Source organism: Allobosea sp. FG18 (genome assembly GCF_057809495.1).
Genome location: NZ_JBMDKB010000030.1, coordinates 1 through 54,587 on the forward strand (window position 1 = coordinate 1; position 54,587 = coordinate 54,587).

52 protein-coding genes and 7 pseudogenes are annotated in these 54,587 nt (G+C 61.0%); 33 read left to right on the plus strand and 26 right to left on the minus strand.

From position 1 onward, the window contains the following. The coding region (gmk, locus tag ACODTJ_RS25380) for a guanylate kinase (protein WP_488850670.1) at positions 1-616 on the plus strand (616 nt) is incomplete at its 5' end. Here gmk and dgt read toward each other — a convergent pair. The 4 genes from dgt to ACODTJ_RS25400 all read right to left on the minus strand — a co-directional run bounded on the left by dgt (position 617) and on the right by ACODTJ_RS25400 (position 4,409). Next, positions 617-1,798 (minus strand): dGTP triphosphohydrolase, encoded by a 1,182-nt coding sequence (dgt, locus tag ACODTJ_RS25385; protein WP_488850672.1) that lies wholly within the window; start codon positions 1,796-1,798, stop codon positions 617-619. Further along, complete coding sequence (locus ACODTJ_RS25390) at positions 1,798-3,006, minus strand: hypothetical protein (RefSeq protein WP_488850674.1); 1,209 nt, start codon at positions 3,004-3,006, stop codon at positions 1,798-1,800. Before ACODTJ_RS25390 ends, dgt begins: the two co-directional genes overlap by 1 nt. A 70-nt stretch (positions 3,007-3,076) precedes the next feature. After that, entirely contained in the window at positions 3,077-3,469 is a 393-nt protein-coding gene (locus tag ACODTJ_RS25395; RefSeq protein ID WP_488850676.1) for a hypothetical protein, read from the minus strand. A gap of 109 nt (positions 3,470-3,578) precedes the next feature. Then, on the minus strand, positions 3,579-4,409 hold the full coding sequence (locus ACODTJ_RS25400) for a hypothetical protein (protein WP_488850678.1): 831 nt from the start codon (positions 4,407-4,409) through the stop codon (positions 3,579-3,581). Positions 4,410-4,534: 125 nt separating this feature from the next. On the opposite strand from ACODTJ_RS25400, the gene ACODTJ_RS25405 reads away from it, so the two are divergent. From ACODTJ_RS25405 to ACODTJ_RS25440, 8 genes are all read left to right on the plus strand, one after another. Next, on the plus strand, positions 4,535-5,365 hold the full coding sequence (locus tag ACODTJ_RS25405) for a hypothetical protein (RefSeq protein WP_488850680.1): 831 nt from the start codon (positions 4,535-4,537) through the stop codon (positions 5,363-5,365). 93 nt (positions 5,366-5,458) lie between these two features. Beyond that, on the plus strand, positions 5,459-6,142 hold the full coding sequence (locus tag ACODTJ_RS25410; protein WP_488850682.1) for a hypothetical protein: 684 nt from the start codon (positions 5,459-5,461) through the stop codon (positions 6,140-6,142). 223 nt (positions 6,143-6,365) lie between these two features. Then, positions 6,366-6,623, plus strand: a complete 258-nt coding sequence (locus tag ACODTJ_RS25415; RefSeq protein WP_488850684.1) for a hypothetical protein — start codon at positions 6,366-6,368, stop codon at positions 6,621-6,623. Positions 6,624-6,663: 40 nt separating this feature from the next. Continuing rightward, entirely contained in the window at positions 6,664-6,942 is a 279-nt protein-coding gene (locus tag ACODTJ_RS25420; protein ID WP_488850686.1) for a hypothetical protein, read from the plus strand. Next, on the plus strand, positions 6,935-7,621 hold the full coding sequence (gene rnhB / locus ACODTJ_RS25425) for a ribonuclease HII (protein ID WP_488850688.1): 687 nt from the start codon (positions 6,935-6,937) through the stop codon (positions 7,619-7,621). Before ACODTJ_RS25420 ends, rnhB begins: the two co-directional genes overlap by 8 nt. A 61-nt stretch (positions 7,622-7,682) precedes the next feature. Next, the gene (locus ACODTJ_RS25430) at positions 7,683-8,054 is read left to right on the plus strand and encodes a hypothetical protein (RefSeq protein WP_488850690.1); all 372 of its coding nucleotides are present in this window, start codon (positions 7,683-7,685) and stop codon (positions 8,052-8,054) included. Positions 8,055-8,056: 2 nt separating this feature from the next. After that, positions 8,057-9,439 carry a hypothetical protein gene (locus tag ACODTJ_RS25435; RefSeq protein WP_488850692.1) on the plus strand — a complete coding sequence of 461 codons (1,383 nt, stop codon included), beginning with the start codon at positions 8,057-8,059 and terminating at the stop codon, positions 9,437-9,439. A 135-nt stretch (positions 9,440-9,574) separates the two neighbouring features. Further along, positions 9,575-10,414, plus strand: a complete 840-nt coding sequence (locus ACODTJ_RS25440) for a hypothetical protein (RefSeq protein ID WP_488850694.1) — start codon at positions 9,575-9,577, stop codon at positions 10,412-10,414. On the opposite strand, the gene ACODTJ_RS25445 is transcribed toward ACODTJ_RS25440, so the two are convergent. Continuing rightward, the gene (locus ACODTJ_RS25445; protein ID WP_488850696.1) at positions 10,415-11,059 is read right to left on the minus strand and encodes a hypothetical protein; all 645 of its coding nucleotides are present in this window, start codon (positions 11,057-11,059) and stop codon (positions 10,415-10,417) included. A gap of 275 nt (positions 11,060-11,334) precedes the next feature. Here ACODTJ_RS25445 and ACODTJ_RS25450 point away from each other — a divergent pair, with 275 nt between their 5' ends. After that, positions 11,335-11,829: a hypothetical protein gene (locus ACODTJ_RS25450; RefSeq protein WP_488850698.1), complete on the plus strand. Its 495-nt coding sequence runs from the start codon at positions 11,335-11,337 to the stop codon at positions 11,827-11,829. 49 nt (positions 11,830-11,878) lie between these two features. Here ACODTJ_RS25450 and ACODTJ_RS25455 read toward each other — a convergent pair whose 3' ends face one another. From ACODTJ_RS25455 to ACODTJ_RS25480, 6 genes and pseudogenes are all read right to left on the minus strand, one after another. Beyond that, positions 11,879-12,331 (minus strand): hypothetical protein, encoded by a 453-nt coding sequence (locus ACODTJ_RS25455; RefSeq protein WP_488850700.1) that lies wholly within the window; start codon positions 12,329-12,331, stop codon positions 11,879-11,881. A gap of 223 nt (positions 12,332-12,554) precedes the next feature. Next, a pseudogene (locus ACODTJ_RS25460) lies at positions 12,555-15,855 on the minus strand (vitamin B12-dependent ribonucleotide reductase); the annotation flags it as partial. A gap of 220 nt (positions 15,856-16,075) precedes the next feature. Beyond that, positions 16,076-16,924 (minus strand): hypothetical protein, encoded by an 849-nt coding sequence (locus ACODTJ_RS25465; protein ID WP_488850702.1) that lies wholly within the window; start codon positions 16,922-16,924, stop codon positions 16,076-16,078. A 127-nt stretch (positions 16,925-17,051) separates the two neighbouring features. Then, positions 17,052-17,930, minus strand: a complete 879-nt coding sequence (locus tag ACODTJ_RS25470; RefSeq protein WP_488850704.1) for a hypothetical protein — start codon at positions 17,928-17,930, stop codon at positions 17,052-17,054. A 1,490-nt stretch (positions 17,931-19,420) separates the two neighbouring features. After that, on the minus strand, positions 19,421-19,765 hold the full coding sequence (locus ACODTJ_RS25475) for a HigA family addiction module antitoxin (protein WP_488850706.1): 345 nt from the start codon (positions 19,763-19,765) through the stop codon (positions 19,421-19,423). A 1-nt stretch (position 19,766) separates the two neighbouring features. After that, positions 19,767-20,063, minus strand: a complete 297-nt coding sequence (locus ACODTJ_RS25480) for a hypothetical protein (RefSeq protein ID WP_488850708.1) — start codon at positions 20,061-20,063, stop codon at positions 19,767-19,769. Positions 20,064-21,529: 1,466 nt separating this feature from the next. Here ACODTJ_RS25480 and ACODTJ_RS25485 point away from each other — a divergent pair. From ACODTJ_RS25485 to ACODTJ_RS25505, 5 genes and pseudogenes are all read left to right on the plus strand, one after another. Beyond that, positions 21,530-21,682 carry a hypothetical protein gene (locus ACODTJ_RS25485; protein ID WP_488850710.1) on the plus strand — a complete coding sequence of 51 codons (153 nt, stop codon included), beginning with the start codon at positions 21,530-21,532 and terminating at the stop codon, positions 21,680-21,682. Between the two features lie 217 nt (positions 21,683-21,899). Next, the gene (locus tag ACODTJ_RS25490) at positions 21,900-22,493 is read left to right on the plus strand and encodes a hypothetical protein (RefSeq protein WP_488850712.1); all 594 of its coding nucleotides are present in this window, start codon (positions 21,900-21,902) and stop codon (positions 22,491-22,493) included. Between the two features lie 10 nt (positions 22,494-22,503). Further along, positions 22,504-23,421: a Kiwa anti-phage protein KwaB-like domain-containing protein gene (locus tag ACODTJ_RS25495; RefSeq protein WP_488850714.1), complete on the plus strand. Its 918-nt coding sequence runs from the start codon at positions 22,504-22,506 to the stop codon at positions 23,419-23,421. Positions 23,422-23,861: 440 nt separating this feature from the next. Then, positions 23,862-24,371, plus strand: a pseudogene (locus tag ACODTJ_RS25500) (ferredoxin reductase domain-containing protein); the annotation flags it as partial. Between the two features lie 6 nt (positions 24,372-24,377). Next, a complete protein-coding gene (locus ACODTJ_RS25505; RefSeq protein ID WP_488850716.1) occupies positions 24,378-24,725 on the plus strand; it encodes a Dabb family protein in 348 nt (115 codons plus the stop codon). A gap of 50 nt (positions 24,726-24,775) precedes the next feature. Here the strand turns inward: ACODTJ_RS25505 and panB are convergent, their stop codons facing one another. The 8 genes and pseudogenes from panB to ACODTJ_RS25545 all read right to left on the minus strand — a co-directional run. Beyond that, on the minus strand, positions 24,776-25,606 hold the full coding sequence (gene panB / locus ACODTJ_RS25510) for a 3-methyl-2-oxobutanoate hydroxymethyltransferase (protein ID WP_488850718.1): 831 nt from the start codon (positions 25,604-25,606) through the stop codon (positions 24,776-24,778). Between the two features lie 20 nt (positions 25,607-25,626). Next, positions 25,627-26,835 carry an aminodeoxychorismate synthase component I gene (locus tag ACODTJ_RS25515; RefSeq protein ID WP_488850720.1) on the minus strand — a complete coding sequence of 403 codons (1,209 nt, stop codon included), beginning with the start codon at positions 26,833-26,835 and terminating at the stop codon, positions 25,627-25,629. A gap of 9 nt (positions 26,836-26,844) precedes the next feature. Next, the gene (gene panD, locus ACODTJ_RS25520; protein WP_488850722.1) at positions 26,845-27,297 is read right to left on the minus strand and encodes an aspartate 1-decarboxylase; all 453 of its coding nucleotides are present in this window, start codon (positions 27,295-27,297) and stop codon (positions 26,845-26,847) included. Positions 27,298-27,353: 56 nt separating this feature from the next. Further along, positions 27,354-28,211, minus strand: coding sequence for a carboxylating nicotinate-nucleotide diphosphorylase (nadC, locus tag ACODTJ_RS25525; RefSeq protein ID WP_488850724.1), 858 nt, complete (start codon positions 28,209-28,211; stop codon positions 27,354-27,356). Beyond that, positions 28,208-29,752, minus strand: a complete 1,545-nt coding sequence (locus tag ACODTJ_RS25530) for an L-aspartate oxidase (RefSeq protein ID WP_488850726.1) — start codon at positions 29,750-29,752, stop codon at positions 28,208-28,210. The genes nadC and ACODTJ_RS25530 overlap by 4 nt, the downstream gene beginning before the upstream one ends. After that, positions 29,749-30,723: a quinolinate synthase NadA gene (gene nadA, locus ACODTJ_RS25535; protein WP_488850728.1), complete on the minus strand. Its 975-nt coding sequence runs from the start codon at positions 30,721-30,723 to the stop codon at positions 29,749-29,751. The genes ACODTJ_RS25530 and nadA overlap by 4 nt, the downstream gene beginning before the upstream one ends. A 67-nt stretch (positions 30,724-30,790) precedes the next feature. Next, positions 30,791-31,744: an NUDIX hydrolase gene (locus tag ACODTJ_RS25540; protein ID WP_488850730.1), complete on the minus strand. Its 954-nt coding sequence runs from the start codon at positions 31,742-31,744 to the stop codon at positions 30,791-30,793. 716 nt (positions 31,745-32,460) lie between these two features. Next, positions 32,461-32,920: pseudogene (locus ACODTJ_RS25545) on the minus strand (DNA-3-methyladenine glycosylase); the annotation flags it as partial. A gap of 450 nt (positions 32,921-33,370) precedes the next feature. Here ACODTJ_RS25545 and ACODTJ_RS25550 point away from each other — a divergent pair. The 3 genes from ACODTJ_RS25550 to ACODTJ_RS25560 all read left to right on the plus strand — a co-directional run bounded on the left by ACODTJ_RS25550 (position 33,371) and on the right by ACODTJ_RS25560 (position 35,125). After that, a complete protein-coding gene (locus ACODTJ_RS25550) occupies positions 33,371-34,264 on the plus strand; it encodes a hypothetical protein (protein ID WP_488850732.1) in 894 nt (297 codons plus the stop codon). Positions 34,265-34,305: 41 nt separating this feature from the next. Then, entirely contained in the window at positions 34,306-34,440 is a 135-nt protein-coding gene (locus tag ACODTJ_RS25555) for a DUF4236 domain-containing protein (protein WP_488850734.1), read from the plus strand. 388 nt (positions 34,441-34,828) lie between these two features. Next, positions 34,829-35,125, plus strand: coding sequence for a hypothetical protein (locus tag ACODTJ_RS25560; protein ID WP_488850735.1), 297 nt, complete (start codon positions 34,829-34,831; stop codon positions 35,123-35,125). 508 nt (positions 35,126-35,633) lie between these two features. On the opposite strand, the gene ACODTJ_RS25565 is transcribed toward ACODTJ_RS25560, so the two are convergent. Next, positions 35,634-35,918, minus strand: a complete 285-nt coding sequence (locus ACODTJ_RS25565; protein WP_488850737.1) for a BrnA antitoxin family protein — start codon at positions 35,916-35,918, stop codon at positions 35,634-35,636. Positions 35,919-36,342: 424 nt separating this feature from the next. Between ACODTJ_RS25565 and ACODTJ_RS25570 the strand changes: the two genes are divergently transcribed. After that, the gene (locus ACODTJ_RS25570; RefSeq protein ID WP_234909066.1) at positions 36,343-38,061 is read left to right on the plus strand and encodes an ISL3 family transposase; all 1,719 of its coding nucleotides are present in this window, start codon (positions 36,343-36,345) and stop codon (positions 38,059-38,061) included. Here ACODTJ_RS25570 and ACODTJ_RS25575 read toward each other — a convergent pair. The 3 genes and pseudogenes from ACODTJ_RS25575 to ACODTJ_RS25585 all read right to left on the minus strand — a co-directional run. Further along, positions 38,061-38,582, minus strand: a pseudogene (locus ACODTJ_RS25575) (IS6-like element ISRsp9 family transposase); the annotation flags it as partial. The gene ACODTJ_RS25570 and the pseudogene ACODTJ_RS25575 sit on opposite strands and share 1 nt — an antisense overlap. Beyond that, positions 38,575-39,252: a TIGR03756 family integrating conjugative element protein gene (locus tag ACODTJ_RS25580; RefSeq protein ID WP_488850740.1), complete on the minus strand. Its 678-nt coding sequence runs from the start codon at positions 39,250-39,252 to the stop codon at positions 38,575-38,577. The gene ACODTJ_RS25580 and the pseudogene ACODTJ_RS25575, both read right to left, overlap by 8 nt. After that, the gene (locus ACODTJ_RS25585) at positions 39,249-39,692 is read right to left on the minus strand and encodes a TIGR03757 family integrating conjugative element protein (protein ID WP_488850742.1); all 444 of its coding nucleotides are present in this window, start codon (positions 39,690-39,692) and stop codon (positions 39,249-39,251) included. Before ACODTJ_RS25585 ends, ACODTJ_RS25580 begins: the two co-directional genes overlap by 4 nt. A 194-nt stretch (positions 39,693-39,886) precedes the next feature. Here ACODTJ_RS25585 and ACODTJ_RS25590 point away from each other — a divergent pair, with 194 nt between their 5' ends. From ACODTJ_RS25590 to ACODTJ_RS25605, 4 genes and pseudogenes are all read left to right on the plus strand, one after another. Beyond that, positions 39,887-40,156 carry a hypothetical protein gene (locus ACODTJ_RS25590; protein WP_488850744.1) on the plus strand — a complete coding sequence of 90 codons (270 nt, stop codon included), beginning with the start codon at positions 39,887-39,889 and terminating at the stop codon, positions 40,154-40,156. Next, on the plus strand, positions 40,153-40,563 hold the full coding sequence (locus ACODTJ_RS25595) for a type II toxin-antitoxin system VapC family toxin (RefSeq protein ID WP_488850746.1): 411 nt from the start codon (positions 40,153-40,155) through the stop codon (positions 40,561-40,563). Before ACODTJ_RS25590 ends, ACODTJ_RS25595 begins: the two co-directional genes overlap by 4 nt. A gap of 442 nt (positions 40,564-41,005) precedes the next feature. Then, a pseudogene (locus ACODTJ_RS25600) lies at positions 41,006-41,101 on the plus strand (proline/glycine betaine ABC transporter permease); the annotation flags it as partial. Between the two features lie 149 nt (positions 41,102-41,250). Further along, a complete protein-coding gene (locus ACODTJ_RS25605) occupies positions 41,251-41,490 on the plus strand; it encodes a hypothetical protein (protein ID WP_488850758.1) in 240 nt (79 codons plus the stop codon). Here the strand turns inward: ACODTJ_RS25605 and ACODTJ_RS25610 are convergent. Further along, a pseudogene (locus ACODTJ_RS25610) lies at positions 41,443-41,730 on the minus strand (benzoate/H(+) symporter BenE family transporter); the annotation flags it as partial. The gene ACODTJ_RS25605 and the pseudogene ACODTJ_RS25610 sit on opposite strands and share 48 nt — an antisense overlap. A 132-nt stretch (positions 41,731-41,862) precedes the next feature. Here ACODTJ_RS25610 and ACODTJ_RS25615 point away from each other — a divergent pair. The 7 genes from ACODTJ_RS25615 to bhcD all read left to right on the plus strand — a co-directional run bounded on the left by ACODTJ_RS25615 (position 41,863) and on the right by bhcD (position 48,813). Further along, a complete protein-coding gene (locus tag ACODTJ_RS25615; protein ID WP_011578810.1) occupies positions 41,863-42,678 on the plus strand; it encodes a GntR family transcriptional regulator in 816 nt (271 codons plus the stop codon). 749 nt (positions 42,679-43,427) lie between these two features. After that, complete coding sequence (locus tag ACODTJ_RS25620) at positions 43,428-43,775, plus strand: RidA family protein (RefSeq protein WP_011578811.1); 348 nt, start codon at positions 43,428-43,430, stop codon at positions 43,773-43,775. A 76-nt stretch (positions 43,776-43,851) separates the two neighbouring features. Next, complete coding sequence (locus ACODTJ_RS25625) at positions 43,852-45,147, plus strand: NAD(P)/FAD-dependent oxidoreductase (RefSeq protein ID WP_488850749.1); 1,296 nt, start codon at positions 43,852-43,854, stop codon at positions 45,145-45,147. Positions 45,148-45,226: 79 nt separating this feature from the next. Further along, positions 45,227-45,652 (plus strand): RidA family protein, encoded by a 426-nt coding sequence (locus ACODTJ_RS25630; protein ID WP_011578813.1) that lies wholly within the window; start codon positions 45,227-45,229, stop codon positions 45,650-45,652. A 15-nt stretch (positions 45,653-45,667) separates the two neighbouring features. Continuing rightward, entirely contained in the window at positions 45,668-46,615 is a 948-nt protein-coding gene (gene bhcB / locus ACODTJ_RS25635; protein WP_162707492.1) for a beta-hydroxyaspartate dehydratase BhcB, read from the plus strand. A 10-nt stretch (positions 46,616-46,625) separates the two neighbouring features. Further along, entirely contained in the window at positions 46,626-47,789 is a 1,164-nt protein-coding gene (gene bhcC / locus ACODTJ_RS25640) for a 3-hydroxy-D-aspartate aldolase BhcC (protein ID WP_055976388.1), read from the plus strand. A 58-nt stretch (positions 47,790-47,847) separates the two neighbouring features. Continuing rightward, positions 47,848-48,813, plus strand: a complete 966-nt coding sequence (bhcD, locus tag ACODTJ_RS25645) for an iminosuccinate reductase BhcD (protein ID WP_011578816.1) — start codon at positions 47,848-47,850, stop codon at positions 48,811-48,813. Positions 48,814-48,964: 151 nt separating this feature from the next. Here the strand turns inward: bhcD and ACODTJ_RS25650 are convergent, their stop codons facing one another. Further along, a complete protein-coding gene (locus ACODTJ_RS25650; protein WP_488850752.1) occupies positions 48,965-49,879 on the minus strand; it encodes a LysR substrate-binding domain-containing protein in 915 nt (304 codons plus the stop codon). A 307-nt stretch (positions 49,880-50,186) separates the two neighbouring features. Here ACODTJ_RS25650 and ACODTJ_RS25655 point away from each other — a divergent pair. Both ACODTJ_RS25655 and ACODTJ_RS25660 read left to right on the plus strand, forming a co-directional pair. Continuing rightward, positions 50,187-50,342, plus strand: a pseudogene (locus ACODTJ_RS25655) (amino acid ABC transporter substrate-binding protein); the annotation flags it as partial. A 59-nt stretch (positions 50,343-50,401) separates the two neighbouring features. After that, entirely contained in the window at positions 50,402-52,120 is a 1,719-nt protein-coding gene (locus ACODTJ_RS25660; RefSeq protein WP_234909066.1) for an ISL3 family transposase, read from the plus strand. Between the two features lie 586 nt (positions 52,121-52,706). Here the strand turns inward: ACODTJ_RS25660 and ilvA are convergent. After that, a complete protein-coding gene (gene ilvA, locus ACODTJ_RS25665; protein WP_488850754.1) occupies positions 52,707-54,161 on the minus strand; it encodes a threonine ammonia-lyase, biosynthetic in 1,455 nt (484 codons plus the stop codon). Between ilvA and ACODTJ_RS25670 the strand changes: the two genes are divergently transcribed. Beyond that, positions 54,162-54,437: a hypothetical protein gene (locus ACODTJ_RS25670; RefSeq protein WP_488850756.1), complete on the plus strand. Its 276-nt coding sequence runs from the start codon at positions 54,162-54,164 to the stop codon at positions 54,435-54,437. Positions 54,438-54,587: the final 150 nt, after the last annotated feature.

Sequence of the window (54,587 nt, forward strand, 5' to 3'; positions counted from 1 at the left end):
GTCGACGCTTGCCCGCGCGCTTCTAAAGGTCGACCCTCGCTTTGTTCCCTCGGTCTCGATGACAACGCGGGGGCGGCGCCGGAGCGAAGGACACGGGATCGACTATAATTTCGTCGATCGCTCTCAGTTCGGGCGCGAGGTCGCCGCCGGCGGCCTGGTCGAATGGGCTGAGGTCTACGGAAACCTCTATGGCACGCCGAAGGCTCCGGTGGATGCAGCACTCCGTGGAGGCAGGGACGTCCTATTCGATATCGACTGGAAGGGCGCAGGACAGATCGCGGACGCGTATCCGATCCATAGCGTTCGGGTTTTCATCCTGCCTCCCTCCGCAGAGGCGCTTCGGTCGCGGCTGGTTCGGCGCGCCGAGGATTCTGACGAGGTCATTGCGCGCCGGCTCGCCGGCGCAGCGGAAGACGTCTCCCACGCGGCAGATTACGACTACCTCCTGGTCAACGAAGATCTTGAGGCATGCCTGTCATCCCTGCGGCAGATCGTGGCCTATGAGCGGGCTCGGCGACTGGGTCTGGAGGTCTCGCCGCCGCGTCTCGATGATGAGGCTGGAGGCGTGCTCCTGGCTCTGCAGGATGACCTCGGGGTCCGCGCGCCGGCGCCCTGATCAGATCGACGGTGCGAGGGCCCTGCCGGACGCGATCGTCTGGTGCTGCGCCATGGCATATCGATCGGTCATTCCCGAGACGTAATCCCTGACACGATCTGCAATCATCTGCGCGTCAGCCGCATCCAGCCCCATCCCCCATTCGCCAGGCATCAGTGACGGCTCTTCCAGAAACCAGGTTGCGAGCTCTCCGACGTTCCGCGCGGCCTCGTCGGCCTCGTCCTTCACGGCTTCGCTCCAATAGAGGTTTGCATAGAGCCAGCTCTTCAGCTCGCCCTGCAAAGCCAACATTGGCTCAGAGAGCCTGATCGAGGGCTCTGCTCGCTCGCGTACTTGGTCCGGGTGCGTGAGGCCCTGCAGGAGCTCTGCAGAGGTCTGCGTGATGTCGGAGACCATCCCGTTGATCAGGCCCCGGGAAATTTCATGAGCCCTCCGCTCCTGGTCTCCGACTGCATCCAGGTCGGACGCGCGCCACACGCGGTCAACGATCTCGACCTCGCGCACGCGGCGCAGGTCGATGACCCCGCTGCGGACCCCGTCTTCGAGATCCGCAGCCAGGTAGGCGCAGTCGTCTGCAAGGGCGGCGATTTGCGCCTCGGCGGACGCATGCTTCGCGAGGTCAATGCCGCGCAGTTCGACCGCCCTGCGAATGTCCTTAGGAATTGGCTTCCCTGCATGCTTTCCTGTCTGGAGACCGTCAGCCCCGACGAGAGGACCGTTGTGAGCGATGATGCCTTCGAGTGCCTCGAAGGTCAGGTCCAGACCATCGAACGTCGCATAGCGGCGCTCCAGTCGCTCGACGATCGCGACCGCCTGGGCGTTATGGTCGAAGCCTCCGAAGTCTCGGAGCGCTTCCGACAACTGATCCTCTCCGCGATGCCCGAGCGGCGAATGCCCGAGGTCGTGGCAGCACGCAATCAGATCCGCAAGCGTTTCGTCGAGATGCAGCCGCGCTGCGATATCTCGCGCGATTTGAGCGACCTCTAGCGTATGGGTGAGCCGCGTCCTCGCGTGATCGCTTGGAACCGAAAAGACTTGGGTCTTCAGGCTCAGACGACGAAAGGCGGCAGAGTGGATAACTCGCTGCCGGTCGCGAGCGAATTCCGAACGCCCATCCGTACACGGCCCTTCGAAGAGGCGTCCACGAGACGTGATCGTATCTGCCGCGACCGGAGAGCGCATCAGAATGCCGGTGCGTAGCGGTAGCCGCGCTCCGCAATGAGCTCGCTGACCCGCTCGCGCTCGCCCTCGCCGCCGAACGCTTCGACGATGCCTAGCACCGCGTCCTCGTCGATCTGGACGTCGTCGAGCGCGCTGACGATTTGGTCTGCAGTCATGTTCGTCGCTTTCGCAATCCCGGCGAGCTCATCCTTGGAGAGCCCATACTGCACGGCGAGCGTCAGTGCGCTGGCAGGATCCTCCTTCCACGCCTCCTCCCGATTGGCGCGGCGCTGCGAATAGCCCCATGCGACCGTGTCTCCCGGGTTGGCAAGGTCGCTGTCGAAGCAAACGATGCCCTTGTAGAGGTCGACGAGATCGGCGTCAGAAAGCTCGTCGAGGAAGGAGCGAAGCCCCTGGGCAGAGCTGAACTCCATCCGGTGATTGCGCCATTTGGACAGCACCAGCCAGCCACCGCTGCGTCCCTCCGTCCTGAAGACCCAATCGCCGTCGTCGTCACCGGGCCAGGATTGCACCAGCCCATCGACATAGGGCGAGACCGCCTCGGCACATACATCCCAGAAGAGGTGATCGTCCTTTTCAATGAGCGCCTTCCAAAGGGTGGCGAATGCGCGGTCGGGAGTGAATTCGTGCGTCGTGCCGGTCCCATCAAAATCGGGCGCCTTGATGTCCCAGCCGAGTGCGTAGCCGAACGCGCCGTTCGTGCTGTGGGAGGAGTGCTGACACAGGAAGGAAATCACCTCAGAACGGCCGCTAGCGGGCCAATGGTACGCGCCGTCAGGCTTTGCGTTCTCGTCCAACATCGCCTGCGTTCGGATATCGGCAGCAGGCGCGAAAGTGACATCCCGCTGGGTTCGCGCCTGATTGATCAGATCGCCACGAGCCGGTTCGCGGCCGGTCAGCAGATCCTCTGCCGTGCCGGGGAAAAGGTGAGGATGGGTCCGCAGGAACAGGGAGAGCTGCGACCAGGGCATGGCCTTGATGCGCTCGAATTCCTCGATCTGCGCGGATTTGCGAGCGGCGATCATGTGTCGGTCGATGATGACCGATACGTTGTCGTCGTCGAGGACGGCGATGCCGTTTACCTCCGATCCGATCAGCCCCATCGCCTCGAAGGCGTCGTACTGAACGACGGTGATGGCTCGGTCGATGCCGAAGGTCAGCCTGGCAATGTTGCCGTCGGAGTAGTGGTAGTTGCCGATCTTGGGCATCGTCGTTCCGTGGTTCGGTGATGTTCGACGAAGCCTAGATCGGCACTATGCAAGCCAGGAGCGCTTTCGCTCAGGCGGCCTTCGCACGCTGGTCGTTCTTCAGCCGCCAAAGGCCGATCGGATGATGGTGGCAGATCTTGCGCTTGGAACGGACGTATCCGACGAGCTCCCACATCGGGTCACGGAACAGCGGGCCAATGCAGCGCGGATCGACGCCGGCCGGGATCGGGCACTTCTCGCGGACGTCGTCGGACGTGATCTGGCCTCGCTCCTTGACCAGCTCAAGCGCAACGAGTCGCGCCTTTGCGAGCCATTCTGCGCGGGCGGCTTCGAGGTTCGGCAGGATCTCGGTCTCGAAGTCCTGGACCGGCCTGTTGCGGGCGGGCGGCGCCTGACGAGCGCTCGGCGAGCGCGGCTGTTTGGAATTCGGCTTGCGACGGTCCTGGCTGCGAGCAGGCTTCATGGGAGATCCTCAACATTAATCCTTGTTAAGGATTGTTGGGGCGGTTCCCGAAACCCACAAAACAGTTTCTTCTAGGCTGAGAAGAAATCCGTGAATAGCGCGTCGCGTTTCAGCCGCGGCGCCGCGCCCAGTGCCCTTTGCATTGACGGGATGCCAGTGCTTTGCCCGGCATGTCGCCGGCATTACGCTGCCGGATGATTTTCCAGGCGTCGATTCCGGTTATGAAAGCGAACTTTGCCTCTCCACCGCCTTCTGCGGGTTTGAACATCAGCAGGCGCAACGGGTAAGCGTCGATTGGCTCCGAGGGGATGGACCCGTCAGCAGCCCTGACGAACGACGGCTCTGCAAACACGATGCTGTTCGCAGCCTGGTTGAGCCCGAACATCTCGACTTCCTCAGGAGCAAGTGAGAGCTCTCCGCGGAGGGTGAACTCCTCCAGGTAGTCGACGGCGGTCGCGAGTGCCGAGCGATCATCCTCGGCAATGGTCTTCAAGACATCGACCACGGTGGCGTTTGTGCAATAGGCCGCCGGCACGAGGTAGGAAACGCCGTCTCGTTCGGCCATCTTCTGCTTGTCGAGGTTCTTGAGCGTCCATTCGTGCTTGTGTCCGGGCGGAACTTCCACCCGAATACCGCCCAGGCCGATGCTCAATGAGAACCGGCGCGTCGTCGTTCGCATCTTGGACATGGCTGCGACCTTTGCCAGCCAGCCCTCCGGAGCGGCGTCTTCAAGGCCCTTCTGCAACCTGATGAGCACATCCTCTGGCTTCGACCGGGTATAGCGCGGCACGACTCTCCAGGATCGCCGGGCGCCATCGAAATAGGCCTTCAGACTGCGCAGGACCTCACGGGTCGCCAAGTCGAAGCGAGGGGAGAAGACCTCGAAGCCGTCCGCCGTTTCGTAGATGCGGACCGTGCCGTGATCGTGAAAGCTCGACATTCTATCCTCGCAGAACCCCATCCACCGTGAATCGCATGGATTGAATGCTCCGTCCTTGACGCGAGCGTCGCAGAAAGGATTGTCTCGGTCCAGAGCTGAAGAAACCCTCCCGTATGGGGACGATCATGAATTTGAAGGCCGCAACGATCATTGGTAGCGACAAGGGGGGCGTGGGCAAATCTTTGCTGGCGAACCTCCTCGTCCAAGCTCACGATGTCGCCCGAGCGGACGTCCCCGACGCGCCGCGTATCAACGTCGTCGAGGTCGATCACCAGCGCCGCCTCAGCGGTCTCCTGGGCGAGGAACGGATTTCTGTGTCGCTTCCGGCGACGGCCTCTATCGCCGAGAGCGCAGCCAACCGCTGGCACAATGAATCGCGATTCAACAGCTGCTATTCCGTCTGGTCGTCCGGCGATTCGATCACCGATCTGGGGGCCAATACGACGACGAGCCTGATGGATTGGGCGCGTCACAACTCCGTCCGTGACTTCGCCCGCGAGGACGGCGTGGCCTTCCGCTTTGTGGCGGTTGCGACGCCCGATGACCTTGCGATCCGGTCGGCTCAAGCGGCTCTGCGAGACGCTCGCGATGCCTTGGGTGGCGAACTCTTCCTGGTGCTCAACGACACGGCTGGCGGCGAACAAGGCTACCTGCCCTATGAGAACGGCCGCGATCTGCCGGCTCTTCTCGACGATGTCCGCGGTTGGGGAGCGAAGGTTATTCGTATCCCCTACTGCGACTGCATGCTCTTCGCTTACGCCCGAGCGCGCGGTTACACCGTGGTCGATTTCCTCAGGAACAAGGACAACGTGCTCTCCGAGATTCGACGGGAGGCAAACCTCGACCCCACCACTGAGCGCTTCCAATTGCGCAGGTTCACTGCCTGGGTTGGAGTGGTGCAGAACTCCCTCCAGCATCTGTTTGAACGCCCCGGCTCAGAAAGCGTGGCCGCGTAATGGAAGCTGCTGTTCCAGTCGTTTCGAACCCTGCTTCGCTGGCGGGGTTCTTCTACGTCGACCCGAACGAGGGCCTTTCCTATAGGGCAACGGATGGGACGCGGCGAGCGTCGCGATCCGACCGAGGTAGAAGCGCTCGCCGTGATTGCTGCAGCCCTCGCGGCGCTGCGCGGACACGGCGAGGTCGACCTGCCCGTGGACGAGATCCTCGTGCAGGCAATCGAGCGTCGTGACGAGCACATCGCCGAGCTGCGCAGTCGGATCATTGCTGCATTCGACCTGGGCTTCGCCTGGCGCGGGCAGATCACCGGGCAAACGCTGGAGGACAGCCGGGCCGTCGGTCGCACCCTTGGGAGCGACCTGTTCGAGGGCGTGCCCGTCAATCCCGACGCGGTGCCCTCGTTCGAGAGCGCTGATGCCGGCATGGTGGTTGCGAAAGCCGAGATCAAGCGAGCCCTCTGGGGGGCGAGCGATTCGATCTTGCTCGTTCCGCCTATCATCGCCGAGCCACTGCCCCTGCCGGCGCCCTCCGTCATCGACGGCGCGCGCTGGTGCCAGCCCAGCGACCATACGAAGCGGCAGTTCCTGCTGCGCTTCGAGGACGCTGATGTCGGCGATCTTGTCTACGATGATGAGGATCAGGCACGCACGGACTGGATCAGGGCAACCGAGAACTGGAATTGCTACCTGTTCGGCGCGCTCGAAATCTCACCTGAGCCGCATCGTGCCCCCTCGTCGGTTTCGCGAGACGGTGCGATGCTAATGGAACAAGTCTGACGAGAATCGCAATGAACGAAGAAGCCTTCCACCGGATCAGGAACCTGTCGCCCTCCGACGTGGCGCCTCGCATCGCGGTCGACGACGGTCCGGATCGAACGCTTCTCTATGGCTGGAGCGCAGCCGTCGGCGAAGGAAGCAATCGGACTTGGCACGTCTATCGCGAGGATGGCCAGCTTCATCTTTTTGTCTATGCGGCCCGAAGCCGACGGGCGAGGTTCGCGTGCTCGATGAGAGCGAGGCGACGAGAAATGCGCTTATTCTCAGCGATGAGCCCATGTTGATCTCCGGCACCGAGTTGGGTGCGGCGCTCCTGGTGCCGCCGAAACGCGCCTACCCCGCAGCCTGCGACGAAGATTTCTGCGCTCGACTGCTCGCGCTCGGGGTCCATATTTCCTTCACCACCTTCGAGGCCCGCCCTGAGAAGCCGTTCCATGGACTGCGCGCTTCCGATCTGCCGGCGCCGTCGCTACGGCCCTGAGACGCGCTCTCGCACTCAGATTTCGTCGGAGAATGGAAAGATGAGCGAGTGGAAGTTGCTTCCTGTCGAGCCGACAGATGCGATGCTCGATGCGCTCGCTGACGAAACGCCGTACTGCGTTAGAAGGGCCAGCGATAAGTCCTGCTACGAAGTGATCTTCAACCCGGCCGAAGACTGGCGGACGCACATTCCGAACGATCTGCAGATCGTGTTTCAGGGTGCCGAGGCAGAGGCTGAGGTTCGTTGCGAGCGTCTCCGTAGGCTGTGGCTTTACCGCTCGCTGCTCGCCACCGCTCCCGAGCCGCCGGCCAATGCCTGATTTTTCCATCGAGAGCGGCCTTATCGCCTCAGGCCACAGGCTGGTCTGCGGAGTCGATGAAGCGGGCCGCGGTTGCCTCGCTGGTGCAGTCACGGCCGCTTGCGTGATCCTGAATCCCGAAGATCTGCCCGAAGGCGTGGATGACTCGAAGAAGCTCTCCGCTGCCCGCCGGAGCGAGCTCTACGACCTCATCATGGAGAAGGCGATCGCCATTGGCGTTGCTTGCGTGGAAGCGTCAGAGATCGACAGCACGAATATCCTGATCGCGACCATGAAGGCCATGCGATTGGCTATCCATGAGCTTCCGATGCGGCCGGGCTACGCCTGCATCGATGGGAACATCATTCCGCAGGATCTGCCCTGTCTCGCCGCGGCGTATGTCGGCGGAGATGCGCGAAGCCTCTCAATCGCCGCGGCGAGCATCGTCGCCAAGGAAAGCCGCTCCCGGCTGATGCAACGGCTTGATGTGGCGCTGCCGGGATATGGCTTCGCGAGCCATGATGGCTACGGCACAGCGGCGCATCTGGAGGCGCTCGCTCGACTTGGGCCCAGCCCTCAGCATCGCATGACCTTTGCCCCGCTCAAACCCTGGTGGACAGAGCCCGAGATCATCAAGCCGAGGAAGCGGAAATCGCCGCCGGCGGCGCAGCTCTCTTTCTTCGACTCGATGGCCACCTAGCGTGCTGGTGACTTTCAAGCTCGCGCGGCAACCTTTCGGAATGACACCGATTGGCAGGCCCATGACGACTGAACTCGACACTTCCATCCGGAATGCAGCAGCCCTCATTCTCGATCCCGATCTCCAGGGCTCGGTGCTCGTCGTCTGCGTCGACAAGATCCCTGAAGATTTGGGCGCGCCGCCTCTTTACACGGGCATCGGTCGCGATTCCGACGGCGTGTATCTTGAAGTCGGCCGCGGGTCCGATGGTGCTTTTTTGGAAGGCACCGACGGCATCAGGCGGCTCACGTCGGTCGACGCGGAGTTGCTCGATCTGGCGATCGAGCTCTCGCCAGAGGCGGCGGTCTTGAAGGAAATGAGCTTCGAGACCGGAGCCTCCCGCGAGTATCCGGTGAGCTTCATCGGGGACTTTGCCCCGACCCCTGGCTTCTGAACATGACGCAGCGCCTCATCCTCGGCACGGTACGCGGTCGCATCGGCGGTCAGAGGCATACGGTTGCCTTGACCGACGGAAGCGTTCTGCGTGTCCAGTTCGAAGGTGAGGTGATGCCGCGGATCGGTGCCGACGTCATCGGTATCCTTGACGACAGCTCGGGCGAGAACCGGATCGAGCTCGTGCCTGACGTCGCCAAGCGCATGCTTAAGGGGCGGCGCACCAAAATCATCCCGTTCGGCCGCCCCGACGTCACGGCGAGAATGCTCGCCTATCTTCTCGACGGCACGGGGCCCGCGCTCATCCGACCAGGCGTTGGCGGCATCATCGAGCGCACTCCAATCATCAAGGATCCGGACCTCCGCTGGGCGCTCGGCATTCTTGAGCCTGAAGCCTCTCGGCTTGGCCTCGCGCTGAACGTCGTGGATCCGCTCGCCCTCGCTGCGTCCGCCTGGACGGATCGCGACCTCGTCGACGCCGTCCTGCCGGCGGACGCGTCCGGCGAGCGTGGTGCGCTCTCGGATCTGAAGGCGCTGATGGCTGACGCATTTCAGCCGGCATGCCGTCGAACCCTTCTGGGTCTCGGCCGTGGTGCGAAGACTCCTTCCGTCGATTTCATCATTCCCTATTCCCCGTTCCTGACCGGGGCGACCTTTTGCGCCCGCATCGGCGGCGCCTGGCATTCCGAATACGCTTTCCCGGCGATTTCATCCGATGATGCCCGCAGGCTCTCATCGTTTCGCGAGATCGCGCTGAGCTTTGCCGCGCGCTACCTGGGCACCGTCTCCAGGAATTCGGAGGTGGCTCGCCACCTCGAGGAGTGTTTCGCCGACGCGGCTGCCACGACCGCCTTTCTGCGCTCCGGAGGCGACCCGGCTGCAGCGCTGCGCTTCGCGGCGTTCCGCGAGGCCGGCGCGGCGCGATGGAATGAGGAAGGCTCCTGCCCTCCCCAGACCTGGTCCGCGATCCGAGCTGCGGTATCAGCAGCGACTTCGCCCGGCCTTCTGACCACCGACGACCTGATGAAGCACGCTGCCTCCGTCGCGCTTATCCACGCGCCGCGCAGCATCGAGGCAATCCTGGCTGGCGCCCGCAGCGCGAGCGACAAGGACGCCTTCATCGACCTGGAAACGGCCGGTCCTCATACCAAAGCCACACTGGAACGCCATTTTCAGCAGGAAGTCGCAGAGAATATCGCTCGCCTGGCCTCCCACGGGAACGCGCTCGCGCGCATGGCAAAGTTCGCGCCATTGATCGTCCCGATGGGCTTCGAGGACGCGTTCGATGAGCTCGTTCGTCCGGCTCTCGGGACGGTCGAATCCGACGACAACGACATCCGGCCGCTATCTTTCCTCGACGACGACGCGCCCGCGCTCCGGATGTGACCGCCATCCCCGGATTTCTGGTCTATCCGGGCATTCGGCGTTCGGGCCAGGCGCCAAATCCGAGCTATCCTTCATGATCATCTGATCTCGTCACGCCAGATGCGTGGCGACCGATATCCTGAAGGAACAGCATTCGTGCCGACCCTTGAGACCTCGCTCTCCCGGACACAGGCTATCCGCGCGCTTGGCGTGACCTATATGCACAGCGGCGACTGGCGCGAGCCGGTCGTGGAGCTGCTCGGCGCCGACCGATTGGTCTTCTCAGGCCAGCGTGCGTTTCCATCCGAGGAAGCGGCGGTCCAGTTCGTCCGCGAGCAATCCCGCGCCCAGGCCGAACGCGATGTCGCCTCGGCCGAAGCGATGATGGGCGGGTTCCTGGTCCCGACGCGGCTCTGGCTTGCCCGCAATTCGCATTTCTTCCGCCGGCGCGAGGTCGGTCTGATCCAGACCGAGGCGATCGCATCCCAGCGTCTCCGATCCGCTCGCCGTATCCTGGCAGCCGATAACCCGGTCGAGATCGTTCGCCTGCCGAATGACATCGCGATGCCGCCCTTGTTCTCGATCAATGAGAAGGTGTGGGTCGTGGATTCCCGCGGACATCCGCGCGAGGCTCCACGCATGACCCCGTCGGCCGTTCGCGAGCGCCTCGTGTCTGGCGGTGGCGGGACGGCTCACGCGGTTCGCTACATGCTTGAAGGGTTCGCGGTGCCCTTCGAGGCACAGGTCGGTGTGGGGGCCACTGCGGTCCTGGTGCCGGCCGATCCCCACCTGAAGGGCTATTCCGAGAAAATCGTCGCTGACCGCGTCCTCGACCTCTTCTCGTCCTCGACCGATGGTGACGCGGTGGATACCCAGCAGGAGCCCGTCAGGGCGGCTGGGAGCGGTCTGGTGAATCAGCTGGCAGCTCTGGCCGGCCTGGGCACCAAGCTGTGGCTCCCAGGCCCTTCTGCGGCGTCCGATAGCGGCCTGCGCTAGTCAGCGCAGGCCTGGTGCCGCCGAGGGAGCGGTGTCGACGCCGGCGGCGTCGAGAGCCTCGATCACTTCCTGCAGGCCATCGAGCTCGATGCCTTCAGCGCGGGCGTTGCGGACGAGGTTCGCCACGAGCTCCTCGAATTCCTGTGTCGGTGCGTTCTCCGGCTGCTCCACCAGAGCGCAGTCGCACGCTTCCATGGACTCGGCGTATTCGAGGATGGGGATCGACGTGGTGGTCCGCTCGTATTCGAAGGCGGCCGGCATGCCGGCGATGAGCACGGTGTTGAAGGCCATGATGACCTTCGCTTGCTCCTCTGTGGCTGCCTCGATCACCTCCTCGTGGGTGATCTCCTCGTCGTCGAAGTGGCCCTCCATCGACCACTTCCTGGTCTCTTCGCCGTCGGCGAAGGCGAGCTTTTGGAAGCGCAACTGCTCACCTACAGAGTCCATCTTCTCCAGGTAGAGACTGTCCCCTGGAAAATCGTCGTAGTTCACGTAGCGGCTCGATACCGCCCGGTTCGCGCTGCGCATTGCCTCTGCGACCTGCGCAAACAGGCGAGGTCCCTTCGCGACCGGCACGGTCGTCACCGCGATCCCGGACGGCTCCAGGTCGGTCGGCACGCCAATGGTGAAAACGAAATCGGTCATCGCATCCTCGCGGGTCTGTTCTCCGAGGATCCTACCGCGGTCCGATGAAAGGCACCGCGGGCGAAACGAACCCATAGTTTGAAACAACCGGCATTGGAAAGTCGCGTCTTTTGGCCTCTCGAACCGATAAGTTGGTCCGTTTCGAACCCATAGTTTGGACATGGGGCCCGCTTCACGACCTTTCTTCGAAACCCTCTTGATAATGTCCGACGCTATCATAGATAATGTCGGACGCTATCGTATGCGATGTCGGACATTATCAGAAAGGGTTCTCAATGTCAGATTTGATGGTGAAGCGCTCGGTCCGCCTGGACCCGGTGATCGACAAGAAGGTGCAGGAGCTCAATCGCCCCTTGAGCGAGGTGGTTCACGAGGCGCTGCTCGACTACCTCTTGAAGTTGGGTGTGCTGGACAGGGAGGAAGCCGCTCTGCATGTGAAGACCCTTGAGATCCTCAAGGACGTCGCCGGCATGGCGGTTTATCTCGCTAAGACGGGGAAGTTCACGGAGTCGATCACAGACACCGTGCTCGCCCAACTGATGCAGGAGGAGAAGTTCGCCGCGTCGTATGCCTACGTGGTCGGCGGCGACCCTTACCTCCACGGCAACCAGAAGAAGGCCAAGCTGAACCTCAAAATCGGGGCGAAGGTCCGCGAGGCGATCAACGGAACGGTCATGACCGATGCCAAGAACCGGCCGCTCACCCGTACGGTCCATGGCCGAGTGATCCAATCCTACACCCCGATGTCGGGCTTCAATCTTCCGGCCTAAATTAAGAGTGGATCTGGGCCCCGGGCCGCGTGCCCGGGGTCGCCAGAGGTCAGCCGAAGGTCTTCTGGAAGCTCGGCTCGCTTCCCTCGGGAGCACAGGCTCCGGTCTCATAGGGAAGCGCCTTGGCGCCTTCGTAACGCGTCTGATGCGCGGCATCCGCCAGTTCGAAACCGCCGGCCCGGGTGGTACCGTCCTTGCTCCGCGTCGTGCCATAGATCCACGACGGACGGACGCCGGCGAAGGCGGGATGTTTCTCCAGGACGACTAGGTTGAAGATTGGGTCGCAATTGGCGTCATCCGTCCAGCGGAGAAGATTTTCGCCGAGCTCGGTATCCCGATATGGCTGGATGCGGCAGATGGCCGGGGGGTCGCAGACGACGGTCGCGTTGTCGTCGTGCTCGTCGTAGCACTCGATCGTGTGGGCAAGGACGACTTTGCCCTGCACGGCTTCGTACTCGGCCAGCACAGCCGCCTCGATGGTGGCCTTTGTGATCTCGGGCATTTCAAACCTCGCGCGTTGTGGAATGTGCCTCAGGGTGCCGGGCGGATCGGCTCGATCTTGAGAGCGGCGTTCCCGTCCATGGCGACGACGACACCCCTGCCATGGTCGGGAGACGCTTCCTGGCGCACCACGGAGCCTTCGACGACCCGCAGGTGCTCGGTCACCCGGCCGCGCACGAGACCGGTCGAGACCGGTAGCCCCATCGCCGTCGGCGAGGTGTCCTCGGGCTGAACGTTCGCGAGATCGAAGCGCTGCAGGTAAGAGATCGCGAGCTCACGGAAGACGAAGTCGAGGATCGACGTCGCCGACTTGATCATGTCGTTGCCCTGGACGAAGCCAGCCGGCTCGAAGCGAGTGCCCACGAAGGCATCGACATACTCCTCCAGCGGGACGCCATACTGCAGGCCCAGCGAGACGGCGATCGCGAAGTTGTTCATCATCGCCCGGAAGGCCGCGCCCTCCTTGTGCATGTCGATGAAGATCTCGCCGAGACGGCCATCCTTGTACTCGCCGGTGTGGACGTAGAGCTTGTGCCCGCCCACGCCCGACTTCTGGATGTAGCCGGTGCGACGGTCCGGCATCTTCTCGCGCTCGCGCTTGCGCTCGACGCGCTCGACCACCTTCTCGACGATGCGCTCGGTGACCTGGGCGGCGCGGGCGGCCATCGGCTGCTGGTGGAAGGCCTCGATCGCGTCGTCGGCGTCCTCGTCGTCTTCCGAGATCAGCGCCGAATTCAGCGGCTGCGAGAGCTTGGAGCCGTCGCGGTAGAGCGCGTTGGCCTTCAGCGCCAGCTTCCACGAGAGCATGTAGGCGCTCTTGCAGTCCTCGACGGTCGCGTCGTTCGGCATGTTGATCGTCTTCGAGATCGCACCCGAGATGAACGGCTGAGCCGCAGCCATCATGCGGATGTGGCTCTCGACCGAGAGGTAACGCTTGCCGGTGCGGCCGCACGGGTTGGCGCAGTCGAACACCGCCAGGTCGGCATCTTTCAGATGCGGAGCACCCTCGACGGTCATCGCACCGCAGACGTGAATGTTCGCGGCCTCGATCTCGGCCTTGGAGAAGCCAAGGAAGGGAAGGAGCTCGAAGGTGGGATCGGCGAGCTTCTCGGCCGGCACCTTGATGGTGTTCAGCAGGAAGTCCTCACCCAGCGTCCACTTGTTGAAGGCGAACTTGATGTCGAAGGCGCTCTTGAGAGCGTCCTTCAGCTTCGCCAGCTGCGAGTCGCCGAAGCCCTTGGCACGCAGCGTCGCGGGATTGATCGCCGGCGCCTGGTCGATGTTGCCGTGGCCGACCGCATAGACCTCGATCTCGGCGATCTGGCTCTCGCCATAGCCGAGGGCGCGCAGCGCGCCGGGCACGGCCTGGTTGATGATCTTGAAGTAGCCGCCGCCGGCCAGCTTCTTGAACTTCACCAGCGCGAAGTCGGGCTCGATGCCGGTGGTGTCGCAGTCCATCAGCAGGCCGATCGTACCGGTCGGCGCGATGCAGGTTGTCTGCGCGTTGCGGTAACCGTGCTTCTCGCCGAGCCTGACTGCGGTGTCCCAGGCCTTCCCCGCGGCCTGCGAGAGCGTGTCGAACATGTCGCCATCCTTCTGGATCATGCTCTTGAGCACGCCATGGTCCAGCGGAACCGGCGCAACCGAAAGGCCCTCATAGCCCGTCGAGCGGCCGTGAGCGGCGAGGCGATGATTGCGCATGACGCGCATCATGTTGTCGGCGTTCTCCGGATAGCGGCGGAAGGTGCCGAGCTCGCCGGCGATCTCCGCCGAGGTGGCATAGGCGTCGCCCGTCATGATCGCCGTCAGCGCGGCGTTCAGGACGCGACCTTCGCTCGAATCGTAGGGCAGGCCCATGGTCATCAGCAGGCCGCCGATGTTGGCATAGCCGAGGCCGAGCGTGCGGTAGTCGAAGGAACGCAGGGCGATCTCCGACGACGGGAACTGCGCCATCATGACCGAGATCTCCAGGACGACGGTCCAGAGACGGTTCGAGTGACGATACCCCTTCACGTCGAAGGTGCGGGTCTCCGGGTCGTAGTAGGTCAGGAGGTTGAGCGACGCCAGATTGCAGGCCGTGTCGTCCAGGAACATGTACTCCGAGCACGGGTTCGAGCCGTTGATGCGGCCGCCGGCCGGGCAGGTGTGCCAGTCGTTCATGGTCGTGTTGAAGTGCAGGCCCGGATCCGCCGACGCCCAGGCGGCGTAGCCGATCTTCTCCCAGAGGTCGCGCGCCTTCAGCGTCTTGTGGACCTTGCGGTCGGTGCGGCGGATGAGGTTCCAGTCACCGTCCTTCTCGACGGCGCGCAGGAAATCGTCGCTGAGCGAGACCGAATTGTTCGAGTTCTGGCCGGCGACCGTGTTGTAGGCCTCGGAATCCCAGTCGGTGTCGTAGGTGGCGAAGTCCAGCGCGTTGTAGCCCTGCTTGGCGAACTGCAGCACGCGCTTGATGTAGTTGTCCGGAACAACGTCCCTGCGGGCGTGCTTGATCGCGCGCTTCAGCGGCTGGTTCTTGGTCGGATCGACCTCGAGGCGCCCTTCGCCGTCCTGGGCGGCAGCCATGATCGCGAGCAGGTGCTTCTTGACGATCTTGGAGCCGGTGACGAGAGCCGCGACCTTCTGCTCCTCCTTCACCTTCCAGTCGATGTAGGTCTCGATATCCGGATGATCGATGTCGAGCACGACCATCTTGGCCGCGCGGCGCGTGGTGCCGCCCGACTTGATGGCGCCGGCGGCACGGTCGCCGATCTTGAGGAACGACATCACGCCCGACGACTTGCCGCCGCCCGAAAGCTTCTCGCTCTCGCCGCGCAGGTTCGAGAAGTTCGTCCCGGTGCCCGAGCCGTATTTGAACAGGCGCGCCTCGCGGACCCAGAGGTCCATGATACCGCCCTCGTTGACGAGGTCGTCGGTGATCGACTGGATGAAACAGGCATGCGGCTGCGGATGCTCATAGCTCGATGCCGAGGCCACGAGCTCGCTCGTGAAGGGGTCGACGTAGAAGTGCCCCTGGCCCGGGCCATCGATGCCGTAGGCCCAATGCAGGCCGGTGTTGAACCACTGCGGCGAGTTCGGCGCCGCCATCTGCTTGGCGAGCATGTAGCGCAGTTCGTCGTGGAAGACGTGCGCATCCTCCTCCGAGGAGAAGTAGCCGCCCTTCCAGCCCCAGTAGGCCCAGCAGCCGACCAGTCGGTCGAAAACCTGTGCCGCATTCTGCTCGCCGCCGAAGCGCTCACCCTCCGGGAGCTCTGCCAGCGCCGCCTCGTCGGCGACCGAGCGCCAGAGCCAGGACGGAACGCTCTCTTCCTCGACCTTCTTCAGGCGGGCGGGCACGCCGGCGCGGCGAAAATACTTCTGCGCGATGATGTCGACCGCGACCTGGCTGAAGTTCTCCGGAACCTCCATGTCGCGGGCGCTGAAGACGACCGAGCCATCGGGATTCTTGATTTCGGAATTGGCCTTGCGGAAGGCGATCGCGCCGTATGCGCCCGTCGTCGCCTTGGTGAAGAAACGCTGGAACTTCATGGTGACCTCGTCAGGGTGGCATCGAGCGCCACAAGGATCAGAAATTTCAATCCTTGCAGCTGAACTCGAATCGTTGGTCTGGACAATGACCTTGCATGTCCGATTCGAAAGACAGAACTACTAAATCTTGTGTCGGCTCTGCAGAATGATCAACAGCCCCACTAGGGATTGATGGGCGCGGCAGGAAATTGGAGGGTACCCGTCCACCGAAAATTCGATTTCACATCATCGGCATCGGTGCGGGGGCGAAGAGATCGCCATCGTACATGTCGGCATAGGTCTGCTCCGGGCGCGGCGGTTTCGGCTTGCCGAAGCGCGCGCGGTCATCGAGACGCGTGTAGCGAGCCTCAGCGCCGTAAGGGATCCAGATGGTGCTGGAGACGCCAGGGATCCGCGGAATGGCGCGCAGCTTCGGATCGGTGATCCAGATGAACCAGGCGTAGGCTGTGGCAGTGCTGGCGTCGGGATCCCAGCAGCCCTTCGTCATCGGCACGCGCTCGGAGTACTGGGCGATGATGTCCGGGGCGCAGGGCAGGAAAATTCGCTGATAGCGGTCCTTGCCCTCGACCCAGACGGTACGCAGGAGCATGGCGACGATCTTCGTAGCTTCGGTCAGGGCGCGCTCGACGAATTCGACGGCAAGGTTGAAGGGCGGATTGGTCGCGATGATGTCGACATCCTCCTTGCGCTTGGCGACGTCTGCACCTTCTCCGACATAGCTCCCGAGATCGTAGCCGCGGCCGTAATCGTGGACGTCTGAGGCGTGGACACGCGAGACGTATTCCCGCTGCACCTCGGTCATATGCCCCTCGCCTGCCGCGGGATCCCAAACTGACAGCGACTGAACTGGTCCCGCGCTGCGCTGGAGCACGCCACCACCGAACAAGGGGCGGAACTTGATCAGCGGCAGGCCGGTCGCCTGATCCTTTTCCCGGTCGAAGAGCACGTCCTCGAAGAACGCCCTGGTCGCCCACGGTGGGGTTGGGAAGAAGTCGAGGCTGTCGATCGCCTCATGTCTCTGTGCCATGACCGCATGGGTCGACAGCCCGGAGGACGCGCGTTTGGCCATTTGGAGCTTCGCTAACTGACGGTGCTATCGGAAAGGATTGTTTCTGCGCTCCTTGCAAGCCGCAAACCCCGCACTGCTTCATTCGCAGGGGCGTTGGCGCCTGGCAGCGCGCCTGAATTGGCCCGGCCTATGCCACGATTTCGGGGTAGCCTTCGTGGCGGAACGGAATGTCGTCATCTAAACTTGACGACGGGAGCGTCACACGAGACCGATCGAACGAAGGACCGCTGGCGCCACCGCCATAACCCGCCGAAGCCGGCCTGGGCGAGGATCCGGGGCGAGCCGGCGGCGTCGGCCGGGCCACGCCATTCGCGAGCGAGGAAGGCGCAGGCTGCGGGCGCGGAGTCCCGCCCGCCGGAGGCGCCGGGCGAGCCCCAGGAGGACCAGAACGCTGCGCAGCGGGCGGCGGTGCATTCGCAGCAGTCGAGCGCCCAGCCTCCGCATCCCCGCCATCGTCGGGAGCGCCGGTGTCATCATCAGCCTGGTTCGATTTCGTCGCGGCTGCTGCGAGGCCGCCCAGACCGGTCCGCGGCCCTGGCGTCGACGGGCCCGGGCCCGGCCGAGAAGCCGGCTGGGGCGCGTGCGTGGCGGCTGGAGCGGTACTTGCCTGCTCCGAGGCTCGCTGAGCCGCAGGAGAGCCATTGCTGGAGCTCGCAGGCTCGCGAGCAGGGGTCGCCGTGGACTGCGCCTTGACCACTGGCCGAGCTTCACCGCCGAGGATCTGGACATCGAAGCCTCGGCGAGCAGGAACCGAGACGAACGCTCCCTTGTCGTCATAGTCGAGACGACCCTCGACCTGAATCAGGCGCCCCTCAGAGAGCTGGTCGAAGATCGGCTGGACCAACATCTCCTCGTTGATGACGACGCGGTGCACGAGCTCCGTCTCGTCGTCGAGCGTGCGAATGCCAATCGTGGTGACGCGAGAACGTCCCTGAAGGGCCACCGTAGGTGCGGCATGGATGGCGCCGACGAGGAAGAGCTTGTTCACGGATGGGTAGGTCGTCATGTCGATCCTTGGATCGTTCCTTGAATTGAGAGTCCACGGTCCTTCAAGAGCGCGCCTTCATCAAGGAATTGTGCACCTAGGCATAGCTTGAAACGGCTTCACTGAGAACACTCAGCTTTTTCGTTTCACCGGCCCCCATAGTTTGTCACGACCGAATCCATAGTTTGGTCACGCGCGCCCAATGGCCCCCCATAGTTTGAAACACTTATTTGGCAGTGTTTCCGAGGGCCTAAAATCGGGCGCATACTCCCCCTCGTCGACGTATATTCCGCCTTCGCGGGGCGGCAGAGGCGTTCCTAGGCTGATGGAAATCTGATTCGCGCTCGCGAAGCCAGCCGATGGGCTGTGAAGAGCCTGTTTATGTGGCATCTGGCGTCGTCCCGGCGCCGAATTCGCTCGACACAACGATCGCCAACGCGCCTGAACGGCCCTCTCCTCCTTTAAATGAGGCGCGGAGTGCCCGCGCGCTACGTCAAATCCTGAAATCTGGTGCTTTGAAATTGCTACGAGATTTCCATTTTGAACCCATAAGTTGTCACACAACGAACCCATAGTTTGGAAACAGCGCGCCGCCCCCCACATGGCTCGCTTCCAAGCTTGCTTTCCCAATCGATGTGAACCCACTCGGCCGCGGCCAAGCGGGGTATTGCCGGTTCAAAACGCCGCCTACCTGTCTACGAGAGCGCTTCCGTGAAGCATTCCCCGCCATACACGCGGAAAGCTACCGCCGATCAGTCCCTTGTCGCGGGCGTTTTGAAAGGAATGGCTTCCAGATCCATGTCCTTGCCGCTGCTGATCGCACCGCGCAGCCGCAGAGTGAAGGCATAACATGAAAATAGGCGGATTGATTTTACGGGGAAACCCTGGGTTCAAACCCATAGTTTGTCCCATTTCAAACCCATAGTTTGGAAAGCAGTCCTACGTGCAGCCGCATGCCATCAAAGGGCCATGGCGGGGGCCGTCCATGAGCCTTGTGAGCTCTTCCGCCATCCTGCGGTCAATCAACCTTGCAATCACGGAGTTCAGTTTCGGATTTGGAGGGTAGGTTATTTCGACCGCCCGCTTGGGCCACGGCGAAGCAGTGGTCGACGAGCATCTCTCGGCCAAAGGCGTCGCATCACATTCGGCGCGAACGCTCAAATTCCCCCGTTCCGCAACCAGCGCTTCGAGGGGCCAATAGCTCCGCTGGTGAGGGTGGCCCTTCGGCGCATCGCCGGCACCTGGGCGGACGGCTTGGCGTCGATCAGTCCGTTGTAGGCGCGCGTTTGAAAAGGATTGGCGTCCAGATCCAGGTCCTTTGAGCTGTTGCGCGCCACCCCCAACAGCGAACTGCAGCCATAGTGTGAAAATAGGCGGATTGTTTTTCCAGGGGAATCTTGCGTTCAAACCCATAGGTTGATCCATTTCAAACCCATAGCTTGAAACACCTGCGCCGCTCCTACCTCCGAAATCCGCAATCCCTTTCCCAGCCGTCTCGGCGAAGGTCTCGATTAATCCACCTCCTCGAAGTCCTCCTCATCAACGGCGCGCAGAAGAATTGGGAGCGTCGCTATCTCGGCCGACATCACCCGCTCAGCCTCATAAAGATCGACGTTGCGCTGTAGATTTAGCCAGAACTCGGCACTCGTACCCGTCACCCGCCCCAGGCGCATTGCCATCTCCGCCGTGACGGCGCGTCTCCCATTTACAATTTGGTTCACGGAGAATCGCGAGACCTTCATGGCGAGGGCGAGCTTGTCCTGAGTGATCCCCTCGGCAGCCTGAAGACGATCTCGGAGGACCTCTCCAGGCGTCGGGGGTGGGGCAGCGAGCGAATGTCTGAGACCAGTCTTCATGTTACTCCAAGTCCTGGGTGGATGACGGCTTACGCCGTTCAAACTTGAGCTGTCGCGGGCCGAGCGCGTTGAACCACTGAAATGTGACGTGCCACTTGTCGTCCACGATCACGCCGAACGTGCCCGGACGGCCGCGAAATTTCACCGGCGTTCCGGCGAAACGCAGATCGCTTAGTTGTGTAGCGGCCAGGATGAGGTGGATAGCCTTGTGTGCGGCAACCACAACGTGGGGAGGCGCGCATGTCGAAAAGCGAGTCAGGTAGATCTCTTCTGTAACTTCGTCGGCGAACGGCTCCATGGCCCTGTTCCTCCTTGTCCGCACAAAAACCCTGCCGGGTAGCCGTTGAGGCTTCCGGCAAACGATTTTCGGCAGACGGCGGAGATTGTCCGGTCATGATCTCAAGACCGAGAACCTGATCTCGGGTCGTAATGGGAGAGGTAGTGGGTTCTGCATCGCAGGCGGCACTCGACCAACGAACACGGAACCTTAAACGCTCCTTGATGACCGCGTGGAGCTCTCGAAACAGGTCGATGGGTGCACAGCTCTCCGCGAGCGCGGTGAGCCTTTCAACCATCGCGTCGATAAGCAGCCTTCGTGCCCGGACGGAGGCATCTCTATGCTCGAAACCGTCCGGAACGATCGGCAATGAGAATTCGGAGAAGAGCTCCAGGGTGAGATTAGATTCCCAGAGGTCGCCAATATTGAACACCGGATAGGTGCCGCAGTCGAAATCCCAGACCTCAGGGATACTGATTGGCGGCAACCAGAGACGATACAATTCGGGAGGCGTGATTCGCGCAGAATGCGCCACAAGGTCATGAAAACGCCAAAAAACCTGCTGATTGGGGACGCTGCCTTGCTGCCATGCCTCAAGGTGGCTCAGCAGCTTCCCCGTCAATCCGTTCTCAATGGGGGAGCCCGTCCAGGGCTTCTGCGCAGTCTCGATCGCGCGGGCCGCAGCGCGCGAAGACCAATCTTCATCAGCCAAGTGGTCGCCAGGCCGGAATTCCCGTGACGGTGCAGGGCAAACAAAGGGATTGATCGCGAAAGCCATACCTCGCTGTAATGCACGTCATTACAATCGTCAATGCTGGTTCTCGACCGGGTGTACGCCCGCTTCTCGTTGGCGGCAGGGCATGACCGGCCCGTCGATGAAATTATGTTCGCCTCCTGTTTTGGCACTCAGGGGCGGAGCCTGCGCCACATCCGTTTGGCAAAGCCTGAAACTCAGCCTACTGAACAAGCTCGCGAATTTTCGATTCAAATCCATAAGTTGTCACGGTTCGAATCCAAACCTTGGAAATTCGCGCCATTTTCTTTAGCCGGCTGTATCTGCGGGTGCGCTCAATTTTATCCGGAGCCTCAAGGAGCTTTCAGCCAATGCGCCAGTCAGGCTTCCCTCGCCACTATCGGCAGCGCACCAGCCCAGCTTATAGGAGCGGCATGCTCAACGGTTCGACCCTACGCCCTTCCAAGGGCCGCAATGCAGGAACGCTCCCTGCCGTCGCACCGTTGGTGCTCACGGAGGGCTAGGCGCCCCTCCAAAGCAGCCCGCAGACGACAAGATGCACGGCTCGTCCGTGAGACTTGTGCCCGGCGCTAATCGACCTTCCCCGAGCATGAACCGTTCGTCGGGCGTGAGCTCTGCGAACTCACTCGCTGGAGGCTCCGATGCGCAAGCTCGGAAATTCGCCGGAGACCCTGTCTCCAAATGCAGCCCTGATCGCGGGAGGCATCCGTAATTCGGATCGGTCCTCGCCGTTTTGCTGCCCGATCAAGATTTCGACGATCTCTGGTACGAGCCGTTGGATTTTGAAATCGATACCGAGCTCGGGCGGAAGCGCCCGGTGCTCGCTATGCAGGAAGACTTTGCCTCTGGTCGCATCCAGGACGCCTGGGTCACCTTCCTGCAGTGAATCAGCCTGGCCGGGAGACGAGAGCTCCCGACCAGGCATTCTTGCGTTCTCTCACCGGACAGGCGGGCTCGGGTGCAAAGGGCTGATCATTCTCTCAAGCGCGATCCACGGTGCCTCTGGCTACAAACCAGATCATTCGCCACTATGGATGTGTCGGCTCCACGATCCTCTCAAAGTCGGCGTGACGGTACACTGAGACAGGTTGGGCCTCGCAACTATGCAGCTTCGTATCGCCGTTGCAGTGGCAATTTTCCTTGGCTCGTACCTTCCACTTAGCATCATCCTGCTGGTTCAAGACCTGCAAACCGAAAAGTTCGGTTTGTGCGCTTCATCACTATTGGCCCTTGAGCAGTGGCAATGCGCCGATTTGTTGAAGAAGCCGTGGCGCTCGCTCCCTGCCGTCGCAATCTGCGCTATCGGCGTGGTCGTGACAGCGGCAGCGTTCAGATTGCTGCCCCGTGGTCACACGGTCAAAGTCGTTGAGAGCAAGCACGTTCCTGCCGACTTGATCAATTATGTGATCCCCTACGTCGTCTCATTCATGAGTCTGGATTACGAGCAGACATCGAAGATGCTCGGGTTTGTCGTCTTCCTCGGGTGGATTTTTTGGATCACGTATAAGGCCGGCCAGATCGCGCTGAACCCACTCCTGACGGTCCTTGGCTGGAAGCTTTACGAGATCAAATACACTTTCATCGGCGGCGAAGTGGTCCATGTTGGGCGAATGCTGTCGAAAACCTCGATAAGCGCAGGCCAGAGCTATCGTCAAAATGGCCTACAGGATGTGATGATCGTCACCGACGAGATCTGAGGGGGCGAGGATGACGACGTTACAGGACCTGCAGAGTTTCGACCTGCAGGCAGCCGAAGTGACAGTTTGGGTCTTCAGGAAGCCAAGGACTAAAGGCGAAGTCCAGTTTCGCGGCCGCTGGATCGGGATCACCGAGGACCTCGCAGGCCGGCTTAGGGACGCCGTTCAAACCAATCTCGAAGGAATAACGGAAACAATCGAGTACGGCGTTCTTGCTCAGAACAACGAGGGCAGCGCACTAACCATCGATACGGATGAAACCGTAGCTCATAGAATCGCGGCTCAAATCATGGAGCCGACGGACGGCCTCAAAGTCCGCAACCTCGCCGACTTGAAGGACACTGACTTCTACGTGGCGCGTTTCGCGCTCGCAGACCAGGTTATGCTCGCCGTTCGCAAAACTGATGCTTCCTGGTCCACACGCAAGTCAGGTGGCCTCATCCGGATGGTTTACTCGGATGACGAGCTGGACGTCGACGACGATCCTGCCTTCACGATCCGCCCCGACTTCGACTTTTTCGTTCTGACGGACCGGATCTTTATCCGCAGCAAGCCACGCTTCGAATCTCTGCTGGCCTACAGGGAGGGTCACGAGCGCGTGTTTGAGGAGCTTCGGACGGAAGCGGAATTTGCCGCGATCTTTGCAGATATGGGTCCGCTGACAGCATACGTTGGGACGAACAAGATCCATCTCCGTCGCGCGGTGGCGATCCAGCAGAAGGGCCATTATCGCGACGTTGCATTCATGCAGCGTCTGCGGGCTCAATGCGAGAACATGAACTTGAACATCGCGTTCGATGAAGGAGGGCGGATAGTCGCAACAGTCGAGAGCGGCCGGGACATCTTCATCGCTCTCCTCGATCATCGACTGGAGTCTCGGCTGAGCGCGCAAATGTATGACGTCCCGAGCACCGAGCTCGTTGGTTAGTTGAAGAACCGGATCGGCTACTCCAGTGATCGCCTCCCCTGACGATGCGAATGTTCAGCGGCCGGCGATCGCAACCCCGAATTCATCGCGTTTGACGCGATCCGCCGAGTACGCATTCACGGTTGACGCATGTGCCCGGAGCATTCTCGAAAACGCACTCCGCACCAGGCGGGTTACCGCATTTCTTTGTGAGATCGCGAAAGCCGACGCATTGCCCAGAGGCAACGTGACGATAGCCAGGACCGCCTTTGCAGCCGCAGCCGCGGCAAGGTGACGAGTCGATGATGCAACCTGCCGCCAGTGCTCCAGTTGCCGCCAAGCTGTTCGCCAATGTCAGCGCGACAACTAGCACTAGACGCGCTCTATTCGGCATCCACCTTTCCCCCTCGGCTAGCGGCCGCTGCTACGACTCCAGCAGATTTCCAACAGCGTAATGGCGTCTCACCGTCGGAAATGAGGCGCCCGGAACCCTCATGCTCCACAATCTGTGGGATGGAAAGCGCCTCTTTCTGCTCGGCACGGGCACGGGCCTGGCCCCATTTCTCTCGCTCATCCGCTATCCCGAAACCTATGAGCGCTATGAGGGCGTCGTGCTCGTCCATGGCTCCCGCCAGGTGGCAGAATTGGCTTATGGCGAGCGGATACAACGCCAATTGCCACAGGACGAATTCCTCGGCGACATGATCCGCCAAGAGTTCGTCTACTATCCGACGGTGACTCGTGAGCCGTTCCGCAATCGCGGCCGCATTACCGATCTGATGACCTCGGGCCAGCTCTTCGCCGACATCGGACAAAGCGGCCTCGATCCCAGGCACGACCGCTTCATGCTATGCGGTTCGCCGCAGTTGCTGGCCGACCTCAAAACGATCTTCACGGAGCAGGGCCTCCGAGAGGGCAATCACGGGGAGCCTGGCGACTACGTGATCGAAAAAGCCTTTGTCGAGAAGTAGCTCCCCATGATCCGGCATATCGTGTTCTTCAGCGCCAAGACTCCGGACGCGATCGAGGAGATCCGCCGGGGTCTGTCGATCCTGACGGGCATACCGCATGCGCTGAAGCTTGAGATCGCTGAGAATCGCAAGTCGGATCCAATCAGCTCCGAAGTCGACATCGTCGTCTATGGCGAGTTCGCAGATCACGCGGCGCTGGCGGCGTACAAGGCTCATGAGCTCTATGCCGAAGCCATCAGGCGCGTCCGGCCGTTGCGCGAGCTGAGACTTGCCGCGGATTACGCGGTGTCTGAGGCGACGACCGAACCGGTGATCACGACCCAGCCGTCGACCACCGGAGCTTCCTCGACATAGTTGGCGCTCCGCGCTCGGGCCATTGTCGGTGCCGGCCGAACGGCTGGCGTTTATCCGGCCGGTTTGGACGCGGCGGCAAAAATATGTTCCGCCCCGGGAAACCGGCGCGCGCGGACGTCCTCCGCATAGGCCGACATGGCGGCGTCCGTGGCTGTGGCCAGTTCGGCGTATCGCTTGACGAATTTCGGGCGAAAATCTCCGAACAGGCCGAGCATGTCATCCACGACGAGAACCTGACCGTCGCATGCGGGTGACGCGCCGATGCCGATCGTCGGGATATCGATGTCCCCGGTAAGCTTGCGGGCCAGTTCTTCGGGGATTTTCTCCAGGACGACCGAAAAAGCTCCCGCTTTCGCGACCGCCATGGCATCGCCGTGGATGCGTTCAGCGTCGTCACCGCGGCCTTGGACACGATAGCCGCCAAGCGTGTTCACCGCCTGAGGAGTCAGGCCGATATGAGCCATCACGGGCACTCCGCGGGCTGTCAAGAACCGGATGGTCTCTGCCATCCCGACACCGCCTTCGAGCTTCACCGCGGAACAGCCCGTTTCCGCCATCAGGCGCGCCGCATTCTCGAAGGCTTGTGCCGGTCCCTGCTCATAGGATCCAAAGGGCATGTCGACGACCATCAGCGCCCGATCCAGGCCGCGCCGAACCGCTTTTCCATGCAGGACCATCATTTCCATGGTCACGCCGAGCGTCGACGGCAAGCCGTGCAGAACCATGCCGACGCTGTCTCCGACCAGCACGATGTCGCAGTGAGCATCGGCGAGCCGCGCCATCGGCGTCGTATAGGCAGTCAGGCAGACCAGCGGGGTCCCATTCTTGCGGGCCATCACGTCCAGCGGGGTAACGGCGCTCTTCGCAGTCGTGGCACTCATGGATCTCTCCCTGTTTGATATCAGACATGCAAGGTCGCACGGCGCAAAGCTCCGCATTCAGCGAGGAAGGCTGCCTTCAGCAGGCACTCGTCGTATTCGCTGCGGGCTTCAGAATCGAAGACCAGCCCGGAGCCCACATTGAATGTCGCCTGCCCGGAGGGGCTGAGCGTCAGCGTCCGGATCGCGACATTGAAGCGCGCTTCTCCATTGGGATTGAGCATGCCGATGCTGCCGCAATAGACACCGCGCGGGCGCGCTTCGAGCTCACGGATCACTTCCATGGCTCTGATCTTGGGCGCACCGGTGATCGATCCGCAGGGAAACAGGGCCTGAAGCAGATCGGGAAGCTGTAGACCGGGCCGCAGTTGCGCCTCAACGCCCGAGGTCATCTGGAACAGCGTCGGGTAGGTCTCGACGCTGAAGAGATCCGTCACGCGCACCGATCCTATTTCGGAGACGCGGCCGAGATCGTTCCGCAGCAGATCGACGATCATCAGGTTTTCTGCGCGGTTCTTTTCGCTGGTGACCAGGCTTGCCGCGAAGTGGTGATCATCCTCGGGAGACATGCCCCGTGGCGCTGTTCCCTTCATCGGGCGCGTGCGGATGAGCGAACCTTCTCGCTCGAAGAAGAGCTCCGGAGATAGCGACAGAATGGTCTCGGAACCGAGAGAGACCACGCCGCCATAGGGGGCTGGCTGGCGAGAGCGCAACGCGGCGAAGAGCGCTATGGGATCGCCTGACCATGCCCCGATCAGCGGGAAAGTCAGATTGACCTGATAAACGTCGCCAGCCCGGATGTAGTCGATCACCTGCCTGAAGCGAGCGGCATAGGCATCGAACGTCCAGAGCGCGGAGAAGCTGCTTATGTCGGCGGAACCGCGAACCTCCCCCCAATCAAAGCGCCTCGGTTCGTCGAAGACACCAAATTGAAGCAGGGGCCCGCTCAATGCCGAAGGAAGGGGCGCAAGCCGTGGCTCAAACATGTAGCCCAGCTCATAGGCGGCATAGCCCGCCAGGAAGTATCCTGCGCTCTGAGCCTCAAGCATGGCGGCCAAGGTTGCTGGCACGGCGTCATAGGAATGTGCCTCGAGGACCTGATGACAGCGGGCGAAGCACAGCGTTTCACCCCCATGACGGTCTTCCAACAACACGAAGGGATGAGAGGGCCAGCGGTCAGAAGCAGCGGCTCCGTCAAGCGCACGCTCCTCGCAAGGCAGCTCGGTCGACATCGAAGCCGATCAGCTTCTGGAGACCATGGCAGGAATGGCCAGTGCCGTGTCCGCCTCGTCCAGGATGGAGAAACTGTACCGCCCCTGCCCGTCCCGCTCGACCGCATAGCTCAGCCGGTCGCGGATATGGTTGTCCTGATCGAAGGGCAGGTTGCGCGGCTTCAGCGACGTGAGCTGCCGCTCCTCGACATAGACCGAGTTGCAGATGATGATCTGGTCTCCGGCCTGACAAGTACGGGCTGCGGCGCCGTTCAGGATGCAGCATCGCGAGCCGCGCGCGCCGAGAATGACATAGGTCGAGATGCGCGCTCCCGAATTCTTGTTCCAGATCTCGACGAACTCCATCGGCAGGATTCCGGCCGCCTCGCAGTGATCGGGATCCAGCGTGATCGAGCCGTGATAGTTGAGATTGGCCTCGGTGACATGGATGCCCTGCAGCTTACCGGCGACGATCTTGCGCATCGGTCTCGTTCTTCCTGCTTGAGTGGAGCAACTCCAAGACTGCAGCGGAGCCGCAATCAGAGAGACTGATAATCCAGGCCGATATCGAGGATCGGCGCGCTATGGGTCAGCCAGCCGATGGAAATCAGGTCGACGCCGGTCGCGGCGACGCTCGGCGCTGTCGCGGCGGTGATCCGGCCCGATGCCTCGGTGAGCGCGCGGCCTGAGACCATGGCGACGGCGCGGCACAACTCATCCGGCGTCATGTTATCCAGCAGGACGGCGTCGGGAGCGAGTTCCAATGCCTCCTCCAGCTGCGCCAGCGTATCGACCTCGATCTCGATCTTGACGAGATGGCCGACGCTGGCGCGTACGCGCTCGATCGCCGGGCGGATGCCGCCGGCGACGGCAATGTGGTTGTCCTTGATCAGAACGGCATCGTCGAGGCCGAAGCGGTGATTTGAGCCGCCGCCGGCACGCACGGCGTATTTCTCGATCGCGCGCAGGCCGGGCGTGGTCTTGCGCGTGCAGACGATCTTCGCCTTGTGCCCCTCGACCGCATCGACGATGGCCCGCGTGGCCGTGGCGATACCGCTCAGGCGGCTGAGGAAATTAAGCGCGGTCCGCTCGCCTGTGAGGATCGCTCGGGCCGGCCCGCTTACGGTCGCGACGATATCGCCCCCCGCGACGGCGCTGCCATCCGCTCGCTGCACGGAAATCGCGACATCCGGATCGATCAGTTTGAAGGCCAGCGCGGCCAGATCGAGACCGGCGACCACCCCCGGCTGGCGCGCAGCGAGGACGGTCGTGGCCCGCTGCTCCCGCGGAACGATCGCATCCGTCGTCAGGTCGCCGGCCCGGCCGAGATCTTCGAGCAGGGCAGATCGGACCAGAGGTTCGAGCATGATGGTGGGAAGCGGGAAGAGCTGCGTCATGCTGAAAGACTTTCGAGAACGGGCATGCGCCCGAGGGATCGGGCGACCGTCAGCGCGGCGCCAAGTGTGATCCTGGATCGCGTGGCAACCCGTGCCTGGTGAGGAAAATCGGCGCGAGAATGCGCCCCGCGGCTTTCCGGTCGCAACAGCGCTGACGCCGCGATCATCAAACCGACGATCGCAGGGTCGGACGCGGCCTCCTCTTGCTCCGATAGAGGCAACAAGGCCTGCAAGGCAGCCGACAGGGCTTCTTCATTGCGCAGAACGCCAAGCGAACGCGAAACGACCGACCGAATGGGTGCCGGATCGGGTAACATCGCCATGGGTGCCGGGAGGGAGCGGCTAGGCTCTGCAGCAGTCCCAGCGAGGTCCTCCGCGACCCAACGCGAACAGACGACGGCTTCAGTCAGGGAGTTGCTGGCAAGCCTGTTCGCGCCCTGTAGGCCGGTCGAGGCAACCTCACCACAGGCCCATAATCCGCAGACCGAGCTGCGGCCGAACTCGTCCACGGCGACCCCGCCCATGTGGTAATGCTGAGCCGGTCGGATCGGGATAAGATCCCTCCCCGGATCGACGCCGATCCTGCCGCATGCCGCGGCTATCGACGGGAAGTGCTTTCCGAAAGCCGGGCCGATCGTCCCGCGGGCGTCGAGAAAGACCTGGTGCCCATCAACCAGCTGTTTCGAGACTGCGCGGGCAACGACGTCGCGCGGGGCAAGTTCGGCCCCATCGACCTCCGCGAGAAAGCGCTGGCCCGTTTCGTTGACGAGGATCGCTCCTTCGCCGCGAACCGCTTCGCTGATCAGCGCCGCCGGGCTGCCTGATCCGAGAAGTGCCGTCGGATGGAACTGAATGAACTCAAGATCGGCAAGGAGTGCTCCGGCACGGGCAGCGAGCGCGAGCCCCTGTCCCCAGTTCCCCAGCGGGTTGGTGGATTCGAGGAATAATCCGCCAAGTCCGCCGGGCGCCAACACTACCCGGCTCGACGCGACGAATGCCTGTCCATCCCGGCCACGCACCCAAACGCCGTGAACCCGGTTATCAGCGACGGCCAGACGACACGCCTCCATGCCTTCGACGACCTCGATCGAAGGCATGGATTTCACGGCCGCGACGAGGGCGCGCATGATTTCGCGACCGCTGCCGTCACCATCGGCATGGATGATCCGCCGCCGGCTATGCGCGGCCTCCAGCCCCAGGCGCCATCGCCCCTGCGGCGTGCGATCGAAGCGAACGCCGAAGCCTTCGAGCCCGGCGACCGCGTCGGGCGCAGCCTCAAGGATGCGTTTGGCCACGACGGAATCGCAGAGGCCGTCGCCGGCCGCGAGGGTGTCGGCCAGGTGCAGAGCGGGATCGTCGTCATCGCCCATGGCGGCGGCGAGACCGCCTTGCGCCCACACGCTGGAGGCTTCGGTTCCCAGCGGTGCCTTCGTCAGAAGAACCACCGGCTCTGGCGCAAGATGAAGAGCCGTCAGGAGCCCAGCGATGCCGCCGCCGATGATGACGGGACGACCATAGAGATCAAGGACGTCCCGGCTCATACGGCGAGCATCCGCTGGACGGCCAGCCGCGCCCGCCCGGCGATCTCCAGATCGACAGTTACGACATGCTGGTTCTGCTCAAGCGCGGTGCGGATATTGGCCAGCGTGATCCGCTTCATATGCGGGCACAGATTGCAGGGGCGGATGAATTCGACATCGGGATGCTGGAGCGCGACATTGTCGCTCATCGAGCACTCGGTCATCAGCACCACGCGGGCCGGCTTGTAGCGTTCGACATAGCCGGACATGTCCGCGGTCGAGCCGGCGAAATCGGCCTCGGCCACCACCTCGGGCGGGCATTCGGGGTGGGCGAGCACCGTCACGCCCGGATGGTTCTCCCGGAGCGCGCGGATATCGGCCGGCGAGAAGCGCTCATGCACCTCGCAATGCCCCTTCCAGGCGATGATCTGGACGTCGGTCTGGGCCGCGATGTTCTGGGCCAGATACTCGTCCGGCAGCATCAGCACCCGCGGCACGCCGAGGGATTCGACGACCGCCTTCGCATTGCCAGAGGTGCAGCAGATATCGGACTCGGCCTTCACCTCGGCGGAGGTGTTGACATAGGTAATGACGGGAACGCCCGGATAGCGCTGCCGCAGCAGGCGGATATCCGCCGCCGTGATCGAATCCGCCAAGGAACAACCCGCCCCGAGATCGGGGATCAGGACCGTCTTCTGGGGATTCAGCAGCTTCGCCGTCTCGGCCATGAAATGCACACCGGCCAGCACGATCACGTCGGCTTCGGTCGACATCGCCTTGCGGGCAAGTGCGAGACTATCGCCAACGATGTCGGCAACGCCGTGGAAGATCTCCGGAGTCTGGTAGTTATGCGCGAGGATGACGGCATTCCGCCGCCGCTTCAGCGCGAGAATGGCGTCGATATCGTCGGCGAAGCTCAGCCATTCGGCCGGCGGGATGACGCTTTTGACTCGCTCGTAGAGTGCTGTCGTGACGGCGGAGGCCTGGAACATCAAGTACCCTCATTATGCTCTGAATGAGTATAATGAGAACATATGCTTACTATGAGCATAAGAGATGTCAAGCGCGAGAAAGCGGCAATCGCGTCCCGGCGACGGTTCGTTCGGCGAGGATGGCTTGCCGGAAGCGGAAGCGCTTGGCCGGTCGGCCGCCTGTATCCGCAGTCGTCTCTCCGGTCTCCTCGACCAGCTCCTGCTGCTCGATCAGGCGTCGGAAATTTTGCTTGTGCACCAGCCGGCCGGCGAGCGCTTCCACTGTCCGCTGCAATTGCAGCAGCGTGAAAGTCGGCGGCATCAGCTCGAACACAACCGGGCGGTATTTGATCTTGGTGCGGAGCCTCGCGATCCCCGTGGCGAGGATACGGCGATGATCGGCGATCATCGACCGGCCGGGAATGGTCGGCTCACCGCCAGCGCTGCGATCCCGGATCGCTTCGGCAACCAAGCCCGCTTCGTAGAGCAGCTCATATCGCTGGAGCACGAGCTCCTCGTTCCAGCCGTGATCATTCAACCCGAAACTGAGCGTCACGCGCCGGTGGCGTTCCTCTTTCGCCGCCCGATTGTCTGCACTCTCAGCCCACGACAAGAGCTGGGGCACGATCGCTTCGAGCAGAATGCTCGGCTCCCCGGCTCGGTGGTCTTCCCAAGGGAAATAGTCGTACCACCTGCCCCAACCATGCGCTGATGAGCTCTTGGTGCGCTCCTCCAGTGCTAGAGCCAGATAGCTGATCGAGATCTGAACGCGCTCATCGCTGATGCGGCCATGGTCAGCGAAGGTATAAAGCTGTTCGATATATCCCAGCGAAAGGCCCGTCTGGCGTTCGACCCAGGCCCGAAGGCCCGATTGCAGGGAGCGATGGCCCAGTTCGAATGGGCCCGACGGCAATGATTCGAAACGATCGATCGTGAGGATGCGCGGATCGCCCATTGTGACCGCTGCCACGACGGCGATGAGATCGGCGCCTAGCGACTGCTCCGGATCAACTTGAACTGCCTTTGCCTTGTCCGCCCGCATGAAGCCTGTGTCTCTGGTCCAACCCGCCAATTGCTGAGCAGAATGGCTCGCCAAGCATGCCAAGCAAATTACACTTTGGCAGGCTGATGCGCGCCATCCTCCAGAGAATTTCGGTGGATGGATTTTCTCCGGCGGCGCATCGCTCGGAAAATTCTGACCATTCCCAAACGTCTGCCCGGAACGCCAGGACGCAGACGGACAACTACTGAAGTGTCCTGCCACCCAGCGCCCCCTCGCGGTATGCTCCGATCCCCGGGAGCAATCTCGAACACGCAAGCCTCGCCTGACGGTCACGACTTTTTGCGAGATCGCGCAAACCCACGCAATGGCCGGATGCGAGATGGCGATAGCTGAGACTACTTTTGCAGCCGTACGCAAGGCGCGGCGTGGTTTCGACGAGCCCCCCTCGGAAAGCACGGAGGACGATAGGTCGCGAGTTCCAGCGGCTGACGTCAGCAATCCGTGAATTGGAAAAGACCCACAAGGGCGAGAATGCAAGTCGCCCCGAGCCGGATGAGAGCTTGTTGCGGCCCGATAATCTCCCGTTCTCAGGGCTGCCTGGCAATCTCGGCAAACCTCGCAAAGACTGATCAAACCCGGGTTTAGCTGGCGGCCGGAGCTATGGCGGACTTTGGGAACGCTCTACTCACGAAGCGCGAGCCGGCTAGACCATAGCGCCATGGCTGCTCGGCGGCTTTCGAAATCCCAATTCGGGTGCTGCAGGAAATTTCAGGCGCGCTTGATCGATCGATGATCGAGAACGGACACCATTCCAAACTCAGTCCATTATGGTCGCTCGTTATCCCAAGCGCTTGGGCCAAGCGCCCTGGCCCATTGCACAGGTTCTTCGCGCTGCCGCGACGCGCCCGCATCTGAGCTAGGCCGTCGGTCGGCGATGGCCCTGATCAAGACCGCGCCAGCGCCTCCAGCGATAATGTTCAAGCACCAGTGAAGTCCGTAGGACCGATAGACATAGGCGTGCCAGGAAGGCCCAAACATGGCCCCATTGCGCGCTGTCGGATCCCGGAAGCTGTGCGAAGCTGGATCGTCGGGGAGGTAGGCCTCGGTTTCGACGATCGTTCCTCCGACGCCCTCGACGAACAGTTTCATACCGATTAGCCGCGGAGCAAGCTCCAGAGCGTTCAAAGCCTTAAGCTCAGTCAGATTCAAAGGCATTCGTCAACGCGAGCCTCGCAGATGGCGCTGACTCTGAGCGCGGCTGCAGCCTGAAACGACTAGCGTATCAGTGGAAGCACCGTCGCCGCAGCGATCGCCACGACGATAGCACCGCGAATGAGGATGCCGTTGATCCGAGCCATAGAGGCTTCTGAGCTGTCAGGCGTACGCATAACTTCGCCTCCCTTGAAGATCAGCTTCAGACCCAACACCCCAAGATGCAATCCCCATAGAAAGCGATCCGTCACACTCTCGTCTCGTGTGACCACGCTGCCACGCCTTTGCGCCTGCTTCGCCGATTCCGGTTTCGCGCCCAGAATTCGCTGCGGCCGTTTGCCCAGGACGCATTTCCAGTTCTTCGGAGCGATCTGGCGTCTTAACCGAAGCGTGATGTCCGACTCGACTTGCGGTTAAGGATTGGTAAAACACACACGCTCTGGGGGAAGGACTATGCGTACGTTTCTTGTGCTCGCCGGTTTGTTGGCATCGGCCTTGCCGGCAGTGGCGCAGACACCGGCGCAGTCAGAAGCACAAAAGCGAAAGCAGCACGTCCCCTATGTTCGAGCAGCGACCGACTGCGTAGCCGCCGTCGTCCGCCGCGATGATGGCTTTGATGGAGCTGTCGCCTATGACAGTTTCCAGCCGCTCATCAACAGGGCCGTATCGATCTGCTCTCAGTCGATCTCAGTGATGATTTCGACCCACGACGCGATCTACGGCTTCGGCGGTCAAGCGTTCTACACCGGTGCGTATCTGACGGATCTGGAGAGAGCCGTGCGCGTGCGCTTGGCCAGTCAGATCGCAATCTCCCGGGCCGATGCTGAGCGCAGGACGACCGAGCGGCAGGCCAATGAGGAGCGGGAGCGCGCGGAACGGCAGGCAAGGCTGGAGAAGGAAAAGGCTGAGCGGGAGGCCGCCGCAGCACATGCCGAGGCGCAGCGGATTGAAGCCGAGACTCGCGCCAAGCTGGCTCGGGCCGAAAGGACCGAACTCCTGGAAAAGACGCGAGACCTTATTCGGACGAAGACGCTCGCCTGCATCGGCAAGGAAGGCGCCACAATGCTCCTGACCGACGAGAAAGCGGAGGTCGTCGCGAAGGCGGCGATGATCTTCTGCCAGAACGATATCGATGCGCTCGTGAAGGTCACGACGGAGCTGGTGGAAAACGAATCCGGCGGGCCCTCGGATCGATCAATGGTCCGGAAGATCGCGGAGGACCGTGTGCGTGACGTCGTCACGGCTTACGTCATCCGGTCGCGCGGCGATCTGATCGGGAAAAACCTGAAAGAGCAGCAGACGCCTGCAAAGCCAGCCGAGAGTTCCAGAAACTCCCCTACCCTCTGACCCAGCGGCCAGCCTGATCGTGACAGCGGAAAGGGCGCTTCATGGGATTTAGGTTTCGGCGTTCCGTTCGTCTTTTTCCTGGCGTCAGGGTGAACTTCAGCCTGAGCGGCGTCAGCGTGAGCGCCGGCGTGCCGGGTGCCATGGTCAATATCGGCCCGCGCGGCAGTCGCGCCTGACCGTCGGCCTACCCGGAACCGGGCTATCTGACACCCAGAGCTTGAGTTCGCCCCGCCGGGCCAAACCCGCGTCGAGTCCCGCTGAAATCTATCTGGAACCGCCAGCCCCACCCGAACAGATACGCCCTGTCGCTGGCCGCTCCGGCCCCAGTCCCGCCGGTGTCTGGCCGCATCCGTTCCCCTTGAGGCTTTTGGCGTATTGCCCAGGCTTCCCCTTGGCCGGCTCCCACTGGGATGCCGGCCGTTTTCTGGCTCGACCCCGGCCGCTTCGATCTCTGTGTGAACTCTTGCCGAGGAGGTTAGCGCAATCCACGTTTGATTTGGGACCCCATTGTGACTTTCATCCTCGCCGCAGACCATGTCTCCGAACCAAAATTTTGGAGGTCACATGGAACCCACAGAATCAACCGTCGAGCAGCTGGATTTCGAGTATGTTTACGCGGGCACGCCCCCTGACTTGCGCGCGTCAGGGCCGTATGAGATCGAGGCATTCTTCAAATTTGATAGCCTAAACGATGTCGTCGCTGGGGCCACATGTTGGCTCGAAGCTCGCCGTATCCAACATGAGATGAGGATCGAGACGAATCTGGAGGAAGAGGGCTTCTTCCTGCGGATTTCGTTTCCCCTTGAGGAATCACGCATGATCTTCGTTCGTGAGTATTGCCCCCGAGATGACGAGCAGTGACACGATGGTCGTTGGCAGCGATGCTAGAGGCGTTTCATTGAAACGCCCACCGCGAGTACTACAAGGCCGGCCCAAAAGGCCAGCCGGCAAGAGGGGAAAGTTTCATAAGATAGGTCTGCGAATCCCGCCTCCGTGGCCTCCCGCGAACGGTCAGCTGCGCGCCGAGGACTTGGCCCCTAACACGGTGATGTGCAGAAAATGGCCCTGACACAGTCGAAGAGGTTCGACGAGACGCCTCGGAGCGCGTTCGTGAGTCGCGCTGATCGGGATGAGGGCTCCTGACGCCGAACCGGCTGGCCTAGGAGGGATGAAGCCGGCTCGGCCCTCGCGCCGCATCTAAGGCGCGCCGGAAATTTGTCTACCGGATGTGAAGTTCGGGTAACTGGCGAGCTGCGACACATTGGGCAACGGCGCAGCCCGCCAGACCCGAATCGCGTCTCGCGGCGCCGGCCAGAGTCTTATCAGCCAGAACTTCACGGCCATCAACAAAGGGACCGCGCGGCTATGATCAGCCGTCGTTCGAAGAGTTGAGCTCGTCCGGCCTCAGTCCTTCATCGAGGGCTGTTGGCATCGCCTTTCTGAGTGCGTCGTTGATCCGGTCCTGCCAGCCGGGCCCGCCATCCTGAAAGTGCGCCAGCACCTCGCTGTCGATTCGAAGAGTGACCATCTCCTTGGTCCCCGGCAGAGCGGTACGCTTCTCAATTGGCGCAGGCGGCGCCACTTTCGGCGCAGCGAAAAGGGCTTCTGCCTTGTCGCGAGCGCTCGGTGGGCGGCGCGTTCTATCGTTGCTCATTACGTCCTCATACCAAGTAGCTGGCACTCGATCATAGCAGGGACTGGTTGGAAACGGGCGCTTTCCGCTAGTCGAGCACTTCAGGATCGTCGCTACGTCAATGGGCGCCTCGGACCTTCATTGTCCTTTGGATGGCTGGGCATCAAAGCGACTTCAGACGAGGAACGGCCATCCGGCGACGGCGTTCAATGATTGTCCTTAGGAGATGTCAGTTTATGCAGACCACCTTGACAGCCCTGCGTTTCGAGCCCTGGAGCTTCGTCCCCAACAATCCTAAGCTACCCGCGCTGCTTTATGAGGGGGCGTTCAGTCCGGATGCTGCCGATTTGGCGACGCTCATGGAGAAACGGTTCTCTGAAAATGGGGGTCTGCCTCACTTTGTGTGGTTAATAGATCGTTAGCAGGCACTTCGCTATTGGCGTGCATGAGAACAAAATCAAAATGGTCGCCCGGTCCGGGCATCAAGGTCCAAAGCATCGCAACCAACGGCGACGGTGACTGGGTTGTGTCGGCTTGCGGACCATCCTCGGGCATTTGTCCAGATTGCAGGAAACAGAGCGCACGTCGGCACGGCTGGTCGTACCGCAGTCTTCAGGACCTGCCGATCCAAGGCAATGAAGTGACGGTAAGGCTTCGGTTGAGCCGCTGGCGTTGCAGTTATCGGCAGTGCGGGCGGCAAACATTCTCGGACCCGATCCCGGATATTGCCTCGCCCTACGCCCGCAGGACAAAGAGGGTCGCCAACATAGTCGGCCTTCTGGGGCACGGCACAGGCGGACGCCCGGGAGAGCGCTTGATGAACCAGCTCGGGATGCCGGTCAGCGACGACACCATCCTTCGGCACTTGAAGCGCATGGCTTTACAGATCGACGACGAGCCCCCCGCTCGGATCATCGGTATCGATGACTGGAGTTGGAGGAAATCGTGGCGCTACGGCACGATCATCGTTGATCTCGAGCGCCGAAAGGTCATGGACATTCTCGAGGACCGGAGCGTGGCGAGCGTTGCACAATGGTTGAAGCGGCATCCCTCCATTGAGGTGGTCAGTCGAGATCGATGCGGGCTATACGCGCAGGCTGCTCGTGAAGGTGCCCCGCAAGCGTCTCAGGTGGCTGACCGCTTTCATCTCTTCCAGAACCTGCGTCTTGCGATCGAGGAACAGATGAGCCTCTCCGGCCGAGCTACAGGCAGGGCACTGCTGCCAGACGAGGACATCGAGACTGATCATGACGATCGAGCTTTGCATGAGGAGGCGCCTGGAATGCGGTTGCGCAATCAGCTTCGACGGACACATAGGCAGTCCCGGAAGGAGGTGTTCGAGACGGTGCACGCCTTGAGCAAAGAAGGCCTGACCTGCTCGGAGATTGCGCGTCGCACTGGATATGGCCGCCGCAGCATCGCGAAATGGCTGACGTTTGAAACGCCACCCGACCGACGCAGGGGAGCGTTGCAGCCGACATCTCCCCTGTATTTCGAAGCCTTTCTCACCCAATGTTGGAAGGACGGCAACCGCCGTGGGCGGCATCTGTTTCATGACATCAAGCATCGCGGGTACACCGGCAGCTTTTCCAATCTTGAACGCCTCCTGGCAACCTGGCGCCGCGCCGAGAGACCGGAATCGGATAAGGATAAGGATAAGGATAAGGATGATGCGGCGCCGGCTCGGGTTGGCGTCGTCGACAGTACATACGATAATGCGCCTGTGCGTGATCCGCACACTGGCCACTGGATCTCGCCGGTTGTCGCCGCTGCTCTCTGCATCAAGCCGCGCGGCGCGCTGACCGTCAATCAAGAGCGGAAAGTGGACGCCCTCAAGCAGGGATCAGATACCTTTGCGACTTTGCGCAGCTTATCCATGCGGTTTCGCGGAATATTTCATAGCCGAAATTCGGCAAGGCTCGAAGATTGGATTGATGATGCCATTCATTCTGGCCTGGTTTTCCTGGCCCGTTTTGCCCGCGTCCTTCGCCGCGATATCGACGCCGTCTGTAACGCCATCGACCTGCCTTGGAGCAATGGTCAAGCGGAAGGTCAGATCAACCGACTGAAGACGATCAAGCGCGCTATGTATGGCCGAGCGGGTGCAGAGCTTCTCAGAGCGCGGATGATGCCCATCCAATTGTCCGATCTCCACACAAAGTGAGGCAGACCCGAATTTTCTGCGAGGTTGTTGAGCCCTTTGTGCGAACGGTGTTCGATCCCCAGCATGATCTCTCGCTTTGCGGCGGAATAAGAACGCAGCTTGTCTGTCACCATCACGCGCGGCGCAACACCTTGGCTCTTCAACAATTTGCGCATCAGCCGAAGAGCGGCTCCCTTGTTTCTGCGGCTTTGCAGCAGAGCATCGAGAACGTAGCCGTTGGCATCGACGGCGCGCCACAGCCAGTATTTCTTGCCCTTGATCGATACGACCATCTCATCGAGATGCCATTTGTCTGCGAAGTTGCCGATCGACCGCCGCTTGAGTTGGTGGGCGAATTTCAGGCCAAACTTAGTCGTCCATTCTGAGACGGTCTGAAACGAGACGGCAATGCCGCGCTCGGCAAGCAGGTCTTCGATATCGCGCAGGCTCAGCGGGAACCGGTAATAGAGCCATACCGCATGCGCGATGATCTCGGCTGGAAAGCGGTGGCGTTTGTATCGGGCGGACGCATCGTCAGTCATGCCGATAGACTATTGCCTCGATCCGCACCAGCCGGTTAAGGCGACGCCTCCCGTCGGCCTGGTGCTGGAAGCCACCGCGCGGATAGACGGCGCCCCAGAGGTTCATGGAGGTCCGGGAGCCGATCTCGCGCCGCCCGGGGATCAGCGATTCCGGATAGACTGCTTCCGGCAGATTGTAGCGCCAGGCGACGGTATCGAGCGTCGAGAGGAAGTAGGGGATCAACGGCTTTCCGGCGCCTTCGCAGGCATAGCCGAGGCTGCCGGCGAAACCGCTAAACACCGCACCGGCCGGATGTCCAGTGACGTCGGCGTTCTTGAACTTCTGGAGGTTGTTCTCGTGCTGCTCGCTGGTCGTGCCGTCGCCGCCGCTCAGCGCAGTCGGGTTGGCGATGCTCATCAGCCGAACCTCGACCCACGGGTTCTCGCCGGTGTTGGCATAGCTGGAGACCACGGCATCCGGCACGTAGTGGCGGATCTTGACGGAGGTGCGGACCGAGCAGCCGAAGAAGCCGCATCTCAGCCAGTAGCAGATGCCGACCACACGGTATTCGAGGCAATCCGGCGAGAGGGCCGACGCGGCGATCGTGGCGGTATCGAGCGCGGCGGCCGAGGTAGCGCAGGACAGCATGAGCCCGGCGATACCGGCGCGCAGACGGTTCGAGAGCTTCATTCCCGCTCCCTCCGATATGCCTCGATGCGCGCCACGGCCTTGGCGACGTCCGGCTCGCCATAGACGATATAACGACGATCGACGACGACGGCGGGCAAGGTTGTAATGCCGAGGCTCCAGGCGTCGGCAATTCCTTGCCAAGCGGTGGCAAGTTCACGCTGAAGCGCCTGTCCACCTGCCTGCAATCGCTGCCGTGCGATGGTTTCAGCACGATCCTGATTGGCAGGCAGATTGGCCGACAGCCGCTCCTCGATCGCGCCGGCGTCATCGAGATAAACCACCGTCGCGTCCGCCGGCGCAGATATCGGGATCGCTCGCGCTGTAAAGACCTTGACCTCCGCGGCACTGGCCGCATCCATCGCGATCGCGCCGAGCAGTGGGCCGAGGATCGCGACCGCAAACGAGTTCGGCCGGAATAGGAAAGGAAGCGGATGAGGCATTGCGTGCTCCGGGAAACGGGTCTTCGTTCTGGAGCGTCGAACCTGATCCCGAACGGGCCGCCGGGTCAGTCAACAATCGGAATGCCGAACGAACCGCTTTCTGGTGCCGCAACGGTATGTGCGAGCAGGTTGCGTGTCAGTACCGAAAATGGTACTGTTCTGCCAACTTCACGTATCGATATGGGGTGTCTCTCATGAACAATATCGTCACCGTCGGCGAGATCAAGCGACGCGGAATGGCCGCGATCGAAGAAGGCTTGCGGCACGGTCCCGTGCGAATCGTCAAGCGCAACAAGTCGGCCGCTGTCGTGCTTTCGGAGGAGGAGTATCTGCGCCTCACCGGGGAGCAGCCAGTTGGCCGGCCGCGCGTGACGGCTCTGCAATGGCTGCTGTCGCAGCCGGCCGCTGGCAAGCGCGAGAAGGCGGAGATTGACGCAGAGCTGACGCAAGAGCGCGCTTGGTGATCGCATTTTTCGATGCCAGTGCCCTGATTTATCTGATCGAGGGCAACGAGCCGCTCGCAAGCCGTGTGCGAGAACAGTTGGCGACGCTGTCGCAGGCGCATCCCGATATGGGCGCCGCGGTCAGCCGGCTGTCCTGGCTTGAATGCCGCGTGAGGCCGATGAAACATGACGACACTGCTGTGCTGGCGATGTTCGATGCGTTTTTCTCGCGGCCGGATCTCATCTGGGTGGAACTGGACCGGGAGGTCGTGGAACTGGCGACAGCCATCCGCGTTCGGCACGGACTTCGCACGCCGGACGCCTTGCAGGCCGCCAGTTGCCTGCAACTGGGGCCGGACCATTTGCTGCTGACAGGCGACGCCTCGTTTCAGCGCGTTCACGGCCTTAATGTTGCATTGCTCGCCTGATGTTCAGATGATGATCAAGAGCGAAGATGCTGGCTTTCTATCGAGAATGAACAGGCCGCCCTTCGTCAACCCTGCTCTCCCTTCATCCCGCTGCGAGGAAGGAGAATCCGGAACCGGGCCTTTGACCGCCTGCGGATTGTCGTAGGCTTTTCTGAACTTTCAGGAGTGTCTTATAGGCACAAGCTACGAGCGTTTGCCGCCATACGATGGCGACACCGTTCACCGTGCTTCGTAACTTCTCAGGTTGCGCTGTGCCGTCATACCGTTTTGTCAACGGACCGGGCCAGCTTTCGAGTCGACCACGGCGAGGCACCGAACTCCATGCGGAAGCTCTTGCCGATATGCGACAGGTCGTTAAACCTCCGTGCCATGGCAATGTCCATGATCGAGTCGCCAGACTGGTCGGCTTCCAGCGCCTTCCTGCACCGAGCCAGGGGATGCTTCAGAATTCATCGAGGCCTGGAACGCTTTTGGCGGCACCGCCGTCGAACTGCTGTTCAAGGAGCAGCTTCCCAACGCGACGTCTTCCATCATGGCATGACATTAACCAGAGTCCAAGCTGTCCTGTAAGATCAGTGGCCGTGTCGACGGCATCGATACTTATGCCGGTTAACCCGCCTTCCGCCACAGGTGGTCAAGGACTTTGCGCTCGAAGACTACAAGCTGCAAATTTCTAGCGAGGCAGATATGCTGACGACAAGCGACCTCGCTATCCGCGAGCAGGATTATTGTCATTTCTCACTGATGTCTTCGGCAAACACCCTTGTTCTTTTGGGTGCATGGAGCCAAAGTTTGCTTCAGCAGCACTGTGACAGGTTGCATTTTTTGGGCGAATTGCCAGATACAATTCCAGGATCAAGCAAGATCGGACGCAAACTAGGCGCCGACCGCTTCGGGATAGGGCATCGCGGCAACCGCAGTCACTAGGCACGCCAGCGTTGACCATGCGGTGATGATCGGCTCAAGATAGCACCAGCTCAAGAGGATGCCAGTCAGGCCGACGCCCATCGATACCGACTAGACCCATGAGGCGGTCAGCTCCGGGCTCAGACCGGCGAGGCCCGCGGCGTGCAGCACGAGGATGAACGTGCCGCCATAATTGACGATGACCGAGATCAGGCCCGCGACTACTGGATGGGTGAGATCGTTCAGTCGAACGAAGTGGATGGTGAGGTCGACGGCATGATCCTGGCGGGTCTCCTGAACGGAACGGGCGAAAGCCCAAAAAAACATGCCTTGACACATAGCCCGTCAATGGCCTGATTGTTCCTGCCAATTATCTTGCGAAGGGCAGGCCATTTGTTCAAGCACTCACAGCTCGAATCCGTGCAGGCCTGGATGGCCCATCCTGCCAATGCGACGATGCCGCTGCACGCCCGGATACAACGGGCGATCCGGCAGTTGATCCTCGACGGCGTGCTGGGACCGGGCAAGCCGTTGCCGGCCACCCGCGGGCTTGCCAAGGCACTTGGCGTGTCGCGTGATACGATCGAGGCGGCCTATATCCAGCTTCACGCCGAAGGGTTCATCGAGCGGCGAGTCGGCAGCGGCAGTTTCGTGGCCGAGATCTCGGCATTTCAGCCCGGCCAGCGCAGATCGCGGCGGGATTCGCTGTTGCGCAACCAGGCCCCGAACCTCAGCAAGCGTGGAGCAGCCATGTTCAGCGGCGGCGGCGTGCGTGACATCCTCGCGCCACGGCCGTTCACGCATGGCATACCGGAAACACGGGAGTTTCCGCTGCAATTGTGGGAGCGCCTGGAGCGGCAGGTCCTCAAGGACTACGGCACGAAAGCCCTTCTGCACGGCGATCCTCAGGGCGCCGAACCGCTCCGGAGAGCCATCGCCGACTATGTCAATCTGGAGCGCGGCGCGCGTGCCACGGCCGATCGCGTTCTCGTCCTCACCAGTTCGCAGCAGGCGATGTCGCTCTGTGCGACGACGCTGCTCGATCCCGGCGCTCTATTTCGTCGAACAATTGTAGCCGCAAAACAGTTGTACGGCGTTCGTGGAACGGTTGATGCAGCTATCGATGGCATATTCGGGATAGTGACACATGATCCCATGGTCAATGGTATCCCATGCCACCATATAGCAAATGAATGGTTCCCTGCTTAGAGCTACGAACGTAACGAACCAATTTATCGTCATTGTTCCAGCGAGGTGTACTATCTCCGCGCCAAAATGCGAGGCCGCCTCAATTCATCCTATCCTAACACCGGTTGGGGGAGCATGACGGCACGCAGATCCTTGAGCTGTGCGCCTGCAGAATGACTGAGATTGCCACCTATGCCACAGGCGGAAGTCATGCTTCCATTTACCCCATGCACCTCATTCGACAGTAGCGGTCCAAACAGCTTACACCGCCTCATGCATAGGATTTTTAGAGCGTAGCCGCTTTGAATCCGCCGAGCCAGATCCAGAACCCTTCGTGCAGCTCCGGCTCAGAGTCGCCAGGCATTTCTAAAGGTGCGAACCAGCATTGCTGCGTCGTAGAGACTAGCCGCATGCAGGGCTGGGAATTCGGCCCCCACCCGCTCCGGGGGCGATGCTCGTAAGCTGATAATACACTTGCTCCCCTCAATGACGCTCATTCTTCGCAGCTACGCATCGATTGGGCTTTTATCATTTACGTTCAGCGTCAACGATATTTCTAACCTCCGTCGATAATATAATATTTGATTATAGATAGCGCAATAATTGGCATTTGACTAAGCGTTATCATGTTGAAATATTATGCATATAGGCGGCATGAAGGCAGCCAGGGCTGAGGTGTGGAGCCGGACGTAGCTGCAGTGCCTAACACCGAATCCTGCCTACAGCGCGACCTGTAGTTGGCACGATTCCATGAATGCAGGAGCAAGACGATGATCACACGTCGAGACAGAACACCAATCATGCATCGGTCAGTTGAATATGCTGATGTGATTTACTTCGGTGGCGTGCTGGCCGATGAACTCAAGGGCGCCTCGATGCGGGCCCAAACGACGCAAGTTTGTGCCAAGCTCGACAAATTCCTCGCAGAAGCGGGAACCGACAAGACGAAACTAATTTCCGCGACCTTGTTCATCACTGACATGAACCTGAAGCAAGAGATGAACGACGTCTGGACTTCTTGGCTCGACGCACAGGATTTGCCCGCGCGTGCGACGATAGGGGTTTCAGATCTTGGCCAGGACGTCCTGATCGAAATCGTCGTTACCGCAGCAAGGTAAGGCACGCCGAATTTTATCACCTACCGCGAAACGGTGGCTAGGCAGCGAGAGACTGTCGGCTCCGCGGGAGCATCCTATGTCTGAGAACCACAAAAAAGTAGGCATCGCTGGAGCCGGAATCGTCGGCGTATGCACGGCGCTGATGCTTCAGCGCCGCGGATTCAAAGTCACCTTGATTGACCCGAACCCTCCTGGCGAAGGTGCATCGTTTGGGAATGCCGGATGCTTCAACGGCTCAGCCGTCGTCCCTATGTCCATGCCGGGAAACTTGACGAGCGTACCGAAGTGGCTCCTTGACCCGATGGGGCCGTTGTCAATCCGGTTCAGCTATTTTCCAACCATCATGCCCTGGTTGATTCGCTTTCTGTTAGCCGGAAGACCAAACAAGGTGAAGGAGCAGGCGAAAGCACTCCGCAATCTCATCAAGTCCACGGTGCCTCTGATCAAGTCATTGGCGGAGGAGGCTGATGCGAGCCATCTGATCCGCCATGAAGGTCATCTGACCGTATATCGTGGAGAAGCAGACTTCGCCAAGGACCGCGGAGGTTGGGAACTGCGGCGTCTCAACGGTGTTCGCACGCAGATCCTCAGCGCCGATGCGTTGCGGGATTTCGATCCGAACTTGTCGCATGCGTTTACCAAGGGCATTCTTATAGAAGAGAACGGTCACACGATTAATCCGCAAGGGCTCGTGACCCTCTTGTTTCGGCGTTTTATCGCGAACGGTGGCGAATTCGTATCTGCGCGTGTCATCGGCTTTGAGACTGAAGGTAGGGCGCTTAAAGGCATTACAACCACGAACGGCGTTCTGGCCGTTGATGCAGCGGTTGTCGCAGCCGGCGCACACTCGAAATCACTTGCTAATTCGCTAGGCGATGACATCCCGCTCGATACCGAACGTGGATATCATATCGTCATCGCGAATCCGGAAGCCGCTCCACGCATTCCGACGACCGATGCGTCAGGAAAATTCATCGCGACACCTATGGAAATGGGGCTTCGCGTGGCGGGTACGGTTGAGTTCGCTGGGCTCACAGCCGTTCCTAACTGGAAACGTGCGCATGTGCTCTATACGCACGCTCGAAAACTTCTTCCAGCCCTCGCGCCTGCGAGTTCTGAAGAACGATATTCCAAATGGATGGGGTTCCGGCCGAGCATCCCGGATTCGCTCCCCGTGATTGGCCGGGCAACCCGGACACCCGACGTAATCTATGCTTTCGGCCATGGTCATCTCGGCATGACAGGGGCGCCGATGACCGCAACGCTCGTCTCAGAGCTCCTCGCAGGCGAAAAGACCTCAATCGACATTTCGCCCTTCGCACCAAACCGCTTTGGTATTGGCAAATCCAAGCAAACGGGTCCGGCAAGTTAAGTACTTACGCGGTCGTGAGTACAGCGCAGAGCCGGTGTCAAGATCAATCTGCACCTCGCAATCACCTCGGAGACGCGAAATGGCGCAAATAGAACACATATTAACGAGTCACGCCCCGAAGCCTTTGGGTCACTACAGTCAGGCGGCCCGAGCGGGTGGATTCATTCATGTTTCCGGTCAGCTTCCGATCAAACCAGAAGGCCAGTCGGAGCAATCTGACGATCTCTTCGATAACCAGGCCAGTCTCGTTCTCCGGAATTTGCTGGCCGTACTCGAGGCGGCTGGTGCGACGCCTTCTCATGTCGTGAAAGTCACAGCTTACATCGTCGGCGTCGAGCATTGGAGCAGCTTCAACGCAGCATATGCCAAGGCGTTCGGTGAAGCGCGTCCTGCCCGGTCGGTCGTTCCAGTGCCGGCGCTTCATCATGGATACCTCATCGAACTTGATGCTGTTGCTCTCGATCCGAGCGATACCGATCGAGGCGCCGCAGCGATTACAGCGTAAGGAGCGCGCTTGGATATGTACATTCCGAATCTTACCGACGTGCTTGCAGCACGAGCCTTAATCGAACCCCATATTCATCGCACACCCGTTCTCACATCGACATTCATCAATGGACTTGCTGGCGCCGAACTCTTCTTCAAGTGCGAGAACCTTCAGAAGGCTGGGGCCTTCAAAGCGCGCGGCGCGTCGAACGCGGTGTTTGGCCTGAACGACGAGCAGGCGAAGAAGGGTGTTGCAACGCACTCGTCCGGCAATCACGGAACCTGCCTTTCCTATGCAGCTGGTCGGCGCGGCATTCCCTGCACCGTAGTGATGCCGCGCACCGCGCCGCAGGCTAAGAAGGATGCGGTCCGGGGCTACGGCGGTCGTGTCGTCGAATGCGAGCCGTCAACCTCGTCGCGTGAGGCCGTCTTTGCCGAGGTTGTTGCCGAGACCGGCGCGGAATTCGTGCATCCCTATAACGACCATCGTGTCATCGCCGGGCAGGCGACCTGCTCTGCCGAGTTGATCGAGCAGGTCGACGGTCTCGACGCCGTGGTCGCGCCGATTGGCGGCGGCGGCATGGTGTCGGGAAGCTGCCTGACGCTCTCCAATCTCGCGCCCGGCGTAAAGATCTACGCCGCCGAGCCCGAGCAGGCCGACGACGCCTACCGTAGCTTCAAGGCCGGCCGCATCATCGCCGACGACGCGCCAGAAACGGTCGCCGACGGCCTGAAAGTGCCGCTGAAGGAACTGACCTGGCATTTCGTGAAGAACAACGTCACCGACATCCTGACGGCTTCCGAGCAGGAGATCGTCGACGCGATGAAGCTGATCTGGAAGCGCATGAAGATCGTGATGGAGCCGTCCAGCGCCGTGCCGCTGGCGACCATCCTGAAGAACCCTGATGTCTTTGCCGGCAAGCGCGTCGGCGTGATCGTGACGGGCGGCAATGTGGATCTCGACAAATTACCGTGGAACTGAGGAGAAGAGCATGAACGCGACGACTCAAACTGAACAACTCGACGTCGGTTTCGACGTGCCGGCGGTCCCCGGCATGGACGAATCCCAGATCCAGACGCCCTGCCTGATCCTCGACCTCGACGCGCTGGAGCGCAATATCCGCAAGATGGGCGATTACGCCAAGGCGAACGGTATGCGCCATCGCAGCCACGGCAAGATGCATAAGTCGGTTGACGTGCAGAAACTGCAGGAGAGGCTCGGCGGCTCGGTCGGCGTCTGCTGCCAGAAGGTCAGCGAGGCGGAAGTCTTCGTGCGCGGCGGCATCAAGGACGTGCTGGTGTCGAACCAGGTGCGCGACCCGGCCAAGATCGACCGGCTGGCCCGCCTGCCCAAGCTCGGCTCGCGCATCATCGTCTGCGTCGATGACGTTGCCAACATCGCTGACCTGTCTGCTGCCGCCGAAAAGCACGGCACGCAGCTCGAAATCTTCGTGGAGATCGACTGCGGCGCCGGCCGCTGCGGCGTCACCTCGACCGACGCCGTCGTGAAGATCGCCCAGGCCGCCGACGCGGCGCCGGGCCTCAAGTTCACCGGCATCCAAGCCTACCAGGGCGCGATGCAGCACATCGACAGCTATGAGGCGCGTAAGGAGAAGCTCGACGCGGCGATCGCCATGGTCAAGGACGCCGTCGAGGGCCTGAAGGCTGTCGGGCTGGAGCCGGAACTGGTTTCCGGCGGCGGCACCGGCTCCTATTATTTCGAGACGGGCTCGGGCGTCTATAACGAGCTGCAATGCGGCTCCTACGCCTTCATGGACGCTGACTACGGCCGCATCCTCGATAAGGATGGCCACCGCATCGACAAGGGCGAATGGGAGAACGCGCTGTTCATCCTGACCAGCGTGATGAGCCACGCCAAGCCCGACCGCGCCATCTGCGACGCCGGCCTCAAGGCGCAATCGGTCGACAGCGGCCTGCCCTTCATCTACGGCCGCGACGACGTGAAATACATCAAGTGCAGCGACGAGCACGGTGTGATCGATGACCCCAAGGGCGTGCTGAAGGTCAACGACAAGCTCAGGCTGGTGCCCGGCCATTGCGATCCGACCTGCAACGTCCATGACTGGTATGTCGGGGTGCGCAACGGTAAGGTCGAGACGGTCTGGCCGGTGTCGGCACGCGGCAAGGCGTATTGAGAACGTACCTGCGAAGCGCAACTGGGCGCTCCAGTGTTATTCTTGGAGGAGTCAATCCATGATCATCGTACCGGAGCGTCTGATCTCCGACCTCATGAGCGAGGCCGCTGTCTTTGAAGCCATCGAAAGCGTCTTCGCTGCCATGGCGCGAGACGAGGCCCGTAACTTCCCCGTCATCCGAGAGGCGATCGGCTATGCCGACGCGCTCTACGGCTTCAAGGCTGGCTTCGACAGTGCGGGGCTCGTCCTTGGGGTCAAGGCGGGCGGCTACTGGCCGGGCAACATGGCGAAGGGCTTGACCAACCACCAGTCCACGGTGCTGCTGTTCGACCCGGACACCGGCCGGATCAAGGCGGCGGTCGGCGGTAACCTGCTGACCGCGCTGCGCACGGCCGCCGCCTCGGCGGTGTCGATCAAGCATCTGGCCCGCCCCGACGCCCGCGTGCTCGGCATGGTCGGGGCCGGTCACCAGTCCGCCTTCCAGATGCGCGCCGCAGTGCGGGCGCGCAAATTCGACAAGGTGGTTGGTTGGAACTTGCACCCCGAAATGCTGTCGCGGCTGGCCGACACGGCGGTCGAACTCGGCCTGCCTTTCGAGGTGGTCGACCTGCCACAACTCGGGGCACAGGCCGATGTCATCATCACGATCACATCCAGCTTCGCACCGATTCTTCTTTCCGGGCATATTCGCCCAGGAACCCATCTCGCTTGCATGGGGACCGACACTAAAGGGAAGCAGGAAGTAGAGGCGGCTCTTTTCCCACGCGCTCGGCTCTTTGCCGATGAGGTTGAACAGTCCGTCACCATCGGTGAGGCGCAGCACGCGGTGGCGCAGGGATTGATCGCGACCGGCGACATCACGCCGCTCGGCGCGGTGATCGCCGGCCTGGCGCCGGGGCGGACCTCGCCGGAGGAGATCACGTTGTTCGACGGCACGGGCGTTGGCCTCCAGGATCTCGCGGTGGCGTCAGTTGCGGTGGATATTGCTCGGGCGCGAGGGCTCGCCCTGGAAGTGGAGCTTTAGTTCTGCGCGCGATTGACATTGAGGGAGATGGCTTGACGTCGGACTTGGATTGCCAGATCAGCCCGCACTCTGTAGTGACCGCGCTGAAGAATGTGCCCCCAAACCCATTTTCGCGATATCAGTCGTTCATGACGATGAGGATAACATACGGCTAGGCAAGCTTTGCTGAAGTCGATCGCTCCGAAAGAAAATTTCGAAAGCTTTTTCGAAACTCGACTATAAACTCGTTCGTAATCGAAGACGCTTTTATGTGCGTCGGTAGCACGATTGTCCAATTGATAGAGATTGGCGGATCGATTGGCCGAACTACCAAAGATGAAGAATATCTATCGGCAGTAAACGGATCGACGATCGAAACGCCGAATCCTGCTGAAACCATACCACAAACAATCATGGAGAGTGGAGTTTCAGCCTTAATACGTCTGATTATTCCTCGCTCGCGCATTATGGCATCGACCATGACATGCATTACCGACGGCTGTATGAGTGAGATGAAATCCTCATTGTCAAAGTCCTCGGGAACGATTCGCTCGCGTTCCACGAGCCGGTGTTGGAGAGGGAGCACCGCTACCATATCGCAGGGTGGCAGTTCTTCGATGGTGACGTTGGTGAGTTGCGTGTTCTCGACGATTCCGAGATCACAATGGCCGGTGCTGATCCATTCGAGGACGAAATGAGAATTCATGCCGTGAAGCGACATATTTAACGATGGCCTTTTGGCAAGAAAACCTGCGGCAAAGGCCGGCAGGAACCCGTTTGCTAGTCCCGGCAGTGCCGCGATGCGCAGAGAACCTCCTCGTCTTTCTCTCAAATCGCGCGCCAAGTCGGCGATACGCTCAAGTCCAACAAATGAGCGGTCGATCTCGCGATAGAGGGCCATCGCGTCGCCGGTTGCAACAAGTCGACCTCCAGAGCGTTCGAACAAATTCAAGCGCGTCTCGTATTCCAAATCTTTCACGAGCCGACTGACCGCAGGTTGAGTGATTCCGAGAATGTCCGCCGCAGTCGACACTGAACCGCTGATGATGACCGCGCGGAACGCCTCCACCTGCCTATGCTTCAGCATAATCTTCTCCATCATATAATATTTGCACATAGATCGGCCGCTATAATGCATTTGATCGGCAGTCACCTATCGCATTTATTATACCCTCTAGGAAGAGGCAGCGACGGTCAAAATGGTTTGCGTGAACGTCACATGCGACTGACCGTGTTGTGAGGCGGTGTGTCGTGGCCGGTGCCTTTTCTGTTTGGGAGCAGTCGCAAGGCAACGTACCAATTGGATATTGAACATCCGCCACATGGGTCTGCAACGCGACCAAGAAACCAGCAGCCAGCTATCTCTTTCTAATTGCAACCTCTGGAGGAATACGATGTTGAAGAAACTTTGTGCTTTTGCAGTCGTCATGACAGCAATGTGTGGTGGTGCGTCGGCAGATGATCTCACCGGAACGCTGAAAAAGATCAAGGACACAGGAGTGATCACGGTCGGCAACCGCGACTCGTCCGTGCCCTTCTCATATCTCGAGGGTCTGCCTCACTTTGTGTGGTTAATAGATCGTTAGCAGGCACTTCGCTATTGGCGTGCATGAGAACAAAATCAAAATGGTCGCCCGGTCCGGGCATCAAGGTCCAAAGCATCGCAACCAACGGCGACGGTGACTGGGTTGTGTCGGCTTGCGGACCATCCTCGGGCATTTGTCCAGATTGCAGGAAACAGAGCGCACGTCGGCACGGCTGGTCGTACCGCAGTCTTCAGGACCTGCCGATCCAAGGCAATGAAGTGACGGTAAGGCTTCGGTTGAGCCGCTGGCGTTGCAGTTATCGGCAGTGCGGGCGGCAAACATTCTCGGACCCGATCCCGGATATTGCCTCGCCCTACGCCCGCAGGACAAAGAGGGTCGCCAACATAGTCGGCCTTCTGGGGCACGGCACAGGCGGACGCCCGGGAGAGCGCTTGATGAACCAGCTCGGGATGCCGGTCAGCGACGACACCATCCTTCGGCACTTGAAGCGCATGGCTTTACAGATCGACGACGAGCCCCCCGCTCGGATCATCGGTATCGATGACTGGAGTTGGAGGAAATCGTGGCGCTACGGCACGATCATCGTTGATCTCGAGCGCCGAAAGGTCATGGACATTCTCGAGGACCGGAGCGTGGCGAGCGTTGCACAATGGTTGAAGCGGCATCCCTCCATTGAGGTGGTCAGTCGAGATCGATGCGGGCTATACGCGCAGGCTGCTCGTGAAGGTGCCCCGCAAGCGTCTCAGGTGGCTGACCGCTTTCATCTCTTCCAGAACCTGCGTCTTGCGATCGAGGAACAGATGAGCCTCTCCGGCCGAGCTACAGGCAGGGCACTGCTGCCAGACGAGGACATCGAGACTGATCATGACGATCGAGCTTTGCATGAGGAGGCGCCTGGAATGCGGTTGCGCAATCAGCTTCGACGGACACATAGGCAGTCCCGGAAGGAGGTGTTCGAGACGGTGCACGCCTTGAGCAAAGAAGGCCTGACCTGCTCGGAGATTGCGCGTCGCACTGGATATGGCCGCCGCAGCATCGCGAAATGGCTGACGTTTGAAACGCCACCCGACCGACGCAGGGGAGCGTTGCAGCCGACATCTCCCCTGTATTTCGAAGCCTTTCTCACCCAATGTTGGAAGGACGGCAACCGCCGTGGGCGGCATCTGTTTCATGACATCAAGCATCGCGGGTACACCGGCAGCTTTTCCAATCTTGAACGCCTCCTGGCAACCTGGCGCCGCGCCGAGAGACCGGAATCGGATAAGGATAAGGATAAGGATAAGGATGATGCGGCGCCGGCTCGGGTTGGCGTCGTCGACAGTACATACGATAATGCGCCTGTGCGTGATCCGCACACTGGCCACTGGATCTCGCCGGTTGTCGCCGCTGCTCTCTGCATCAAGCCGCGCGGCGCGCTGACCGTCAATCAAGAGCGGAAAGTGGACGCCCTCAAGCAGGGATCAGATACCTTTGCGACTTTGCGCAGCTTATCCATGCGGTTTCGCGGAATATTTCATAGCCGAAATTCGGCAAGGCTCGAAGATTGGATTGATGATGCCATTCATTCTGGCCTGGTTTTCCTGGCCCGTTTTGCCCGCGTCCTTCGCCGCGATATCGACGCCGTCTGTAACGCCATCGACCTGCCTTGGAGCAATGGTCAAGCGGAAGGTCAGATCAACCGACTGAAGACGATCAAGCGCGCTATGTATGGCCGAGCGGGTGCAGAGCTTCTCAGAGCGCGGATGATGCCCATCCAATTGTCCGATCTCCACACAAAGTGAGGCAGACCCCGTTTCCGAGAGTTTTATCATTGCGCGCCTCTGCGGCCGGAGACTGTAGCTGCTTGGCTTGCCGCCGGCTGCGCGAACCTGCTCTCGGCTTTCGCATGGCCGGTCCGGCGCTCGATCGATCTAGCTCCGAAACTCGCCCCATCGCGGCATGGCAACTCGCCAAACCGCTCGTCGATGTCCATCGGAGCGCGAAGCGAAGCTATGAGGGCGTCGCCAGCAGGGCAGGACGTAATACTGATCATTGGTGAGCACCGAACCATTCCCAATCTGCGGAATGTATCGCTGCTTCAGAGGCGACAAGTTGCGAACTTCACCCAGAATTGCATTAAAGTTAGATCACGAATCTAAGATTTCTTATAACCGAGGATCAAACCACCAATCATCAAACTCGAGCGCAGACACACGCTCGTGGCGGGATGGTAGACGGGAACGCGCCGCCATCCCTGGCCCTCCACCCTGACGGGGCTTTGCAGCCGAACATCGAGCAGTGCCGTCGCGCTACCGACGGAGATGCGCGCGGGGACAGACGTACAGAGGCCGCGGACTATCCAGCCATGGCGCTGCGCGATTTGCGCGTTCAATCGCTCGCAGTCGATAGAAACAGGCGATAGGCTGGATTGTCGGTTTCGTTCCAGTACGGGTAACCAAGCGCGTCGAGAGCCTCCACAAACCGAGCGTGCTCTCCGGGTTTGACGTCTATTCCTGCAAGGATGCGCCCGTAATCGGCGCCATGATTGCGGTAATGGAACAGCGAAATGTTCCATTCCGGCGCGAGACTCTCCAGGAAGTTCAGCAGTGCCCCTGGCCTTTCGGGAAACTCGAACCTGTAGATGAGCTCGTCTCTCAAAAGCGGCGCCCTCCCACCAACCATATAGCGGACATGGTCTTTCGCCATTTCATTGTCGCTGAGGTCCATAATTGGGAAGCCTTCCGATTGAAGGAATTCGATCACCTCCTTCTTCTCTGCTTCTCCACGAGATAGGGCAATTCCGACGAATAGCTGGGCAGGCAACGAGACATCGGCAAAGCGATAGTTGAACTCCGTTATTGCTCTCGTACCGAGGGCCCTGATGAAGCGTCGATAGCTTCCCGGCTTTTCCGGAACAGTGACCGCAAGCAGCGCCTCGCGATGCTCTCCGACTTCGGCGCGATCGGCGATCGTGCGCAGCCGGTCAAAATTCAGGTTTGCCCCACTATTGATGGCGATCAGGCTGGCGGCGCTCCGCGAGCCGCGCTCCGCGTAAATCTTCAAACCAGCGAGAGCCAGGGCCCCCGAAGGCTCCGCCACGGATCTGACGTCGTCGAAAATGTCTTTGATCGCAGCGCACATGGCGTCGATGTCGACAGTTATGACGTCATCGAGCAAATTTCGACATAGACGAAAGGTCTCCAACCCGGCTCTGCGAACCGCGACCCCGTCCGCAAACAGACCAACCTGATCGAGAGTGACGAGTTCTCCCTCCGCGATCGCCGCCTTCATCGACGCGGCATCAACAGGCTCGACGCCGATGACCTTGGTCGAGGGATTGAGGAATTTGACGAACGCGGCCACACCGGCAGCCAGGCCGCCGCCGCCGATCGGAACGAAAACTGCTTCGATCGGATCAGGGTGCTGCCGCAGCACCTCCAACCCGATGGTGCCTTGTCCGGCGATGACATCCGGGTCATCGAACGGGTGCACGAAAGTCAGCCCACGCTCCTTCTCAAGCTCCCTCGCCTTCAGTTGCGCGTCGTCGAAGGCGTCGCCGTGAAGCAACACCTTGCCACCTAGGCGCTTCACCGCCTCGACCTTGATGGCCGGCGTTGTTCTGGGCATCACGATCGTGGCCGAAATGCCGAGTTGCCGGGCTGCGAGCGCGACCCCTTGGGCGTGATTGCCAGCCGATGCGCAGATGACCCCGTGCTCGCGCGCGGACACCGGAAGCTTGACGATCTTGTTGTAAGCTCCGCGAACCTTGAAAGAGAAAATCGGCTGCAGATCCTCCCGCTTCAGCAGAACAGTCCGCCCCAGCCGCTCCGAGAGGCGAGGCATATGGTCAAGCGGAGTCTCAACCGCGACATCGTAAACCCCGACGGTATGCCCGTAGCGCTAGAGGGGCTGGAGACATTGCGTAGCTATCTCATGAGCGCCGAGCCAGCCACTGCTAAGAGCAAGGCGATAAGCGATTTGCTGGCAAGGCAAATTACCACCAACCGAACTTGGACACGCTCACCGCGGGAGCAAACCGATTTTGCCGATTGGGCGCCGGCGACGAAAACAAATCTCGCCGACTTGCGTCAGCTTTCAACGCGTGAAAAATCGAAATGACGGCCATCGGGGGCCGTCATCGCCAATCCGTGGGCTCCGCGATGTAGCCGCGACCCGGGTCGGAAAAAAGCCAGTCAGTGAAATGACCGAGGCTGTGCGGATTCCGACGTGAAGCCGGCCGGCATTCCGATCAATATCCGGCCACCGTTC

Bases quoted from the DNA above. Each gene is read 5' to 3' on its own strand.
- ACODTJ_RS25400 (WP_488850678.1), bottom strand. From the start codon at position 4,409: ATGTCGAGCTTTCACGATCACGGCACGGTCCGCATCTACGAAACGGCG.
- ACODTJ_RS25560 (WP_488850735.1), top strand. From the start codon at position 34,829: ATGGAACCCACAGAATCAACCGTCGAGCAGCTGGATTTCGAGTATGTT.
- ACODTJ_RS25515 (WP_488850720.1), bottom strand. From the start codon at position 26,835: ATGTCGACCGAGCTGCCTTGCGAGGAGCGTGCGCTTGACGGAGCCGCT.
- ilvA (WP_488850754.1), bottom strand. From the start codon at position 54,161: ATGCCTCGCCTCTCGGAGCGGCTGGGGCGGACTGTTCTGCTGAAGCGG.
- ACODTJ_RS25405 (WP_488850680.1), top strand. From the start codon at position 4,535: ATGAATTTGAAGGCCGCAACGATCATTGGTAGCGACAAGGGGGGCGTG.
- ACODTJ_RS25390 (WP_488850674.1), bottom strand. From the start codon at position 3,006: ATGCCCAAGATCGGCAACTACCACTACTCCGACGGCAACATTGCCAGG.
- ACODTJ_RS25465 (WP_488850702.1), bottom strand. From the start codon at position 16,924: ATGGCCAAACGCGCGTCCTCCGGGCTGTCGACCCATGCGGTCATGGCA.
- ACODTJ_RS25530 (WP_488850726.1), bottom strand. From the start codon at position 29,752: ATGAGCCGGGACGTCCTTGATCTCTATGGTCGTCCCGTCATCATCGGC.
- ACODTJ_RS25430 (WP_488850690.1), top strand. From the start codon at position 7,683: ATGACGACTGAACTCGACACTTCCATCCGGAATGCAGCAGCCCTCATT.
- ACODTJ_RS25580 (WP_488850740.1), bottom strand. From the start codon at position 39,252: ATGAAGCTCTCGAACCGTCTGCGCGCCGGTATCGCCGGGCTCATGCTG.
- ACODTJ_RS25570 (WP_234909066.1), top strand. From the start codon at position 36,343: ATGAGAACAAAATCAAAATGGTCGCCCGGTCCGGGCATCAAGGTCCAA.
- ACODTJ_RS25620 (WP_011578811.1), top strand. From the start codon at position 43,428: ATGATCACACGTCGAGACAGAACACCAATCATGCATCGGTCAGTTGAA.
- rnhB (WP_488850688.1), top strand. From the start codon at position 6,935: ATGCCTGATTTTTCCATCGAGAGCGGCCTTATCGCCTCAGGCCACAGG.
- bhcC (WP_055976388.1), top strand. From the start codon at position 46,626: ATGAACGCGACGACTCAAACTGAACAACTCGACGTCGGTTTCGACGTG.
- ACODTJ_RS25445 (WP_488850696.1), bottom strand. From the start codon at position 11,059: ATGACCGATTTCGTTTTCACCATTGGCGTGCCGACCGACCTGGAGCCG.
- panD (WP_488850722.1), bottom strand. From the start codon at position 27,297: ATGCGCAAGATCGTCGCCGGTAAGCTGCAGGGCATCCATGTCACCGAG.
- ACODTJ_RS25565 (WP_488850737.1), bottom strand. From the start codon at position 35,918: ATGAGCAACGATAGAACGCGCCGCCCACCGAGCGCTCGCGACAAGGCA.
- ACODTJ_RS25505 (WP_488850716.1), top strand. From the start codon at position 24,378: ATGATCCGGCATATCGTGTTCTTCAGCGCCAAGACTCCGGACGCGATC.
- ACODTJ_RS25585 (WP_488850742.1), bottom strand. From the start codon at position 39,692: ATGCCTCATCCGCTTCCTTTCCTATTCCGGCCGAACTCGTTTGCGGTC.
- ACODTJ_RS25650 (WP_488850752.1), bottom strand. From the start codon at position 49,879: ATGCTGAAGCATAGGCAGGTGGAGGCGTTCCGCGCGGTCATCATCAGC.
- ACODTJ_RS25395 (WP_488850676.1), bottom strand. From the start codon at position 3,469: ATGAAGCCTGCTCGCAGCCAGGACCGTCGCAAGCCGAATTCCAAACAG.
- ACODTJ_RS25540 (WP_488850730.1), bottom strand. From the start codon at position 31,744: ATGCGGGCGGACAAGGCAAAGGCAGTTCAAGTTGATCCGGAGCAGTCG.
- ACODTJ_RS25495 (WP_488850714.1), top strand. From the start codon at position 22,504: ATGACGACGTTACAGGACCTGCAGAGTTTCGACCTGCAGGCAGCCGAA.
- nadC (WP_488850724.1), bottom strand. From the start codon at position 28,211: ATGACGCAGCTCTTCCCGCTTCCCACCATCATGCTCGAACCTCTGGTC.
- dgt (WP_488850672.1), bottom strand. From the start codon at position 1,798: ATGCGCTCTCCGGTCGCGGCAGATACGATCACGTCTCGTGGACGCCTC.
- ACODTJ_RS25435 (WP_488850692.1), top strand. From the start codon at position 8,057: ATGACGCAGCGCCTCATCCTCGGCACGGTACGCGGTCGCATCGGCGGT.
- panB (WP_488850718.1), bottom strand. From the start codon at position 25,606: ATGAGTGCCACGACTGCGAAGAGCGCCGTTACCCCGCTGGACGTGATG.
- ACODTJ_RS25470 (WP_488850704.1), bottom strand. From the start codon at position 17,930: ATGACGACCTACCCATCCGTGAACAAGCTCTTCCTCGTCGGCGCCATC.
- ACODTJ_RS25480 (WP_488850708.1), bottom strand. From the start codon at position 20,063: ATGGAGCCGTTCGCCGACGAAGTTACAGAAGAGATCTACCTGACTCGC.
- ACODTJ_RS25625 (WP_488850749.1), top strand. From the start codon at position 43,852: ATGTCTGAGAACCACAAAAAAGTAGGCATCGCTGGAGCCGGAATCGTC.
- ACODTJ_RS25450 (WP_488850698.1), top strand. From the start codon at position 11,335: ATGTCAGATTTGATGGTGAAGCGCTCGGTCCGCCTGGACCCGGTGATC.
- ACODTJ_RS25660 (WP_234909066.1), top strand. From the start codon at position 50,402: ATGAGAACAAAATCAAAATGGTCGCCCGGTCCGGGCATCAAGGTCCAA.
- ACODTJ_RS25490 (WP_488850712.1), top strand. From the start codon at position 21,900: ATGCAGCTTCGTATCGCCGTTGCAGTGGCAATTTTCCTTGGCTCGTAC.
- ACODTJ_RS25555 (WP_488850734.1), top strand. From the start codon at position 34,306: ATGGGATTTAGGTTTCGGCGTTCCGTTCGTCTTTTTCCTGGCGTCAGG.
- ACODTJ_RS25590 (WP_488850744.1), top strand. From the start codon at position 39,887: ATGAACAATATCGTCACCGTCGGCGAGATCAAGCGACGCGGAATGGCC.
- ACODTJ_RS25475 (WP_488850706.1), bottom strand. From the start codon at position 19,765: ATGAAGACTGGTCTCAGACATTCGCTCGCTGCCCCACCCCCGACGCCT.
- ACODTJ_RS25630 (WP_011578813.1), top strand. From the start codon at position 45,227: ATGGCGCAAATAGAACACATATTAACGAGTCACGCCCCGAAGCCTTTG.
- ACODTJ_RS25550 (WP_488850732.1), top strand. From the start codon at position 33,371: ATGCGTACGTTTCTTGTGCTCGCCGGTTTGTTGGCATCGGCCTTGCCG.
- ACODTJ_RS25670 (WP_488850756.1), top strand. From the start codon at position 54,162: ATGGTCAAGCGGAGTCTCAACCGCGACATCGTAAACCCCGACGGTATG.
- bhcB (WP_162707492.1), top strand. From the start codon at position 45,668: ATGTACATTCCGAATCTTACCGACGTGCTTGCAGCACGAGCCTTAATC.
- ACODTJ_RS25420 (WP_488850686.1), top strand. From the start codon at position 6,664: ATGAGCGAGTGGAAGTTGCTTCCTGTCGAGCCGACAGATGCGATGCTC.
- ACODTJ_RS25410 (WP_488850682.1), top strand. From the start codon at position 5,459: ATGGGACGCGGCGAGCGTCGCGATCCGACCGAGGTAGAAGCGCTCGCC.
- ACODTJ_RS25455 (WP_488850700.1), bottom strand. From the start codon at position 12,331: ATGCCCGAGATCACAAAGGCCACCATCGAGGCGGCTGTGCTGGCCGAG.
- nadA (WP_488850728.1), bottom strand. From the start codon at position 30,723: ATGTTCCAGGCCTCCGCCGTCACGACAGCACTCTACGAGCGAGTCAAA.
- ACODTJ_RS25605 (WP_488850758.1), top strand. From the start codon at position 41,251: ATGCTGACGACAAGCGACCTCGCTATCCGCGAGCAGGATTATTGTCAT.
- bhcD (WP_011578816.1), top strand. From the start codon at position 47,848: ATGATCATCGTACCGGAGCGTCTGATCTCCGACCTCATGAGCGAGGCC.